This window comes from Aureispira sp. CCB-QB1 (genome assembly GCF_000724545.1).
Taxonomy (GTDB): Bacteria; Bacteroidota; Bacteroidia; order Chitinophagales; family Saprospiraceae; genus Aureispira.
On the sequence record NZ_JHBV01000141.1, the window covers coordinates 1 to 47090 of the forward strand.

General features: G+C 33.4%; 30 protein-coding genes and 1 pseudogene. 7 read left to right on the forward strand and 24 right to left on the reverse strand.

The window, feature by feature from the left end; translation table 11 throughout:
• Nucleotides 1-1493, reverse strand: a 1493-nt coding sequence (locus CG11_RS30280) for a CHC2 zinc finger domain-containing protein (RefSeq protein WP_052600084.1), incomplete at its 3' end; no start/stop codon positions are given.
• A 194-nt stretch (nucleotides 1494-1687) separates the two neighbouring features.
• On the opposite strand from CG11_RS30280, the gene CG11_RS27305 reads away from it, so the two are divergent.
• Genes CG11_RS27305 through CG11_RS27315 form a run of 3 tightly spaced genes read left to right on the forward strand, consistent with a single transcriptional unit; the run spans nucleotide 1688 to nucleotide 2597 of the window.
• A complete protein-coding gene (locus CG11_RS27305; protein WP_052600085.1) occupies nucleotides 1688-2020 on the forward strand; it encodes a helix-turn-helix domain-containing protein in 333 nt (110 codons plus the stop codon).
• Between the two features lie 17 nt (nucleotides 2021-2037).
• The gene (locus tag CG11_RS27310) at nucleotides 2038-2316 is read left to right on the forward strand and encodes a hypothetical protein (RefSeq protein WP_052600086.1); all 279 of its coding nucleotides are present in this window, start codon (nucleotides 2038-2040) and stop codon (nucleotides 2314-2316) included.
• Entirely contained in the window at nucleotides 2313-2597 is a 285-nt protein-coding gene (locus CG11_RS27315; protein ID WP_052600087.1) for a type II toxin-antitoxin system RelE/ParE family toxin, read from the forward strand. The genes CG11_RS27310 and CG11_RS27315 overlap by 4 nt, the downstream gene beginning before the upstream one ends.
• 663 nt (nucleotides 2598-3260) lie before the next feature.
• Here CG11_RS27315 and CG11_RS27320 read toward each other — a convergent pair.
• The 11 genes from CG11_RS27320 to CG11_RS27370 all read right to left on the reverse strand — a co-directional run bounded on the left by CG11_RS27320 (nucleotide 3261) and on the right by CG11_RS27370 (nucleotide 27816).
• Nucleotides 3261-3893 carry a hypothetical protein gene (locus tag CG11_RS27320; RefSeq protein ID WP_156039943.1) on the reverse strand — a complete coding sequence of 211 codons (633 nt, stop codon included), beginning with the start codon at nucleotides 3891-3893 and terminating at the stop codon, nucleotides 3261-3263.
• The gene (locus CG11_RS27325; RefSeq protein ID WP_052600089.1) at nucleotides 3874-11862 is read right to left on the reverse strand and encodes an RHS repeat-associated core domain-containing protein; all 7989 of its coding nucleotides are present in this window, start codon (nucleotides 11860-11862) and stop codon (nucleotides 3874-3876) included. Before CG11_RS27325 ends, CG11_RS27320 begins: the two co-directional genes overlap by 20 nt.
• Before the next feature lie 80 nt (nucleotides 11863-11942).
• Nucleotides 11943-12656 (reverse strand): hypothetical protein, encoded by a 714-nt coding sequence (locus CG11_RS27330; RefSeq protein ID WP_052600090.1) that lies wholly within the window; start codon nucleotides 12654-12656, stop codon nucleotides 11943-11945.
• 10 nt (nucleotides 12657-12666) lie between these two features.
• Entirely contained in the window at nucleotides 12667-20247 is a 7581-nt protein-coding gene (locus CG11_RS27335; RefSeq protein WP_052600091.1) for a hypothetical protein, read from the reverse strand.
• A gap of 5 nt (nucleotides 20248-20252) precedes the next feature.
• Nucleotides 20253-20825: a hypothetical protein gene (locus CG11_RS27340; RefSeq protein ID WP_156039944.1), complete on the reverse strand. Its 573-nt coding sequence runs from the start codon at nucleotides 20823-20825 to the stop codon at nucleotides 20253-20255.
• A 53-nt stretch (nucleotides 20826-20878) separates the two neighbouring features.
• Nucleotides 20879-21406, reverse strand: a complete 528-nt coding sequence (locus tag CG11_RS27345; RefSeq protein ID WP_081909677.1) for an OmpH family outer membrane protein — start codon at nucleotides 21404-21406, stop codon at nucleotides 20879-20881.
• 5 nt (nucleotides 21407-21411) lie between these two features.
• Nucleotides 21412-23457, reverse strand: coding sequence for a SprB repeat-containing protein (locus CG11_RS27350; RefSeq protein WP_052600094.1), 2046 nt, complete (start codon nucleotides 23455-23457; stop codon nucleotides 21412-21414).
• A 586-nt stretch (nucleotides 23458-24043) separates the two neighbouring features.
• Nucleotides 24044-24952, reverse strand: coding sequence for a cyclic GMP-AMP synthase DncV-like nucleotidyltransferase (locus tag CG11_RS27355; protein ID WP_052600095.1), 909 nt, complete (start codon nucleotides 24950-24952; stop codon nucleotides 24044-24046).
• Between the two features lie 10 nt (nucleotides 24953-24962).
• Entirely contained in the window at nucleotides 24963-25388 is a 426-nt protein-coding gene (locus CG11_RS27360) for a hypothetical protein (RefSeq protein WP_052600096.1), read from the reverse strand.
• The gene (locus CG11_RS27365; protein WP_052600097.1) at nucleotides 25375-26619 is read right to left on the reverse strand and encodes a nucleotidyltransferase; all 1245 of its coding nucleotides are present in this window, start codon (nucleotides 26617-26619) and stop codon (nucleotides 25375-25377) included. The genes CG11_RS27360 and CG11_RS27365 overlap by 14 nt, the downstream gene beginning before the upstream one ends.
• A gap of 27 nt (nucleotides 26620-26646) precedes the next feature.
• Complete coding sequence (locus tag CG11_RS27370) at nucleotides 26647-27816, reverse strand: SAVED domain-containing protein (RefSeq protein WP_063833231.1); 1170 nt, start codon at nucleotides 27814-27816, stop codon at nucleotides 26647-26649.
• A 494-nt stretch (nucleotides 27817-28310) separates the two neighbouring features.
• On the opposite strand from CG11_RS27370, the pseudogene CG11_RS27375 reads away from it, so the two are divergent.
• Nucleotides 28311-28880 (forward strand): annotated as a pseudogene (locus CG11_RS27375) (recombinase family protein); the annotation flags it as partial.
• A gap of 460 nt (nucleotides 28881-29340) precedes the next feature.
• On the opposite strand, the gene CG11_RS27380 reads toward CG11_RS27375, so the two are convergent.
• The 7 genes from CG11_RS27380 to CG11_RS30290 form a co-directional block, all read right to left on the reverse strand.
• Entirely contained in the window at nucleotides 29341-30360 is a 1020-nt protein-coding gene (locus CG11_RS27380; protein ID WP_052600100.1) for a hypothetical protein, read from the reverse strand.
• A gap of 24 nt (nucleotides 30361-30384) precedes the next feature.
• Nucleotides 30385-30822, reverse strand: coding sequence for a hypothetical protein (locus tag CG11_RS27385; RefSeq protein WP_052600101.1), 438 nt, complete (start codon nucleotides 30820-30822; stop codon nucleotides 30385-30387).
• A 3-nt stretch (nucleotides 30823-30825) separates the two neighbouring features.
• On the reverse strand, nucleotides 30826-33030 hold the full coding sequence (locus tag CG11_RS27390; RefSeq protein ID WP_052600102.1) for a peptidase domain-containing ABC transporter: 2205 nt from the start codon (nucleotides 33028-33030) through the stop codon (nucleotides 30826-30828).
• A gap of 23 nt (nucleotides 33031-33053) precedes the next feature.
• Nucleotides 33054-34421: a radical SAM protein gene (locus tag CG11_RS27395; RefSeq protein ID WP_052600103.1), complete on the reverse strand. Its 1368-nt coding sequence runs from the start codon at nucleotides 34419-34421 to the stop codon at nucleotides 33054-33056.
• A 26-nt stretch (nucleotides 34422-34447) separates the two neighbouring features.
• On the reverse strand, nucleotides 34448-36832 hold the full coding sequence (locus CG11_RS27400) for an outer membrane beta-barrel family protein (RefSeq protein WP_052600104.1): 2385 nt from the start codon (nucleotides 36830-36832) through the stop codon (nucleotides 34448-34450).
• 560 nt (nucleotides 36833-37392) lie between these two features.
• Nucleotides 37393-37554: a hypothetical protein gene (locus CG11_RS30285; RefSeq protein WP_156039945.1), complete on the reverse strand. Its 162-nt coding sequence runs from the start codon at nucleotides 37552-37554 to the stop codon at nucleotides 37393-37395.
• A 227-nt stretch (nucleotides 37555-37781) separates the two neighbouring features.
• Nucleotides 37782-37949, reverse strand: a complete 168-nt coding sequence (locus CG11_RS30290) for a hypothetical protein (protein WP_156039946.1) — start codon at nucleotides 37947-37949, stop codon at nucleotides 37782-37784.
• Between the two features lie 1527 nt (nucleotides 37950-39476).
• On the opposite strand from CG11_RS30290, the gene CG11_RS27405 reads away from it, so the two are divergent.
• Nucleotides 39477-39674 carry a zincin-like metallopeptidase domain-containing protein gene (locus CG11_RS27405; RefSeq protein WP_052600105.1) on the forward strand — a complete coding sequence of 66 codons (198 nt, stop codon included), beginning with the start codon at nucleotides 39477-39479 and terminating at the stop codon, nucleotides 39672-39674.
• Between the two features lie 250 nt (nucleotides 39675-39924).
• The gene (locus tag CG11_RS27410; protein WP_063833230.1) at nucleotides 39925-40791 is read left to right on the forward strand and encodes a BRO family protein; all 867 of its coding nucleotides are present in this window, start codon (nucleotides 39925-39927) and stop codon (nucleotides 40789-40791) included.
• A gap of 60 nt (nucleotides 40792-40851) precedes the next feature.
• Here the strand turns inward: CG11_RS27410 and CG11_RS27415 are convergent, their stop codons facing one another.
• The 5 genes from CG11_RS27415 to CG11_RS31105 all read right to left on the reverse strand — a co-directional run bounded on the left by CG11_RS27415 (nucleotide 40852) and on the right by CG11_RS31105 (nucleotide 45628).
• Complete coding sequence (locus CG11_RS27415; RefSeq protein ID WP_052600107.1) at nucleotides 40852-42168, reverse strand: replication initiation protein; 1317 nt, start codon at nucleotides 42166-42168, stop codon at nucleotides 40852-40854.
• 424 nt (nucleotides 42169-42592) lie between these two features.
• Nucleotides 42593-42886 (reverse strand): hypothetical protein, encoded by a 294-nt coding sequence (locus CG11_RS27420; RefSeq protein ID WP_052600108.1) that lies wholly within the window; start codon nucleotides 42884-42886, stop codon nucleotides 42593-42595.
• A gap of 6 nt (nucleotides 42887-42892) precedes the next feature.
• Nucleotides 42893-43537 (reverse strand): AAA family ATPase, encoded by a 645-nt coding sequence (locus CG11_RS27425; protein ID WP_052600109.1) that lies wholly within the window; start codon nucleotides 43535-43537, stop codon nucleotides 42893-42895.
• A gap of 65 nt (nucleotides 43538-43602) precedes the next feature.
• Nucleotides 43603-44451: a KilA-N domain-containing protein gene (locus CG11_RS27430; RefSeq protein ID WP_052600110.1), complete on the reverse strand. Its 849-nt coding sequence runs from the start codon at nucleotides 44449-44451 to the stop codon at nucleotides 43603-43605.
• Nucleotides 44452-45193: 742 nt separating this feature from the next.
• The gene (locus CG11_RS31105; RefSeq protein ID WP_368667165.1) at nucleotides 45194-45628 is read right to left on the reverse strand and encodes a type IV secretory system conjugative DNA transfer family protein; all 435 of its coding nucleotides are present in this window, start codon (nucleotides 45626-45628) and stop codon (nucleotides 45194-45196) included.
• Nucleotides 45629-46102: 474 nt separating this feature from the next.
• Between CG11_RS31105 and CG11_RS27440 the strand changes: the two genes are divergently transcribed.
• Nucleotides 46103-47029, forward strand: a complete 927-nt coding sequence (locus tag CG11_RS27440; protein WP_052600112.1) for a hypothetical protein — start codon at nucleotides 46103-46105, stop codon at nucleotides 47027-47029.
• Nucleotides 47030-47090: the final 61 nt, after the last annotated feature.

Sequence of the window (47090 nt, forward strand, 5' to 3'; positions counted from 1 at the left end):
CTACCTTGTATCAAAGCGTGCAAGGGGTCTTTGCATTTATAAGAACTCGCCACGATTAACAATAACAATCTTGTATTTTCTTCGCCAACAATGCCCGTTTTTCCAATCAACGTATTCAGCCTTTGGAACAAGTTTTTCTGACTCAAAAATGCCTTGGCTTGCTTTCGAGCTTCCGCCGTGATTTGAAAGTGCTTTACAACAGTAGAACTCTTATTTTCAGCACTTTCAAAACTTGCTCGATAAGCTTCTAATTCATCCGTCAACAAACTAATATCTAAGTCCAATAAATCTTCATTGATCCCTAGCTTTTGGCTCGCTGCTCGGCAATACTTTTGTACCGCACTATCTTCGTACAACTCTACTTTACCACGGGATTTCTTATGCTCTAACTCCGTTACCAAGGTCACTTTCAAGCTATCCAAGTTTTTCAACGAACTAAAGCCTTTTACATAATAAACAGCGTGCATCCCTTGATAGATTAAGTTGTTGGGATTCGCTGTATTTAGTTGGTTTTTAAGGCTCTTTGGTGCTTCTATTTGTAATAATTCTATAAACATTGCTTCACTTAAATGATTTGCCCAAAGCTCGTTGACATCTGTATTCTGTGGCAGCTCTACGATTCTTGTCCTTACCTTTGGTAATAATTGTTCAAGTTCTGTTTGATACTTTTTGCTTGCCTTTTCTCCTGCCTCGTCGCCATCCAATAACAAGATGATTTCTTCTAAATCTCCGCAGCTTTCCAATGCCTTTTTATGTGCTCCAGTAAATCCATTTGTTCCATATAAGGCTAAAACTTCAAAGTCTTTTAAAGCCTTGATTTCTAACAATGTTGCTGCATCTATTATGCTTTCTGTTAGTATAATCCGCTTCACTTTTTTACTTGGATAACTAGGATATAAACCACTACGCCCAGACAAATAAAAGTGGCCAGTCGTCAGACTTCGTCCGTATAAACTGACCACCTTGTCCAGCGCATCTTTAAGTGGATAAAGCACACAATTCGCTGCCCATGGCTTGTTCTGCTCATTAATCAAGCCCACTGCTTTTGCTTCTTTGGCTAACTTTCCTTTGTGTAATTGTCCACTATGATAACCCACACCCTTTGTGGATAATCCTCTATTTTTCAAATAACTTTTTGCCTTTTCGCTTCTGCTTAAACTCTGTTGCAAGCTTTTCCATACTTCATCTATTGAACGAAGCTCTGCTTTGATCGGCTCGATGTGCCCTAGCAATGCTTTACATTTTAAAATTGCCTGGCGTTTGGTGCCCCCTTCCATTTTCATTACAAACTCAATCACATCTAAGCTGCTCCCATGTGTTGCACAGTTGCCACTAAAACAATACACCGTGTTGGTTTCTTCGTACACTTTCATGCTTGGCGTTTTGTCTTCGTGGAAGGGGCAGTTGATGTGTTTGTTTTTGTTCATTACAATTCCGTAATGCGCTAAGACATCTTTTATGTTTAGCCTTTCTTTGATTTCTTCGATTGTCATTTATTAGGGGTTGCAAACTCCCTTAGTCGACTAAAAAAATTCTTTTGAAAAAAAATAAAATTCTCATATCTGTCTCAAATGTAACAATTTTGAGATAGTATCAAAAGACTTTGATAAGATTTTTTACTTTTTTTTTCTTATTTTTGTATCTAAATAGACAAAGTGGCGTATTAATAATGATAAAAAACTCATTTATGACTTTATCAGAAAGAATTAAACATACTCGACAACAACAAAAAATTTCTCAAAAAGAATTAGCTGAACGAGCAAATATCAATCTTAAAAGCTTATCTCGTTATGAAGTAGGAACAACTATTCCTCCAGCTAATTTATTAGCAGATATAGCAAAAGTATTGGGTGTTTCTACAGATTACTTGATCATGGGTGAAAATTCTGAGATTCAAGACTTGGATTTATATAATAAGTTTACAGCTATTCAAGCAATAGAAGGTGATTCTAAAAAAATGATATTATCTTTTTTAGAAATGGCTATTCGGGATGCACAAGCTAAACAAGCTTATTCCTAAAACAACAAATTTTAACAATGGAACAAGGAAATAATTTAATAAGAGAAAATCTCATATTCTTATTGCAAAATATGGACATGGCTTCTGTTCAAAGGATCTCTGACTTTGCACATGGTATACTCAATGCTCCTAATTCAAAGGAATCAGATTGGTGGAATGATTTAACACCAAAGCAACAAAAAGAGTTGCAAGCGAAGTTAGATGCAGTCAATGATGGCACAGCTCAAACGGTTTCTAGTGAACAAGTAAGAGATAATATCAACCAATTATTAGCCAATAAAAAAGATCAAAAGTGAATGTAATTTGGCTAAAAGATGCCCAAGATAAATACGCCAATACGATTAGTTATTTAGCAACTAATTTTTCAATCAAAACGGCTATTGCTCTTCAAAAAGAAGTTGAAAAGTGCGAAGAATATTTAAAGTTAGGATTACAAATTGGTCAATATTCTAAACTTAAAAATGCCTATCGTTGTGTAATCAAAGAATACAATTTGTTAATTTATACAACCGTTGAAAATGATATTATTATCATTGATTTTCTTTCTACTCGTAGTGATCACGGTTTTAACGATTAATCCCTCCCTTTAATTTTTGCTGCCACTTAGCGAGTGCAGCGACTGGCAAATAATTAAAGTTTGCAGCCGACTAGGCTGTAATAAAAAACGTGAACGAAAGCCCCGACAGGGCTGTATGTACCGTAAGTATGAACGAAACGAACCCGTCTAGGGCAAACAGCCTGTGGCTGTTTAGTGTAGAGAACCACTTGTGGACGGAGTGACAGGTGTGCTATAGGAAAGCTGTGGTCACAGCGATAGAGCACTACATAATGAACGAACGTACCCCAAAGGGGCAAATAGCCACTGGCTATTTGGTGGAGTGAACTTGAAAAGATGCCCCTTCAGCTATCAGCCGAAGGGGATTTTTTATGCAAGTATTTACCAATATTTCTTTTTCAATAGAAAACAAAAATACGCAGCCTGACAGCTCCTACAAGGTACACATACTAGGGCGGTGGAATGCTTATAACATGAACGAACGTACCCGAAGGGCATATAGCCAGTGGCTATTTGGTGGAGTGAACCTGACAAGGATGCTACGCCGAGGCTATAAGCACGAGAACTGCCATGACACCGAATAGTAAAGCCTAGTACTGTGACAGATGGAACGGCTAGTGGCTGGTAGCTTTTTCAAGCTACTGGCGCAATACTAGAACGCTACTCTCTCGGTGGAATACCTTGTTAATATAATAGATTTCCTAAGTTCGTTAACTTATTGGAGTTCCCTCCTGTCATATAATCATATTTAATTAAAACTGAAATAGCGTCTTCACAGTCTCCTATAGTAAAGTCAGGAAGAGGAACATTTTTATTTAAATATTTTAAAGTATCATGCAATTGCTTTGTATTTATTCCTCGATTTTCATCTCGTAATAAGTAAACTATATTTTTTGCAAGCCAATTTTCTTCAAAAATAGTTGTATCAATATAATATACAATTCCATTTTTCTGTTCTGTTTTTAAGAATATGTTATATATATCAACTAGAGTTGCTATACTAAAATCATATTCTTGTCGTACGTTTAGAGTATATTCTTTCTTATCAAAGAATATAGTAGTTATATTTTCCTTATCTCTAAAATTCTTTAACAGACCTTTTAAATCTTCATTCATTTTTTTTAATAAAGACTTTTGTTCTATTAAATTATAAGTTAGATAGTGATTATTAGAAAGCCTAGGAAAATATTCTCCCCAATATTTTACAAAGAAATGATAACTATAATGATTATATGAGCGAAATAAGCCAGAACTAGCTTCTTTTGAACTAATACACATTCCCATAGTTAATATATTTTTATCTAGTAAACACAGCATTTACACCATTTTCTGTAGCAGTCACCTTTACAGTTGTAAATCCATTTTCTTTAGCTTGGCGTCCTGACCAAGTATTCCAAGCAGCAGCTTCTGGAGTCATTTTATTCTCAATATTTTTATTATATTGAATCAAATTATCAGACATACCTTTTTCGGGATACAATCTATCACTTTTAACCCACTGAGCATTAAACTGATTCACATCTTCTACAGCATCTTTAAATATTTCTTTTCCTATTCCCTTACCTTGTAAATGTTCTGGTAAATTAATTTCAATATTAACACTACTTGTTTTAGGGTTCCATGTATGTTCCCCTATTTGAATACCGCTATGGTAAATACGTGTCGTTCCATACCCTGTGGATCTAAAATCTAAGGGTACGCCTGAGAAAAGCTTAGCCCTAGATCCTTTAGCCATATGTTTAGCACTTGATAACATGCCTCCAAATATGATTGTCGATCCACCATTTTCTACAATTCTTTTACCTGTGTTTTGGGCTGCATCATAAAATGTCTCTCTATCAATTTCAAATTCAGTTTCAAAAAAGTGATTGCTAAATATTTGAGCTCCTGTGCCATAAATAGTACCTATATCTTTAGCTGTTTCTTTTGTTTCTTCTATAATCGCCTTTCCTGTATTTATAGGGTGAACTACAGCATATACAACTCCACCAGCGGTGTTAATTACTAATTCAGTTCCTTTTTTTCCAGCTACATAGAATGCTCTTTTTATTTCTTTCCATTCTAGACCATCTAAATCAATACCATCAATTGGTCGATTACTAGCAAATTGATAGGTAGTTAATTCTGGATACTCAGGCGCAAGTGGGTCAACAGAAAGGAACTTAGCGATAGCAGGATTATACAAACGGAACCCATAATCCTGTATCAATTGATTCCCCCAATCCTTGTCATTTTCTTTGCCATTAAACCCGAAACGGTGATCATCCACTGTAAACGTACGTTCTACAATATCCCAACCAAACGAATAGCCATCTGTTACTTGAACAACATTCGCAGTATAAACATCTGCTATAGCATCTGCATTCGTATCTTCTCCTAGCTTAACATCTGTAATTATTTGACGAACATCTCCTCGGAAATTCTTTAATTCATAACGATGATTTCCACGGATTCGTTCCATACGTTGCAATACAGCCTCATCTTTCGTAAATATAGGAAAACTTTTAAAATATAATTGATCTTTTGCGGTAATACTTAAGTTTTTCAAATCAAGTACCTTACTAATATCAAAGCCTTCGTCTCTAACTTGATTAAAATCTGAATAACTAAAGGTATTGTCGCTTTCTATATTTTCCCAATAACTGCTAATCATGTTTTTAGGAGTTACAGTACTAAGAATCTGAGTACCATCGCCTAATATTTTAGCAGGTCCACCTGTTTGCACATTGCGTTTAATAATACCTAGTCGATCTGATCCATACAGCATCTGCTCTTTTAAATAGACTGTAGGTGTGTTATAGATAGTTGATGCTACTTGCCCTACCTCTTTTTCATACTCATAAACACCTAAAACGTTTCCTTGGGGATCCCTAACATAAATAGTATGCTTTTCGGGAGCTCCACTAACATTTGGAATTTGTGTTTTTGAAATCCTATTTCCTTGAAAATCGTATACATACTCCAAATCAGGTCTGTTTTCTGGATTCGTATTGGGTCGTTTAACATAACGAACTTTTTGTTCAGAAGTCCATTCTATGGATTCTATATATTCTCCCTTATCTTCAATGAGCGAACCATTTTTATCATAGACATAGTTATCATTATTAACCATATCTTTTAAATCATCTGTACGAGTAGATTGAGTAGAAGCTTCTCGTACTGTACTTAGTTTATTGTTGACAAAATTCTTTGGATCTGTTGCAAGCGTTGCTTGTCCTGCATTGTAATGGTACGTCAAATCATCCAAAAGAATTGGAAATGTATTAGGTGCACTGTTTACATAACGTTTCAGATTAAGAATATTGCCATTAGGTCCATATTGATATTCCGTTTGCAAACCTGTAGGTGGATCAAATTTACCACTAGGAGGAAACGGTCCCCATGCTGCGCCTAATGATCTTTCTAAAGTTTGTGCTTTTACTAAACGATGTAGTTGGTCGTAGCGGTATTTTTTCCAAATAGAAGGCAATGCTTCTTGGACATTCACCCCATCAATTTGAGGTTTCGTCTGTGCTTGTGTAACAGAACTAATATTCCCATTGTATAAATTCCCTGTTTGATTCAATGTAGGAACCTCTGAAAAATCCTGCACATTTGTATTAATGGCAACAAAATCATTATCATAATAATGAACAGTATATCCAAAAACATCCTTTGCTATTCTTCCATGTACATCCGCTCCTATATTGGCATGTAGAGTACTATTTTTATTGCCATCTCGTCCTGGATCATAATTTTCATTCAATTTATTTGAATTCACCCCTTTTATCCAACCGTGCATCGTATATAAATAATCCAAGCCTTGTACTTTATCCTCTCCTAATTCGACTCTTTTTAAAGGACCATGATAATAATATTCATACTTAGCTTCTGTGTTCCAAATGAAGCCATTTAAGCTTGACTTAGCCTTAATCAAACGATTATTAGCATCATACGAATATTTAAAACTCAACTGGTCTTTTTCTCCTTTCTGATAATCTACTTGATGAACTACGCCTGAAATTAAATCATAATCATACAGTAGCTTTTTGTAAGAATTACCCAACAATTGAGGATAAAACTGCCATACTTCTTTCGCATTTCCAAAGACATCATAATTATAAGCAATTTGATAATCTATCGTCTGCCCATCCATAGAATAAGACTGACCTCCTACTCTATTTCTTCTTAAACCTACTTCATTTTCAAACTTACTATCTAAGCTAGGTATTCCTTCGTTATAAAAAGTTGATCTGACTTCTGATTTTGTCCAACCAGCCCAACCGTGTAAGCTTCGAGCAATATTATCATCCAACATACTTTGGAATGAGATTAGATTATTAGGGTCTAGCAAGCCACTAAATGTTAAAAGGAACTTTCCTGCTGGTGGATTTGCATTTTCTGCAATTACACCCGTTTCCGTTACGCGACCTAATCCATCATACGTAATATAATTGGCTGTTTTATCAACAACTTGCTGAGCATTTTGACTTAAAACAGGTCGCCCTAGTTTATCATAATAAGTACGAACCGTACCTCTATCTGGTGCTGTAGATTCTAGAACTTCATTTAACGTATTGTATTTATAAGTTGTTTTCATCTCATGAGCAGGTTCCTCAGCTGGTGCAGATGGGTTTAATTTATGCCCCTTTCTCCTTCCATTGGCTGCGAGTAACTCAGCACTACTCTCCAACATATCTACTCCTGTAGGAGGTACTGTTTGCACTAAGTTGCCACTAGCATCGTAATAATACAACGTATAATGGAGTGCTCTATCTGTATAAGTAAGTGTAAACTCTTCTACTAAATTATCAACACAGTCTGTTTTAAGGCTTTCTCTGTACCTTGCTACTGCTTCTGTTGTTTTTTTGTTCAAATATTCTTCTGCATGAAACAGTGCCAATGCGATGGCTTCTTCTTCACATGATAGAGGACTTGAAATTTCCAAACATTTAGCCAATTCATTTCTGAAGTTTGAATTGATGCCTGTCTCTATTTTAAAGGCAGCTTTCCAATCTTGTAAATCTTGAAAACTCCCCAAAGGATAACTGAGAACAGAACTAGAAGAACAATAGTTATTTTCAATAAATTGTACATCGGTTACACTGACAGGAAATCCTAAATCACTAGAATACCTAGCAGCAATCGCTTGATAAACTGTTGTATACCCACTAGGTAATGCTTGGTTGTATTGCTCTTTTAAAGCGCTGATTTCTTCACAGATACAAGTAGTATAATTTTGATCGTTGCAAGAGAAGTATTCAATATTGTATGAATTAACTACATCTGGTAAACTAGGAGTATGAATTGTTGTCCCCAAGACTACATTATCATAAGTACTTGTGCTATAAATTTGCCCATTAACATCTACTTCCAAACTTGGTAGTTTAACAACCAATTCGATTGTACCATTATTTCCTTGACGAGCAAACAAAATAAGGTCATCTTTTAAAGGTGATGGTAACGAGTTGACTGCTGCATTCAAAGTTGCTTGAAGCATACTCAAATCATTATTACAGTTACTTCCCAACATTCCCGCAGTAATAGTGCCTAAGCTTAGTGGTGTAGTACCGTAGGTAGTAGAAAAGGCAGAAGTACTACTACTAGAATATAGTGTCAAATCGATTGATGTCCCATCATTAGGGCAATCTATTATATCGACTAATTTATAATAATCACATAGAAGATTTAAGTCTTTAGTTTTACAATTGGCATAGCCAATCGCTTCAGTATTATTAGAAATACTTGTATTATTAGTATTTTCATAACGTTGAAGCAATGTCCAATTAAATGAAACATTATAATAATTAGGATTCGAAGTAGGTAAATAAAATTTTATATATATTTGGTCATTTTTTTTTGTAACAATTGCCGATAAATCATTGCTAAGTGGTGAAGGGAATGATGCTATCTTATTATTTATTTGACCTTGAAGAGATCCTACATTACATATAGCATTAGCAAAATAAACTGTGGGCAAGACATTAATTGAAGAACCGTACAAAGCTATCAAACTAGGATCTGAAAAATTAATATCAATAGTAAGTTCTTCATTACTAGCAGGATGATCTCCTAACAAATAGCAATTATAATTTATAACTGCCTCATAAACCGTACAAGGTCCACCAGTAAAAACTACATTCTGATTTAAGATTTGATTAGCTATATTTTGTATATCCCCATGACTATTACTCCCTGCTGTAGTAATATTCAATCCCGTTTGAGTCTCCGTTTGCGTAATTACATCATAATAATCAGGTATTCTAATCGAAAAGCCTTTATCGTCGACATACATTCCATCATTAGGATCAGCATCCCCTAAAAAACTACCACAGATAGCTTCTTTAATAATATGCTCGTTCATTCCCCTACGTTTAGATTCAATCATCATGCTTCTAATCGCATCCCATTTTTCTTCTATAGGAACATTTGCATCTGCCAATCTTGCCAATTGACCAATATCAAAATTATTTGTCCCATCAGAGACAAACTGACACATGTCATACTTAATATGATCTTCTAAAACTGCTGGATTCGCAAAATAGGTACTAGTAATACCTCGCACGGCAGCAAGCATAGGGTAATTTATATTCCCCCAATATCCAGTATTTCCATTTGTACCTTGCACACACATTCCATTGGTAGGGATGGTCAAATATCCCAAGTTGTTTGCTGTTGCAGCATCCATTGCCAACCAATCTGCATCTTGTTGACGAAGTGCTTGATACCAAGTCTGGCCATTGATAGGATTATCAACACATTGATAAGCATATAAGCACCACTCTGGATGATACTCAAAAAGGTTGTTCTGTGTCATAATCTCCTCTACTTCTATATACGTCAAATTGCGAATACTTGCCCAATCAGGATAACTAACATTTTGATAATTAATTGGAAATGGAGAAGTAATATGATCTTCTAGCCAATTAGAGGCATCATAATACTGTCCACCTGGAAGCATATCTGCTTTAAGTAGACTCTTGATTCCTTCACATCCTAGACTAGTAGGGTCACTATCGTAATTTTCGCAATTGTTAGGATAATCACTTAACCATGGAGCAACGTCTATACAATTGGATTCCGTATAAGTAGGTGGACTTAGGTTCTCAGGATCTTCATAATAAGCTGCCAAACCTTGCATATACGTCTGATTAGCTGCTGTAAGAATAGCTTTGTGAGCTTCTACTTTATCTGCAATATTCTTAAGACGTAGTATTTTTTCTATGGTATAAGATTTTAAATTATTGATCCCTGCCACAAACTTAAAATCAAAAACATCCCCGTTTTCAACATCAAAGAATTCCCCAAAAACCATTGTAGAATTAGGAATTAATTGACCATTCAAAACATTCCCTTCAGAGTCATACATATTAAACATTAACTCAAAATCACAAGGAACAGCAACCCCATCACATCCTGTAAAAGAACTAACATTCACCTGATAATGGAAGTCATAATCACCAGGAGAAGTAACCATAAATTCTTTTCTAATAACTCGTGCATTACTAAGCCTATTCTTTTTCAACTCACTAGAAGGAATCAAGTCTCTTGTTTTAATTCGTTCTGTAGGATAACGATACAAACTACCATCTAAAGGATCTACTAACCCATTTTGATTAGCATCCTTAGGAACATTTCCTAGTAGTGCCGTAGCGATTGTTTGTCCTGATAAGTTGGTATAAGAAATAGATAATTGACCATTGGGATCCTTGGTCATTTGCATGCTATAATGCTGTGAATAGCCAATCTCAGAACCAAACAGTTCGTCTAAATCCTCTTGAAAAGCCGTTGCATAATGATACTCTGTTGCATGTTTTGTACCAAACCTATGTGTCTCCCCTACTCCAGATTGAAGTTTTACTCTTCCTTGATTATCAAAAACTGTTTGAGTATAAGGGTATTTTTTTGCATCAGCTATAAAAGCTGCTCCTTCATTATTTTTATCATTATTTGCACCTGAAAAATATCTACTACTACCAGCAAAGGTACTCAGTTCCATTGTTTCCTGAAGGGCATCAAACGTATAATGTTCATCTGTATCAAAATCTGTCCAATGTATTGGATTCCCCACAGTTGGCAATCCATTTTGGTCTATCCCTTCTACTATATTATACCTCTCAAAAAATTTAAGTTGGTTATCTATAGCTTTTGCCACACTAGGAATAATCTGTATTGCCTGCCGACCTTCTCGGTCGAACACTGTTTCAGAAACGATAGAACGCTGGTAAGAATTATCTTTTGTCACACTCTGTCTAGCACGCCCCGTACCATCTGCAAAATTTAATACTTCCACTCGCTTTCCTTGCTCTGCATAAGAAGCTTGGTAAGTCCAGTTTTTATTTTTCTCTAAGGGAAGTAGATCACCTCCACTATCCAAAATAGAAACAGGAGAAGCACTGTAATCCCAAACACCAATTAAGCGATGATTCAATTCATTTCCATAACCAACGGCACGGACTCTAAAATAAACTTTACCTTCGTCATATGGCAACTCTATTTTGTAGTAATTATGATTTAAACTTACGCGAGTAGCTCTTTTCCAAATTGAGTTAGCTATCTGAGGATCCGAAAGATTAACTGGAGCATTAACATCTTCTGAAAGATACAACCATTCAAAATCATATTCTTCTGCCCCTTCTGCATGGTTCCATGTATAAGTTACTGTTCTCTCTGTTAAATTTAGGTTCTCCTGTATAATATTTAGACTTTCTTCTAAATCCAAAGAAAAAACACGCTTTACTTTAACCTTCGCCTCAAGATACAAATCCTCTTTCATTAGTGGAACATGGCTAGGAGTAGCTACAGTTCCGTTTAAATCTGTATATTCAATATTTAATACCTTTACCACCAAACGTGCAGCATTAGGGATATGAAATACATCCCAATCTTTGAAATTTTCTTGCCGGTCTACTTTGTAATCAATCGACAACCACCTTGTTACTACAGGCATAGGTTCTCCCTTAGTATTCCATGGTTGAATCATTACCTCTACTCGATAACTCCAATTATCTGTAAAAACAATATTTTCAGAGCCTTCCCATCTAAAACTAAGATAACTATCCATAGATATATTAGTAAATTTCTTAGATAAGTCATAAGGCGCTTCCTTCGAAGATGAAATCAAACGATCCTCCCAATCTGTAAATGATTGCATATAATTATACCATGCATCTTCTCCAACTAAGTTAGCATTGGGAGTAATATTGCTTCCTTTTAAACTAGCAAGGTATTCTTCTTCTTCTGCAAAGACAGCTTGGCTTTGAAGTAATAAAAGAAAAAATATCAAAAAGCAATTAATATATTTCATATTATGAGTGTAATTTATTAGGTTTTAGTATTCTATTAATCAACACGTATATTGAGATAAAACAACAAAATAATATCTTATTACTGCTTGGACAACTGTCCCCACTTAAACTCTCTTTCTTCTCGTTGTGTCAAATTAAATTGCTTGTATTGTTTATTTAAAACGGCTACATTATTCTTTACAGTAATGTATTTTTGCCAATTAAAGCTGTCAATAGGTGGTTCTTTTTCACTTAGTAAATGATAATCTATAACTGTTTTATAAATAGTACTTTTATACTGACCTATTGGTTGGTAATAGTAAACTACTTGTTCAACCATTTGGTTTTTCATATTAAGTTTTATCTCCGTTATTTTAATCATTTCTTTAGGGCTCTCTATCTGATATGTTTTATAAATACCAGTACTTCCTAAATAAGTAATCCTATCCTGTCCTACAGAATCCAAACCTTGCTGATAAACTTGAGTTAATTCATTCAAATCTAAATTAACCTCATCATAATAAGTCATTCTCTTCTCTGTATGGTTAATAAACAAAAATTGCTTTCCATCTAGTATCGTTTCTTGACCAGCAAATTTAGAGTAGTATTTTTCTTTACCTTTAACTATTTTACCTTTTTCTAGGTGTATTGGCTTCTTCTCTCCCTTATTTTCATAAGAAGCTACCGTAACCTCCTGTGTATAATAAGATCTATTTTTATAATTATTATAAACCTCTATAAAGTCCTTTCTAAAGTTTTGCGCACTAGCACAACTCACGCCAAGACAACAGAGTAAAATGCCTATTATTTTCATTGTTCTTGATTTAATTTGTTCCACTTATGTACTGACGCCCTTCGTTAATAGTTTTAATTCCTTCGGTCGTTTCCTTTTTAGTTTTTTCTAATTGACCTCGTTCATCATAAATATAGAAGGTAGCATAGTTATTATCATCTAATACAGCCGTATTTCGCAAGGTTGTTTTGTCATATACGTATGCTTGCATAGCTGAACTAAAAGGTTGCATTCTCAAGTCATCTAAATATACTTCGTTCCCAAAGTTAAAGACAAAGATTTCGAGACTTGCTGCATTGTTAGGAATAACGACATCACCACTTACTCTTTGCCAATGTTCTATCATAGATCCCTCTGGTTTTATTGCTACATCGGCACCTATTTGATTCCCTGTAATATCCTTGAATCTTACACCAACATGTACTCCTGGATAACTAACTATATTATAAGTATCATACTTTCGTTTAACCCATGCACTAAGTGTATATTTTTTACCAGCTTTTGGAGTAAATTTCCCCAAACAATTACATGCAGTTGGTAAAGGTTCTAAAACACTATCATCTAATGCAGTCGTTGTTGTTCTCATCATCTTCGGTATATTCATACTTGCTGTTTCTATACCTTCCTGTAGATACTGCAACACATGTTGTCTATTATAGCCTTGTTTTGATAACGCATCAGCACAAGCGACTTCATTAATTTCTGCCAAAGGAACTGGTTCAAAAAACAGAGCCGAATTGGTCTCTATCTTACAGCTAGCTTCTCCTGTATGGCTTTCATTATAATCTACAACAATATCATTTCCACCATTCCAATGAGCATTACACCCTTTTGGATAATTTTCAAAACCATCATATAATAATTCATTGTATCGTGCATTTTGGGCGACAGCAATAGGCAAATTGTTATTGTATCCATATAAGGCAGCACTATAATTTCCTAATGCATCCACAGTCTCCAATTCATACCCATCAGCACTGTACTTTGTAGCCAAACCGCTTCTTTGCCAAGCTCTTCCATTAGTGCCCGTCCAATTAAACAATGCAAAATCTTTGAATGTTCCTTTGTCTCTTATACTAGCACTACTTTGATCTCTTTCTGTCACATATGTAAAGGAAGTCCAAGGTCTCCAGTTTCCTTTTGTTCCATTTCGGTAATAATTCGTACTAGCACTAGGGATATACGACATGTTATCACCATCACAAATAGGAACTTCTGTAGCAATTACATCTGAAGCCGTACAATCTAGAGTTACGGTCTGTTTTGGAGTGGAGTTTCCTGTTTCAAAAATTTCGACAACATGACTTCCCACACCTCTTAACGGTATATTTACCGCAATCGCATTTCCTGTTGTATTAAATGCCTCTGTTGCAAGTAATTTCCCTGTGCAAGATTCATATAACTGAATGAATCCTATTTCATTCGTTGGCAGGGTTATGGATAATTGATCTACATCAAAATCTTTAACTTTACCTACATTTACTTGTTGGTTATTGATGATATGTACCCCATGAGGAATATTTTGCAACGTTACCTCATTTTGAGAAATGACATCATATTTAAAGTCATACCAAATTTGGCTGTGATCATTATTTATATAGTTAGGATAAAAAGGATGACAACCGCCCAAATTAGTGGATGATACTATCCCTAAAGGAGGCGGAGCAAACACATTGTGCCTTAATCCTAATTTTGCTGTACCATCCATAGCTTGCGCTTCTTGTAGGGTCATATAAGAGCACAATTCGCCCGTTATTGCATTTATCTGCCAAAATGTTCCTGTATGGTTGGTTAACCTACTAGCTATATCAGAAAAATTATTAAATGGATAATTAGGTGGCTGCCACCCTGAATTTGATGTAAGTCCTGCGGGAGCATTGCTCCATAAGAAATTATACGTTATCAACGACGGTAAGAGGGGTGACCAATTTTCATTACCAAATATATCAATAATAGGAAAACTTTGTAATCCGCCCTTTGGCATGCATTCGTATTGTTTATGTGGGCGTTCAGGAGCATAATTTGAGAAATTCGCCTCAAAGTAACCTTTTATGAATTCACAAGATGCTCCTTGAGTAGTTAAATTAGTAGGCCAATCACACCCGTCCACTTTTAAGTTACGAGTTAGACTACAAGGAATCAATATATCATCCCCTTTATAGCTACAGACACCACTTACGGTATAATTGGTATAATCTACAGGAAGAGGATTTCCTGTGCTAGGGAGAATTATTTTCACTTCATAATCTCTTGGCGTTGGTACGCACATATCTATAGTACTAGGACACAAACCACTGGTAGTTACAGCACTAGCGGGTACAGGCTCACCATCTACTTGTATTTCTATATTTCCAAACTTCAAATGTTTGGTAAATGCCGTTTCATGATTTTCTTCTCCATTTAAGCTTTCATATAGACTAGGATCCACACAATATGTTGAAGAGCATATATCTGCTTCTTGACAATTTTTAGCATTGGGCCAAAAGTCTCTATATTTAATGGCAGTAGCATTTAAAATATCGCTTTCCTCTGTAAAAGCTAATGTTGACTCATCTCCAATATTGATATTAGGAGAATAATTCAATTTTTTAGCAGCAATAGCTCCTGCTGGAGCACCAAGCATGTTCTTTCTTCCTGAACGTATAATGGTTATTTTATCTATAGATGGTAAAGCAACAATACTTCCATCCATCATAGCTAATCCAATATAACCAGTCGTAGCATTAGGAGTAGCTTTAGAGACTGTGTATACAGTAGCTTTTAACCTTGTCCAATTTCCCCACGTGTCCTTAGATTCTATATACACTTCATCCCCTTCTATAAAAGGAAAACTAGTTTCATTAATCGCATATAACCCATCTTGAGCTCCAGTTGTAACCTTGGGCATATTGGCTTCTACAATCGTCCCCACATTTTTAAATGCAGCAGCCATTCCATCATATTTCCAATGTGCCTTTTGTGTATAAGAATAAATAGGATCGTTAAACTCATTCATTGTTTGAGTCAACAAAGGTTCACTGGTCAAAGCATCAAAAACTAAGTTTTCTGTTTTTATAGTAGAGTTTTGAGTCGTTATCGTCGTTGATTTTAAAATCCCTTTTTTATGAATAAACTTCTGAACTACTGCTGTTTTTAAACTAGAACTAGTACTTGATACTCCTCCTGAAGCCAACATAGGGAAAGGGAGACAATAAGGCGCATTAACTGTAATAAGACCGCTCACCAAGTTAACATCTAATGTAAAGTTATCTGAAGACTCTTTATTCTCATTAGTCTCTACTTGAATATCTACTTCTACCCCCAATCTTGCTTTTTTATAAGTTCCATCCTCTGTAAATACGTCTACTTCACTACTAATATTACCATCCTCATCCGTAAAGTATTCATACTCTTGCTTGGATATTATTGTTCCTTTATAGCCTTTTTCAGTGTTCGGGTAAGTTTTTTGTACGATTGATTTAGGTTTCCCTGGCATATCATTAAATGTCAAACTATACCCTTGACTAACACCTTCATATCTCCTAAATTCTGTATAAATACCAGGAATTGGTATCATTTTATATTCAGGTCCTACTTTGTCTAACTCTGTCTTATCAAATACAATAGGAAACTCTTTAGGGCTATAAAACTCATACTCTGTAATAGGCGTCGTCATGCGTTTTTGCTGTGGATCTTTAGCTGTTAAACTCTTAACAGTTACCTTTCTATATCCCACAGATGCAGCTGGATAATGTGCCATCATAACAGGCAACTCCATAAAGAGATTATTCGGCTGTTGTAAGGAGTTTGCTTGTTGGTAAGGGTTTGCAGTAACCATAGGGTTCTGTTCTTTTCCAACAAAAGGTTCATAAGCAACCCCACTACTAATTAGCTCTCCATCTTCTTCTATAGTATAATCATATGTTTGACCATATTCTGCATCTTTATAATCAGAATTAGAACCACCTGTCATAGCTTTCCAGTTATCTTGAATCCTAATTTCTTTTACACGTACTCCTCCTCCCTTTTTCTTGCCATCGGGTACTTGTAAACGAATTTGAGAAAAACCATCTAAGTATATTTGATTACACCAATCTTGAAGCTTATAATAATACTTATACCCAGACATCATAGATATTATCTCTGGCAAAGCAGAAAATAACGCCCCTGTTCCACTTGCAGATTTAGTTCCATGAACTAAATCTGAACGATTAAATCTTAGGTGTTGAAAAGCAGCATCACGTATAGGATGTAGATGATCTTTGGCAACTCCAAAAGCCTGAAAAGGAACCGCATATAATGTAACATAGCCTACATCAAAAGCACCACTCCCTGCATTTGTACTTCCATCGCTACTACGAGCTACCCCATAATCAGCTACAGGTGTATTAGCTCTCAAGTTACCATATCCCGATACAAAGTCAACTTCTTCGTTATTTCTATTGGTTTCACTATTATTTAAGAGATTAGTAGCTGCCTTAAAATACAACTGCTTTGTTTCTCCTATATAATGATCTTTAAACCATTCTGCAACCCCCTCCATATCATTTGTGTAAGCACTATATAGAGGATCTGTAGCATCTGGAATAGCATTTTTTAGTGGAAAATAAATTCGATAACTAAAATCAGGACTAATTAAGTCTCCACCGTAATACTGATCGGTATTTTTCAAGCTTCCTTTATTAGGATTAGTAGGAGACGTTCTACTTCTAATATCACCTCCAGGAAATCCAGTTCCTAAGTGCATAATTTCATACAACTGCATGCTCTTTTTATCCTCTACATAAGCATAATCTTTTTGTTCATACTCTATATACATACTACTCCCTGTCGGTAAATCTATTCGGTTCAAATTCCATGGTGCATTATAATTGACATCATAAGCTATATTAGGAATAGCATATTTATTCGTAATAGGTTGAGCCGTATAAGGAAATTGATGATAGGGATAGTTTGCTCCATTCTTCTTATAGTTCCCCCAACAATCATTATCCTTTAAAGAATAGTTTTCATTGACACCATAATGAAAAACATAAGGACTCGAACTACCTTTGGTAGAATTTTGATACGTAAACCAAAGTTTTCGTAAAGTTAATTTTCCTCCGTTTCCTTCTCTATTAGGGATTCCTCGACACAACTCTTTGTTAGAATCTGTTTCATATCCAAAATGTGTTACTTTTAGAGGAACTGGCGTAGTTTTCTCATACTCTTCTATCGTATACAGTTTGATTTTACTTAACTTGTGCATTCTATCTGAAGACATTACATTAGATGGCTTCCCTCCATTTTCAGTCAACGATGCCCCTAGTGCGTCTTTTCTCTCTTCTAATTCAAAAACAGCTACGTGTGTTTTTGTTCTAATTTCTTTTAAATAATAAAGTTCTTTTGTTCCTTTAGAATAACTTCCTTTATCATCATAATCTTGTCCTGTTCCAGGCATATAAATTGCTCCCTCATATGGAGCTCTCCAGTGATAGTTATTAGATTTTTTCTGATATTTAAAGTCAACCCAATAACCTAAATCATCGGGACTTAAACCATCTCCTTTTACATCAACATAATCAGCAGATACAACAGAAGTGAGCATCCAAGAATGGGCATAAGAAGGTAATTTTTTCTTATCTAAAAACTCAGGTTTTTTACTCCAAACGCCATCTGCCTTATCATAACCTCCTGTTGGTACATCTGTTGTGCTTGCTGGAATTTCATCTCCCGTTTTAGGAACCGAAAAGTTGGCATCTTCCTGCTCTATATTGTACGCTGGCAACCCATATGTATATCGCATCCCATCAGGTTCTAAAATGGATATTTCGGATAGATGATCTTCTTTTTCAGGCGTATAATCTGCATTCTTAGATACTTCTTCCCCTGTAGGGCTATAATACTTGTACGTATTTGTTGTTCCATACTCAAGCGTTTGTTTCTGAGTTAAAGCTTGAATAACCCTTGTTCTTGGTGTATTAGACAATTTTTCTGTAAAATTGGCAGCATTTTGATCAACAGGCAACTTATCTGAAGTACTAAAAGCTTGCATTTTTACCCCCCCTCCTGCTATTTTATCAAGATCTATTCGTACCGCTTTATCATCCTTCCAAGCATCATACATAGAATTTGTTTCTAGTATAGCGGGGCGATCTCCCATATCTTTAAAAAAGGTCGATTGGAATTTTACATTATTGCTTTGATTTGATTGAAAATCAAAATTGCTTAATAATCCATCTCCATCTGCCCATTCTCCAGTAGTAGACGTTGCTGTTCCTATATTAGAGGGAATCCCTCCCAATCCCAATTGATAATTAATGTTACAAGATGCGCTATTTAAGGGAGGTGGTCCTGTGATTCCTAGATCCACACTTGTTCTATCTTGTATGGTTCTACTGACTACTTTGGCTGGAGAAAAAGCTCCTAATTTTGAATGATAGGCTTTAAATACACTACTTACTCCTTGTCCTGTAACGGCAAAAACGTCGTTTGTTATATTAGAGGGAGGAATAAATGGTATCTCCCGACTATAATTAAATGGGGTATGACTAAAATCTGTTAAAGCCGCTTCATGAGCAACACCTTCGTTATTATATAGATACCCATAACTATTGATCTCTCGCTCGATTCCGTTTTTTTCTACACTTGATACAGAGCTATTAAATGTATAATTAAAAGGAAATTTTGATTGAAAACTGCCCAATTCAGGAAAAGAGCTCTCATCGCCACTTCCTGGAATAAATCCCATCTTATAGTTTGAACTAGTCATGAAATTATTCATTTCCATGGTAGTAGCAGGAACTCCTTGATTAAAATTAAAAGTTATTCCTCCTGTATTTCTTGTTGGCGTATAGCTCTTCTCTACTTCGTATTTCTCACCTGTTTTAGGATCTTTCAGTTCAAAAACTCTGTTATAAATACTACTAACAGAACCTGTTAATGAAATATTTTGTAACCCCTGTCTAGAATTATATTGACCAGATACTCCCAAAGAGGCATTGAGCCCCTTTTTAAAACTTGTTCCAACATTAAGAGAAGCTCCAATTCCAATTCCTTCATGTGGGTCATAAGATAAATTAAGACCGAGTTGAACAGCACGTGAAGTCAACTGTGGATTATAATTTACTCTATATCCTAACCCCTTATAATTATTGAAGTAAATTTGGAACGTATAGCTTGAACTAGCTTGAAAATCAGGCTTAGGCTCTTCCATCCCTATTCTTTCTTTTGTTTGTAAAAACAAAGAAACTCCATCTGTTACGTTATCGCGCATATGTCGCTCATACTTAACTTTATCTCCATTAAAATCGTCCGGTAGTCCCCTAAGGTTTCGATTAACTGCTCCTACATTAACATTCCACCCTAGTCCAACCCAACTCGCTTCTTGATCTGTTCCTATACCTGAATGATAAGCCAAGTTAATGGGGTATCCTCCATTTGGTCCAGGTACCGACAATAATGGAATATTGTAGGTAAAATCGCCCGTATATAGATTGACCATATCTGTAGTACCCACTGGTTCAAAACTTGCATATTCTTCCTGAGCAGGACCAGACGTTAGTGCATATACTTCAGCAGAATATGTCTGCAAAAATAGAAATAATAAAAAAGCAACTATAGTTCGACTTTTTCTTCTAATGATTAGCATCATGGTTATTATAAGGTTTTTATTTTCAACGTATTTTGGAAAACATGTTTTTTAAAGAGTAATTTAATAGTTCCCATTCCGAGTACTCTATCTTCAAAAACAAAGGTTATATCTTGATTAATCGTACTGTTTTCTTTTTTCTTAAATCCTATAGCAAATTCTACATAGGGTGTGACGTCATAATTTCGTACAAATTGGAACATGACACAAGGAAAAGTATCTTGCCCTGATAATAGGTATAAATCATCTTGCATATCAAATGTAAAATAGCCTAATCTCTTCTGGTATTCTTGATTAGAAGGAGCATCAGCCCCAACTGGCGATAAGCTTCCTTCTTTATTTTTTATCCTAAAATTATAATGCAAATAGCTCTCTCCTAGTTCTTTCTTTCTAGTCTCAAGTATTTTTTTTGATAAACTAAGACTCCGTTCCTCTTGGGCTACTATAAAATCTAATGGTTTATATTGAGCTGTAAATTCAAATTTGTTTACAGTTTTAGACTGTATAAAACCATTCTTGGGATTTTTTATCCATTGAACATACTCTATAGGTGGCAGTGTTTGTTCATTTGCGCAACTCATAATACACAATAGACAACACATCACAAATATTAGTATCTTATATCTATACTCCATTATTTAGCCTCCCCTCTATAACGTTTATTAATATACTCTAAAGCTTTATTTGTAACATCATACTCTTCTTTTGCTCCCATTAGAGAACCATTTCCTGTTGCTCCAAAAATATAATCATAACCACTCTCTTCCGTAAAATCTTTTAAATACTGATTTAGTTGACTAGATATTTGCTGTTGGTATTGTTGAGTTAAAATGTTGTTATCTTCTACAAATTGTTGTTGTTTGACAATGTATTCATTTTTAACTCTTTCAAAAAGTCTTATATCATTATCTGTAGCTTTTTGATTATTAACCATTTGTTCTAATCGATTGAGCTCTAAACTTAAACTATCCATAATAGCTTTTCTCGCCAATTGCACTTCTTTCATTCTCCGATCTAACTCTTTAGACATCTCAAATTCAGAATATAGTTTTGCATTGGTTACATAAGCTGTTTTTAGATCAGTTTTAGTATTCATCATTTGGAAAATTAATCCAAAACCTAGTAACAAGGATAAGAGTATCCATGGTATTGACTGTTTCATCTAGTTTATATTCTCTTAAATCTCAAAAATTGTTTCTCTCCTTTATCATTAGCAATCTCTAACAAATAAAACTTCGTCAAATCTAAGTTATTGGGTAGTGTTAGTTTATACCGATTGGTTCCAATTCTTTTTTCAGCCAAGCTCGGCAAATCTACATTCTCTAAACTAACCCCACTAACAGGATCTCGCTTATCGTCATACACAACAAAATTCAATGTTCCAGCTCTATACTCTTCCTTATAATTAAAATAAACAACATTCTCTACATCTGTAATTGGATAATAACTTGAATTTAGAATATCTTTCAATTCAGCATATACAACTGGTGTTTTGCTATTTATATTAGTCCTCATATTATAAGCTATACGACGTTGACGAGTAGCATCATCACTAAAACCTACCATCAAATTGTATTTATCAATAGGCTCTGCTAAAGTTCTTGTTGCTACCCATATATCATTCATATAAATTTCAACAACCTTATTTCCTGTAAAGCGCAACTCTATGTCAAAGCCTCCTTTGGGATAATGAAAATTTGGTATATATCGATAGTTTTGCCAATTCCATGTAGATTCTCTTCCAACTGTGTGTACCCTTCCGTCTGGACCAAAGACGATTTGAAAAGGATAGTCTAAGAAAAAACTAGGTACTGGCAATGGATTTGTTGCTGCTTGAAGTCTTATCGCAAATCCTGCATTATAATTATCTGTATTACTATGTTGATTTGGAAAAGCAGGATGTTCGGCAGCTACTCTAAGCTTTACACTACCTCCACCTTGAACGACATCTATAATCACAGTAGGATCATACGAATGTGTCCTATAATCTGATATCGACTGCATAGGGGTATCAGGTGTACAAGTAACATGATTATCAACTATTTTTAAGATAGAATTTACTGGATCTGCTTTTTCTAACGTCAACTTGTCTAGTATCTCATACGTTTCAACTTTACTTGCTCCACTCCCATTGGTTATTGTCACCACATAATCTCCTTTAGACAAATTGCTAATATTATTAGAGGTAGCTCCTGTTGACCATTGGTACGTATAACTATTATTTACATAGCTCAAATCTAGGGGAGATAAAGTTATATTGCCAGTTGCGCCATATTTGTTATTATGATTGATAACCGTCTTAACAACTGGCATGGTAGAACAAAAAGATGATTTTAAATCATAAGCTATACGACGATCTAAATTAGGACGTTCATTAAATCCAACAGCAACAACATATTCATTGGTTGTTTTTTGAGGTAATGTTGTCGAATAAATCAAGGAAGATTCTAAGTATACCTCTATTTGGCGATTCCCCAAAAAACGAACCTCAAATTCACTACCTTCTGTATACTCAAATCCAGAATAAGTACTAACGCCAATATCATTTACCCCTTTATCAGTAAATATTTTCTCTGGCAACCTCCCTCCTGTAACGACTCTTAAGTTAGCATCATAGATAAAAAGAGGATTTAACACAGGATTGGATAATTCTTTGGTTTCAAATAGTGCTATATAAAAAACAGGTGGAGCTGTTGAACTTGAGTTAGCTATTTGATTTGGGAAATTAGGATGTGTTTTCGCAAACTTGGCGAAAATACTTCCTGTTTGGTTTTGAATATCTATTGGCGTTTTATCATAACAATGTGTCTGTTGATTTGCTATGGTATCACCATAAGGCAAATTGGGATTCACGGTCACACTATTACCTACAATGGATAAAGTGGGATCTCCTGGTATCAATTTTGCTAAATCCCACTTTCTATAAATCGAAACGTCTATAATCTCTGTGCTTCCATCTTTAGTTACAGTACAAACATAGTCCCCCATAGCCAAATTACTTAGAGCATTAGTTGTATTACCATTATTCCATAAATAAGAATAAGTACCTGTTAGAATTGGTGTCAGAGTAATGGAACCTGTACTCGTTCCACATTCTGTATCTGTTGTATTTATAGATACAAAAGTTGGACTTTGGGCGTATATGCTAATAGTAATTACATTATATAAGCATACATAAAATATCTTATTAAAAATTATAGACTGGAATTTCATGTGTTTTTGATAAAAGGTTATTGGCTATTAGGCTGTTTATAAAAAAAATATCAATGTCACCTTCCAATTATGAAAGGAGACAATGTATTAGATTATGAAAAAATAATCTAATATTTCTTTTAATAATACCTTAATAAGAAGAGTTTGTTTGTGAAGATTTTTTATGGGTTATATATAAAAGTGAGTTGCTTTTGAAAAATGGGTAGTTGTTTTCATATATGAGTTATTGTTTAGTATCCAAACACAAAAATAATTCATCAATTTTTCATGAACTATTTTGTCATTAAACTAAAACATCCATTCTTTAAATGGATGTATAATAAAGATGCGGCAAAGGTAAATCAAATATACAGACAAAGCAAGTGTGTTGATGTTATTTATTTTTGAAATATATGATGTAGTTAACTTATTATCAACCTGTAAATTGCTATTCTCCTATCCCCTTAAAGCATATGTTATGCTCCTTTCAAGACTAAATCCTAGTTTAAGAAACTCCAAATCAGAGTGATAGTATTCCCGTCACCTAGGTTTATTAGGTGACAATCCTTGCATGGACGTTACTAATTTGTAACTTGGTAACAATAATTCATATTCCAAAGTTGCCCCCAAAAATGCGTTGCCATTTTAAAATACTTAATTTTCGATTTCTCTCAGAATAAGCATCATTAACCCATTCTGCATAAAATTCTACCTTCCTCTTAAAGTTTTGATATTTAATTTCATCCCAGTGCCTATTAAAATTCTCCATTTCTAAACAAGGATTCATAACAATTGGCATCACCGAGTGAGCTTGCAACCATTCGTTAAGTCGGTTTACAATAGTTTTAAAAGATGTTGGAAAATCGCAAAATTCTATAGAAATATCTTCATTTTCTGAAATAAGATTTCCAAGCATTGTATTCAAAAGAATTGACTTTACAGAGAAATTTTGTTTAGAATCTCTCAAGTACTTCAAAAGCCGAATAGACATAACAAAGTAATTTTTAGGAATTATTGAATTCTTTTCCATTAGCCAATTTGTATATCCAAAAGAATCTGTTCGCTCGTATTCATTTGTATTTCGATTTAAGATTTGATATTTTTTTCCAAAAAGTCCATTAAATATATCTGTTCTCAACAAAGGAACAATATCTAAATGGAATTCTCCCGTGTAGTCTAATGTTATACACCTTGATTTTCTACCTACTTTTCTTCTATATACTGGATTTGCTTTAAACAGTGTATAAAGATTTTCTATGTAATCTCTTGCTTCCCACCCTCGTTCTTCATTCACCCGAATAACAACATCAACATCAAACTCTTTATTCTTCTTAGCTGGTTTAATTATAGTATGATGAGCATAGGAACCTTGAGGGTACATACCCTTTATTTGAAATGAACTTTTATCTAAAAAATTTTGAACAGCTCCTACATGACGATTCAATCGGTTAATCCTTGTTTTATTCAAATTCACATTTGCATGCATGAATTTTTTGAATAGTGCAATACTTTTCATTTATATATTGTTATTTTGTATTTCGATGAATACCACCTCCATACCATTTTCCTGTTGCAAGCCACATTTCATAATAATGTAACCAAAGAGATGTCCAAGGAACTATTGTTTTAGCAATAATTTTTTGTGCAGTCCATTCTTCAGAAGGTGGATAATAAAGACAAAGATTTTTTCCCTTGTAAATATGTGGCGGATTCTTTCCATTTGGAAACAAAAGTTTAGGATGTTTTATAAAAACTTTTGGGACACTGTTTTTTTTATACTGAATTTGAACCCTATACTTACCTGATAAAGGATCTGGTTGGATTAAACCTTCCCAGATAAATTTGTCAGGCTTAAGATTGGATTTTACAGTTTCATACCTCACTTTTAATGCAACTAGTTGTTTTGTAAGGCTTATAGTTCCTTTATCTTTAGTTATTTTACTCCTCCCCATAAAATGTATTTTTTGGTACTTTTGAGACTTTTTTTATCCCGTCAATTTTTGTGAGAGATGCATTTTTTCCAGATACTCCTAAAAGACCATCTTTTCTATGATTACCAACTCTTTCATTATGAAATTCTTCTAAAGCTTTATTGATTGTTCTTTCGCCAAAAGATAACTTAAGAGTTTCCCCTATCAGGTGAACGCCTTGCTTGTTAAAAGCTTTTTCAAGTGTATTTTTAACACTATCTAGCCACTCTCTAAATGCGTATTCTCTCCTTATATCTGATTCCCATTTATCAGCAAAATTTTCAGTTCGATCGGTAGGGTTTTCTATCCACCGGATGTATTCCCCTTGAGAATTTTTTTTATTCTCAATATGATTTGGCATTTCATCTATAATTGCCTTGGCTATTGTGTATAAATCATCATTTACAAAACTCTGGATACTAGCATATGCTTTTGCTGCTAATGTTGTAATGATTATAGAAATTGGTTTTGCTTCTCTTTCTTCTTCTGATTTATCTTTATACTCTATATCCCGATGCCGTTTAAGAATTTGTATAACTCTTTGAAGAGGTGTTTTTAATGCATAAGTGGGGACTTCTTCTATTTGACATCCCATACTCTTAGCCATCAATTTGACATGATTATTATAGTCAAAGGACTTTTGGAGTTGCATCTGTATTTTGAACCATTCAGCATACCCTTTCGGGTTACTTGTCATAAATCGTTTATGAACATTATCAGTAATCAAGATAGCGTTTTTTCGAAATGGATTGTCTTCCTGTATAAATACTTCATTTGGAATAGCAGGAAGAATGTCAAGATGAAATGGAATAGGCTCTTTTCCAGAATATAAAAGAGTCCAACACCTTCGCTTCTCTTCGTCAAGCATATTTTTATACTTTCCATTAGTCTCTAACTCATCTCCGACCATTTCTTTTAGCCGAGCCCAGGTTGTGTCATCCTTTGAGCATTCTAAACAACAAACTAAATCTATATCACATCCATCTTCTTCAAAAATGGGTTTTGTTACGGTTCCAATCAAAAAAGAGCCTTGTGGGTAAATATGTGGAGAGTATTTAGAAAGAGCTGAATCCTTTCGCCCTAGCCACTCTCCAACGCTTTTATACCTGTCCTCTGCTGTTTTATAAAGAGACAATGGAATATCAATTTCATCTGAAATTTTTTCTAAAAGTTGTGAGTATTCTTTTGTTTTTTGATGTTGAGATACAATCATATTAAAGTTTTATGTGTGAAAAATATTTTACAAAGATGTATAGCAGTCAGGAATCCGAAGAGTTTCAAAGAAACCACTTCTATCTCGGTTTTGGTCATAGATGATAATTGGTAGATCTGCTTTAGGCATATAAACTTTTCCAAATTCTATTGCTAGAGCTGCTGGCATTGCTGTGAACAGATGCAAAATTACCTCTTCTCCATGTATATGCTTTACCTGATTGAGTAATTGTTTGACTGCTTCTCGAAAGTGCCTAGCTTGATGAGAAGATTTTAGAAAGTCATTATTACAGTTGGATATACGCAATTCCCAAATACTACTATCACCTCCTAAAACATTGGTTATTCTGTCACTATGAATATCTGCACTGATAGATATTTTTAAGACAATGTGTTTTCTTGTTGTATCTTTCGGAGGAATAATTTGATACTGATTCTCTTTTGTTTTTGTTCGCCATCCCCAAGAAACCCCTTCTCGGTTTTTCGGATAAATAGAAGTCTTTTTAATATCCCCTAAAAGTACCCCAAGAAGTATGAGAAGAGGCTGAGGAGCTATAGCGAATACACTTACCTGAGTAATTTCTTTTTGGGTAACCTTCTCTGCTATTAATCGTTTATACTTCCGTATCAGATTCTGTGAATGATAGTGCCAATAACTTGTTTCAGAATCTCTTGCTTCATCATCAGATACAGACAAAATAATAGGCATATCTTCTGCTGGATACACCTCATCTCGTATCATCGCATTTTCTGCCTCTTGCATATTTATTTGAAACAGGCGCTTACCAATAGGTGCACTATAAAAAATCATAAAAGATTGTTGATCTGTTGTGATACTTGTCAATCTCTTTATCCTTTCTTCATGTTCCTTTTTTATCTTTAAAAGCCTACTTGCTGGATATTCCTTTTGGGCTTCATTATCAATCATTCTGTGATGAGTATCACAAAGTAACATAAGATTGCTTATATCTTTTGACAACTTGGGTGAGAGATCCTCATCATATCGATGCGTTTTGTGATTTACATCATAAATATGTGCTACATAAGCAGAGTTGACGTGTTTGTTTGTTAAAAGATCTTGATACAAGATTTTATTACAAATATAACAACGCCCTGCTGCTTTTGCCCAGAGTAAGTTGTAAATCTTGTTGGGAATTGTGGGTCTACTACTTTTTTCTTTCTTTGTTTTTTTTTTCATAGAATTTGTTTCAAGGTATAAAATACTGTAAATCAATTTACATTCCATGACGCTTTATACCTCTTTATTATGACACGATGACATTTTTTGTTTTAAAAAAGCAAACTATCTGTTTTTTTGACAGTTTTTGTTTCTGACAATTCGTCACTTTATCTTGATTTAACATTTACTTTGAGAAGCAGGTGGGAGAGATTGCTTTTGGAAAGACAGTCTTTATTTTCGAGAATGCTTAAATATATGACTTTGACAAAAGTAAGACATTTAAATTAATGTTCCTTCATTCGTATTAACTCTTAAATAAGTTTTTTAGGAAAAGAGTGATAAAATAAAACACCCTCTTTTACTTTACCCAAGTTCAAAAAAATGACCGTTTATGTGAACTCAGTCTTAAAATTAGAAAATCTACAAATTGTTCTACATACATGTATAAGAAACTAGTCTATTTAATCTAAGTTTAATTTTTATTATTCTGATAAGTTTTGTAAACTTATAGCATGAAAATAGGATATGCAAGAGTAAGTACGAAAGATCAATCTTTAGATTTGCAGATTGATGCCTTGAAAAAGGAAGGCTGTAAACAGATTTTCCATGAAGTGGTCAGTGGGGCAAAAACTGAACGGGTAGAATTAGACCGGCTCCTTTCTCATTTACGAAAAGGAGATATTTTAGTGATATGGAAATTGGACCGATTGGGTCGATCACTGAAACATTTGGTTCAATTGGTACATGAATTAAATGAAAAAGGAATCGGACTCCAAAGTATCAATGATCCAATTGATACGACAACTTCTCAAGGTCGATTAGTTTTTAATATCTTCGCTTCCCTCGCAGAATTTGAAAGAGACATTATTCGAGAGCGAACACAAGCTGGACTCAAAGCTGCCAGAGCAAGAGGACGAACAGGAGGCAGACCGAAAGGCTTATCGGAGGATGCACAAAAAACAGCTATTTCAGCCGAAGCGCTCTATAAGGATGAAAAATTGAGTATAGTAGATATTTGTAAAAACCTTTCTATTAGCAAAGCAACACTCTATAAATACCTTAGGCATCAAGGTGTAGATATTAAAGGATTTACCAAACGTAAAAAGTAAATATTAAATGGTCTTTATCTCAAGCTAACATGATTCTAAACAGAGTAATGTTCAGAATACCAATAATTAACCAATCTCTATATTAAAGGTCTAAGAAGCTTTTTCGCCTATTATCATTTTAACTAAAAAATAGCAATTCACTCAAATAAGGGTATACTACTCCCATAGAGTGCATTAAATACACGACTTGATTAAATTCGCTCTTATTCTAGCGATTTTCATAGCAGTAACTAGAAACGTCCTAAGCCGTTAGATAAAAATGTCTGCCACTTTAGACTTTCTTTGAGTTTTTTGGAGTAAATATTTCAATAAAAAAGCAGCTAACAGATTAACTATTAATCTGCTTTTTTACTTTAGAACTCCCTAATTAACGGGCAAATAAAAAATATAAACTTTCCTTTCTTTGTTATAATTATAATTTTAAAAGTTAGACTTAGTTATTTGAAGCTACCTCAAACTCAAATTGTGAATAATGAGTTAATAAAGTGTCATCTAAATTCAGTTGATTAATATAGTAATTGGGTATATAAGTTAATATTTCCTGCTTCATCTCTGAGTTATTAACTTGATTCTTAATCAATGGGACAATCGCTTCCAATAGATAAAACTGTAGCAAATTATTCTGACGACTCATGTTAGGAAGTAAGTCCTCGAATTCTTTTTGCAAAGCATCGGTATTATTTTCAACCCAATATTTTAACACAAAAATGGCATTTTTATACCCTCCTAAGGGGCAATTAGACCAATTGATTGTTGCACAAAGTGGCTGGAATACCTCTTGTACAATCTTTTTTATTGTTACCCCCTCTAGCTTTATTAAACGATATAAAATGTCCCCTGTAGCATAACTAATGTAATCTATTTCACCTTTTTTTAGCAACCTTGGAGATACATTTTCTACAACACCTTTTGTCGGTTGTGCATGTACTAGTGCCAATAAAATACTTTTCGCGTATGAAACCGCGGCTGCTTCGTCTTTGTTAGCACAATGAACTCTAAATATATTGATGTATTGCTCCATTTGCCCCCAAATCATATATTCTATTTCATCTTCTTCTACTAAACTACCAGCAGCCTTAATGGAACGAACTAGAAGGTCAATAGCTTTTTTATAGTTACCTTCACGATATACATGATAAGCAACAGCAGGAAATTTATTGACTTCGACTACTTTCTGAAGTGTATCTTTTTCAAAAAAAGGAAGTTGCCCAGCCTTGTTTAACCACATTTGTGAAGCATCAAGATTTCCAGTTAGTGCACTTGTAAATGCTTTATTGTAACAAATGTGATAATCCGTCAATATCATTTTCTCATCAAATGTTAAAATGGGAGCTAGATGTTCCATACAAGCTTCAAAGACATGCTTATTACCACCTTCTACAAGCTTATTTTTAGGTCTATTTTGCTGCTCAAAATAATTATCTAGCTGTTCTAAAAACGAAACTTTTTCCATAATTATGATATCTATATTATAAGTTTAAATAGAAAACAAACTCCAAATTAGGGACTTACTTTCTTGTTGAATTTTTCCAATTGAGATGTATTGTGTATTTAAAAATGAACGATCAGAAGCTGCAATAAATACCCCTTCCAACTCTAATTGTAACTGATCAGCTAACGAGTGTATTTCTTTTATATTAAATTTAGCAGCATGACCATTTTCCAAAACGAGGGTTACTTCTTGATGTTTTTCCAATACAATATCCGAAGCAAGTATTGTTGCTTTGAAATGGTTGTTAGATGCCATTGGATGTAATTCTACATATACAAAAGAAGGGATTTGAATGGTATATAAACTAGTTAGCAAGAATAATATAAGTGCAATAATAAACAGACTACTATAACGCAAAACCCAATGTGGTTTAGGTAATTTGTAATCCATATTACTTGACAATCGTTCATTTTGTTCTGACATAACTTAGTTTCCTAGTTCTAATTGATTTTTAACTAAATGTAAATAATGCCCCCCCAGTTTCACCAAATCCTGATGTGTTCCTTGTTCCACAATTTTTCCTTTGTTCAATACAATAATCTGCTGAGCATTTTTGACAGTACTTAACCTATGCGCAATAACAAAAACCGTCTTATTTTGAAAAAATTTATTTAAGTTATTCATTATAACATTTTCATTATCTGCATCTAATGCACTAGTTGCTTCATCAAAAAAGAGATACTTAGGGTTTTTATAAATAGCTCTTGCAATTAGAATACGCTGCTTTTCTCCACCACTTAGCCCACTAGCGTTAGCACCAATTTTGGTCAAAACACCTAAAGGAAGTTTTTCTATATAGCTGCCTAGGTTTGCCATTTTAATAGCATTCTCTAACTTCAAATCATCAATTTCTAATTCGTTTGTCGCAATATTTCTAGCAATGGTATCAGAAAATATAAATCCATCCTGCAAAACAGCACCACAATTCTGACGCCACCACTTGGGAGATAACTCTTTTAATGAACAATCATTAATTTCAATTGTCCCTTCATTTGTTGTGTAAAATTTTAGCAGTAGCTTTAACAAAGTTGTTTTACCACTGCCACTGGCACCAACAATTGCTGTAACATTTCCTTCAGGTATAAATAAGTTTAAGTTTTGCAATACTGGTGGTGATTGAGGTCCTTCATAACGAAAAGACAAATCAGTAATTTTAATGCCTTGTTGACTAGGGTTTTTAGGTAAATTCGCTACCTGATGGGGTTGCTCTTCGTTCTGTTTTTGATGAATTTCATCCAATCGCTCAAGGCTTAGTTGTGTATCTTGTAATGATCTAAAAAAGGTAATCAGTTGTTCAATTGGGCTATTCATCTGACCAATGATATAAGTGATACTTAACATAGCTCCTAGAGAAATATTCCCTAATATAACTTGCTGTGCAGCAATGAAAGTAACTACGATATTTTTGAATTGATTAATAAAATTATACCCTACTAATTGATATTGGTCAATTCGCAGAATAGCCATATTATTAATAAATAATTTCACCTGTATATCTTCCCACTGATTCTGCTTATAATCTGCAAAGTTATTGAGCTTTATTTCTTGCATTCCATTGAGAAACTCAAAAATAGAGCTTTGATTTTCAGATCGGTAAGCAAAACTAGAAAAATCTAACAACCGTCGTTGTTTATGAAAAAGGAATATCCAAAATATGGCTACTAAAGTCAATGATAAGTAGATTAGAATAATCCATACATTGTAATAAGCTAAAACAGCTAAAAAGACAATAAAATTGATCAAAGAAAAGAATGTAAATAAGCTTTGGGAAGTTAGAAACTCCTCAATTCTATTATGATCTTCTATTCGTTGCATAAAATCACCGATTTGCTTACTGTCAAAAAAGCTTAAAGGCAATCTAGTTAACTTGTTTAAAAAATTGGCTAAGATCGTGATGTTAGTTCTTGTGCCAATATGCAATAAAATCCAATTACGAATCACTTCAATTAAAGAAGCACCTAGAAACAAAAAGAGTTGCCCCAACAATATTAAGAATATAATATTCAGGCTTTTAAAAGCAACACCTTTATCAATAAGCAACTGTGTCAAAAAAGGAAAAACAAGTGTCAATAGACTTCCTCCTAGTAAACCTATAAACAGTTGTATAATATCTACCTTATAACGTTTAAAATAGGTATACAATGTCTGGATTGATTGTTTTCTAGGTCTCAACTTTTCATCTTCCTTATCATAAAAACTATCTGTAGGACTTAAAATCAAAGCAATAGCTTTTTCTTTTTCTCCCATCCAATTTTCCTCAAAAATGGACTGCTTTAATGTAATAAGTCCATATCTTGGATCAGCAATTTTGAAAATATATTGACCTTTCCATGTTTTTTTTATTTGATATAATACCACAAAGTGATTATCATTCCAATGTAATATAGTAGGTACAAAGTTTTGTTTTATCAATGTACTAGTACTTAACTTAACAGAAAGAGTCTCTATTCCGATCGTTTCAGCAGCTTGAGAGATTCCCAACAAGCTTACTCCATCTTTTGTTATATAACATTCTTCTCTTAAAAATCCCAAAGAGTACTCTTTGCCCCAAAAACTAGCAATCATCTTAAGGCAAGTTGGACCGCAGTCCATATTGTCAAATTGAGGATAAAAAGGGAATGATTTAAACATAGAAATATATAATTTATACTCACCTAAGCAGTCTCTGTCAATAATTGAGCAACATTGTTGGTACGATTAGTTAAGTACTCTAGTACTAAACGATCTTCTATGTTAAATTTAAAAGAAGGACATGCCGGTGTTTTCTCCAACCATTTTTTTGGACAACCACCTCCACAAACAGGTAGGAACTTACAACTTTTGCACCATGAATCATTGGTTGGTATACTGCTATTCCAATCTCGCATAGGATCCTTTCTAAATTCAGAAGCATCTTTATCTAAATGACCATATTGGAAATCACTGCCCTCGTAAACAGGGGTATAAGGAACTTCCCAGCAAGAATAAATATTTCCATAGGCATCAAATACTTCGGATTTTTCATCAACAACCATACAAACGCTGTGATTCCGTGATGGGATAAAGTTATTGTATGTAAAACCTAATTGAATTACCTCAATCATCCGCTCAATTTCATAAGCTCCAAACTCTTCTTTAGACATTGAATTCTCAGCTGCCGCATTATCTCCCCAGTCAGTAACTGGCTGAAAGTCAAATGTTATTTTATCCTTCAAACCAAGAGAGGCCAAATACCAAACTAAATTTCTGATATCTTCTTTATTCCCATTGTTGATATTACATCGAATAACAATAGAACAGCCTTTTTCTTGATAAATAGGATGATCTGTAACTCTTACTATGTTCTTTACGATTGTATCAAAAGTATTACCACCTTTTTTAGTGATACGTCTCTGATCATGTTGCGTAGCCGTACCATCTAATGTAATTTGGAAATGACTTACATCTAATTCTCCTGCCAATTCTTCAAACACACGAGTTTTTAAACCCAATCCATTAGTAATCATATCAGAAAAATAAGTCAAACCATGTTTTTGAGCTATTGCTTTCAAACGAGGTGTTAACGTACGTATTTGTTTAAGCGCTAAGATTGGTTCTCCTCCATACCAAGTAATAGAAAGGCGTTTGTGCCTTGGTTCTATCATAGATTCAATGCGACGTAGCATTTTTTCCTGATGTTCTTCGGACATCGTTTTCTCAGTATGTTCTTGTCCACAATAATCACAACCCAATTGACAATTTGCTCCAGGTTGAATAGTGTACCCCAAACTATCATCATTGTCAATTTCAATTTCATTTTCTTCCAAGATAGAAGTTAGCTCGTCTTCACTGCTACGAACAATCACATGATTAGCTAATAGAGAAGCCATCATTTCCATAGGAACTTTATCAAAATCTCCAGCTACCAATAATTGATAAATATTGTCTTTTATAATTAATGCCTTTCCGCTACGGGTTGCATACACCATCCGATTAGGTGTATCAGAAGTCTCATCTAGCAAATCTGTCACTACCAGATAATAAGATAATTTATAAGCTTTCATGAAAAATGTTTTAAATGTGAGTAGATTTAATTTTTAAGTAAGCGATCTATTGTATTATCGTCAACGGTATTAATGGGTTCTACCTCTTTTTTTCTTCCCTTACTAAAATTGTATATCAGTGACAATGTAACAGTACGTACATCTCTATTGTGTACTACGGTTCTTTGTTGAGCATTGAAGTCAACACAATTTTGCTGAAGTCTTGTTCCAAAAAGATCACTGAGGTAAACAGACACTGTTAGTTGGTCTTTCAGAAAGGTTTTACTCAAATTTAAATCCAAGAAAAACAAATGACCTGCACTATAAATTCCAACAGCATAAGGAGAAGTATAACTAGCTATCGCATCTATCTTCATCCAATTCCATAGGTTAAAACTTTGATAGAGTCCTAGATAAACATAAACTGTCTTCGTATTGAACGGTTGATTTTGAGCTTCACCACGCGTATAAGCTCCTGCCCCTGCCAAACTAAACGATATGTTCCACCAATTAAGTGGTCTAAATTGACCGCTAATATTTAAACCATAATTAGAATTTTGAAAATTAATCCTTCTGAACGTTTCTAAACTTCCATTAAGTTCTGATACTTGATTGATATAATCGATTACTTCATTATAATAAAGCTGGAAGCTAAAACGTTGCATCAAAAAATACTCTAATGCTACACTGTGCCTAATTTGGGGTCTTAAGCTAGGGTTTCCTTCAAATTTGGTATATAGACCTGTGTAGTATACATAAGGGCTTCTATCGAAAAACGAAACTCGTTCTATGGACTTATTATAAGCTAGTTTAAAAATGTGATCTTGAGAAAGTGTAAATAAGAGTGCTGCCGAAGGAAAATAGTCGAATTGTTCTATATTGGTTTGTAAGTCTTGTCTATCAACACCTTTAGTAGTAGCATATTCTCCTCTGAATCCCAATCTCCATTGAAACTTACCAACACTACTTTTCCATTGCAAATAAGCAGCATAAATTCCCTCGTTATATCTAAACCAATTGCTATTTCCTGTAAATTGAATATTATTGTTCTCAAATGCAATGCTGTAATAAGTATTAATATTCGTGTATTTAGTACCAAAATCAACCGTGTTCGATTTATTATTCCAAGTCCAATCTAATTGACCAATCAGTAATCCAGCTTGTGTAGAGTCATTCATTTGGTAATTGAAAACTGAATTTTGAGCAGGATTATTGGTATTGGATAATTGAAAGCTAAAATCTGAATTATTGCTTGGCGTTATATAAAGATAACTTACCGCACTAGCTATGGTCCAATATTTTCCAAATTGACCGTTGTAAGATAATTGTGCTTGGAAATTATTACCTATTGATTTAAATGTTGTTGTGTTATTCAATGTAGAATCAATGTCTACAGCTTCTACGGTAGAAGAGAATACATCTTCTTGATTGGTACTATTCTTAGGAGCGTTGAAATGCGAATACTCTCCAGAAAGTGTGATGTTGTGTTTGGGATTAAAACTCCATCCTAGATTTAAGTTTGTACTTATATTATGTTCTTCTGATTCTTGTTTAAGTTCTGATATTGAGTAATAAAAAGGTTGAGTTGCTTCAAACCTCCTATCTGCAATAGATACAGAGCGGATTTTATTATAACTATAGTCTACACTTAACTGTGCTGTAAACTTCTTTTTATTAAAGTTAATTAAACTACCCACATCAAAACGTGGGTAAATACCCTGAGTATATTTTGTATAAACATTTCCTTGAATACCTTCCATACTTCCTTTTTTCAAAATAATGTTTAGTACTGCACCTACATTAGCATCATACTCGGCAGAAGGGTTAGATATGATTTCTATGGATTCTATAATGTTAGGGGGAATATTTTCTAGTTTTAAATTTGTCCTTTTTCCATTAATTAAAATTAACACGTTACTTTTTCCCGCTATTGAGAGAGCGTCTCCTACTTGTGATACATTAGGTGCTAATTCTAGAAGAGTAGATAAAGAAGGAAGGGTTCCTAAGGATGTTCCTTCTATATTCATTATCGTTTTGTCTATATCATATTCCAACAAGGGTTTTATACTATCTGCAGTTACAATAGCAATATCTGTTTCATATACCGTATACGTTAATACAATATCTCCTAGATTATATATTTGTGTATCACCATTTTTGATAACTAGGCTATCCGATTGGTACATATCAAAACCTAACCCTCCTTCTACTCGAATCTGATAACTACCTGCTTCAATAGCCTCAAACGTAAAAATGCCTTCATCGGAAGGAAAAACTTGTGCTTTCAAATTTTCATTAGAAAGATTGTATAAAGAGACTAAGGCAAAATTTATCGGTTCGACCTCTTCTGTCACCAGTCTTCCCTTGATAGTTTGCCCCAAACAACAATAAGACAAAAAAAGGACTATAGTAGAAGTAAAAAACCTGAGCATTGCTTAATTATTATTTTGTGTGATCAAATAAATTGGGTTGGTGAATTAGTAACTGATCTATTGCTATTAATTTATTTTGATTTTGTATAAAAAGTTATACCTCTGATTCTAAAAGGGAATAAGTTTGCTGTTGAACTTCGATTTTGAAATTAAATGTTTTTAGCGTTTGTTTTATTGGGGCTTAAGCAATTCAAATTTGTAGAACACTATCATCAATTCAAAAATCTGGTTTGACTGAATAGCCTTAAGGTTTACCGCCCCTATTATGTTATTATTTTTCAGATACTTATAAAGAAACATTACTATCCAATTGAAGCATCTTTATTCACAAAGCCTTGTTTAGTTTTAGAATATTTTGGTATAATTATTTCAAAACATGAAAAAAAATGCAACATAAAATCTCAAAACCTGTATATCATATTATAATTTATTATATTTTACATAGTTTATAATTTTCATGTATTAACTATAAAGTATTTAAAAGCAAGTGTAATGCTTATAGTAATAAGCATACACACTTGCCCCTTAGTTAGTTTTTTACCAAAAACTATAGATCTAAATTACTTTATAGGAGTGAATTTAGGTGGTTCTGAATAAGTACCACATTTAAAGCTATTGCAATATCCTTTAACACCACCTTTTACAGTTTCTGGATTGATAATTTCTAAATCATTGCTTATTGACAATGTTGCCAATGCTTTTTTTAAATTAGAGTTTTTCATGATTTCAAAAATTTTATTTTTAAATAATTATTAGCATAATGTATAATTACCTTGTTTAATACAGGCTATTTATATTTCTTATTACCATAAACGAAAACTTGTTTTGTAACAAAAAATAAAGTCCTTCAACAGTAAGAACTATACACTTAATATCAACGATTTGAGAATAAGCGCAATCCTTTTAGCAGCAAGTATTGCACTTATTCATCAGATAGTTTTATCAAAAACTATACTTTAGGACTCAATCCAGCTTTTAGAGTAGGTGGCTTAGAGTAAGTACGACATCTGAAGCTATTACAGCCTACTCCGCCTTTTACTGTTTCTGGGTTAATAACCTCGATTTCTTCGTTGATTGACAAAGATGCCAATGCTTTTTTCAAATTAGAGTTTTTCATGATAATAAATTTGTTAAAAAAAAATAAAAATTAAATGCATGCATATTTTTACACATAGTTATTCTTATACAGTTTAAAAAACTGTTCTTTCTGATCCGATTTAGTAGATAAATAAACCCTTTTCGATTTGTGTAGAGAGACCTGTTAAAAAATGTTAGGCTATACGCTATGTAATTAAGAAGAGAATAAGGCTCTCTAACAATTCTGTAAAGGCATACTATTTGAACTTTTTTGCAGAATTGCTGTTTGAATAGCAAATTGTTAATTTATAAATTAACAATACCCCATAGCTGGTGATTAAAAATTTATATAGAATTAGTAAACTCAAAATTTTCTTGTCAAAGTGACAAGAATTGTCAATCAACCAATAATAATTTTATGAGGATTACTTACTTAGAAAGGTTTTTCGAATAAAATTAGATATTCGATGTTGCTGTAGAAGTTTGTTTCATGTAAATTGGGTAATTTTTTTGTTTGGGAATATTTTTTTGTAGGTGTTTGCAAAACAAATATGAATATTTTTTTTATAAAAAACAATACAAAACAATTATTTGTAATAAGTCTAATTCTAATTTATAAATCACTGTAAACATAGCTCAATACACATTTAGTATTATACAAAAAATTCACCTACAAAACACCAACACCCCCAACTGTCACATAATCAAATATTAACACATAAAATAAAAATACTTAAAAAGTATTAGAGCAAATATATTATATATAATGCTATTCTTTCACGGATGCTAATATGGTCGAAATAGGTATAAAAATGGCTCGACTTTAAAAAAATATTATATAAACTTTAACTCTTTTAAATCAAGAACTTAGATCTATCACCTAAACCAAGTACACCTAATTCAAACCGCTAAATAAACTTAGCAATGTAAGGATTGATTAAGGCGTTTTTAAAATTTGAGAGCTTGTGCCATAACTACATTTACAATTATACTGATATACTAGTTTGGGCTTAGTCAACGACTAGACACACTCCTCTCTAGAAAAGATAAAAGAGTCTGTCTATATTGCCTTTGTAGCATTCAAAAGCAATTATTAGAGTAGAGATAGACTTCAATCATTTTCTTTTCGCCCTCCCTCTTACCTACGCTATTATCCGATTACAACTCTTTTTTCGAGGGCTATTTTGCTATTTCACATTCCCACCATATTTTTAATCAAAACAACGATGATATGCAAAAAAATAAAAAGTATACTTTGGATACAGATATGTATCAAGAAATAACGGATAAACTTATTTTATTGCACAAATGAAGAAGGAAAAGCTTTCTGTTACAGAGATACGAACGGCTGAAGAAAACGAAACTCCAATTGCAAAAACGTCTTTATTTAAAACGATATACTGCTTTTAATATCAGATGTATAAAAGGCATTAAATGGAGACGACACCCCTTGAAAAACAATAGGTTGGCCAATTGAGCACTATGAATCGCAATGGAAGAAGCTCCTAAAACTCAATTCTCAGGCTAAAATAGAGCTTATTAGGCACCACTTCTAAATTATATCAATATGCCTAAGCTCCAACAATTTGTAGCGTATGGTACAGAGGCTTATTACAGAGTTCTTTTTCATGAACTAATTTATTGGACGGGGCATCGTTCTCGGTTGGCACGAAAAGGAATTATCCAGATGAAGCAAAAAGATAACCTTTTGCACAACTCCGCAGCTTACTTTATAATCTTGGTTAACTTGTATGAAAAGGGATAAACGATTTATTTTTTGAGGGACTCCACAAGCTAAACATGCTGTCAAATATATTCTTGGCCCCCAAATGCAACCCTATTTATCCTAATCTTGGTGGAATGGAAATAGGTTCGAGATCATTGTTCGCAATGGTCTCTTTTTTAGACTCAAAGAGCTCGCATCTCACATTTCACAAGGGGGGGGGCAAATTGCCCCCCCCCTTGTGAAATGAAAGAAATAGTTGTATCTTTGGTCTATACAATAAACTGTAATTATGGATAAACTTACTCCCAAAAATCAACAAATCATCTCATTTGAAGATAAGGAAATTCGCTCTATAGAACATGACGGAGAGCTTTGGTATGTAGTCGTTGATGTTATTAACGTTGTTACTGAAAGTAAAAACCCTAAAGGTTATCTTAGAGATATGAGAAGAAGAGACGAAGGTTTAGCAGAAGTTTGGGATAATATCACCCTTCCTCTTCCTATAAAAACCAAAGGAGGAACACAAAAATTAACTTGCTCTAATCGAGAGGGTATTTTTAGAGTTCTTCAGTCTGTTACTTCTAAAAAATTAGAGCCATTTAAGCTCTGGTTAGCAAAAGTTGGAAGTGAGCGTATTGATGAGATTAATAATCCTGCATTAGCAGCTGAGAGGGCACGACAATATTATCAAGCCCTTGGATATAGTGATGAGTGGATCGCTACTCGCCTAGAGTCTATAAAGGTTCGAGGGCAGCTTACTGATGAATGGAAAGATCGAGGTGTAAAGGAGGGAGTTGAATACTCTATCTTAACCGCAGAAATATCTAAAGCAACATTTGGGCTCCTCCCCTCTCAACATAAAAGCTTGAAAAATTTAAAGAAAGAAAATCTTCGCGACCACATGACCAACCTTGAACTCATCTTTACTATGCTTGGGGAAGAAGTTACACGGCAAACAGCCCAAGATGATGATGCACAAGGATTTGAAGAGAATAAAGAAGCCGCTCAAAAAGGTGGTAAAGCTGCTGGAGATGCTCGAAAAGTGGTAGAAAAAAATACTGGTCAAAAAGTTATTTCTTCTTCTAATTTTAAAAAACAAATCGAAGAAGCTAAGACCAAAAAGCAAATTGATACTTCTTCAGAAGAAGAGTCTTAGGTTTAGAGTCCTTTATTTATAATAGCCACGGTATAGTCTGGTAGTTTTTACTAAAAATCATTACCTCATTAAATCAGGATGATATTTTTTTAGGTATAAATCAAAGTTTGCCTCTTCCTCGGTTAAATACTTTTCTGCTAAAAAATCATTAACCCAAGCATCTAGCATTTTACTATTCTCGTTGTTTTGGATGCTTGTTTGTACCATTTGATAAAAAGGAGTGCTTTTCTTTTCATCTAAAATTTTCTCTAATAAAGATTCGTCTAAATACTTTACTTTTAGTTCTCCTAATTTAACAGTATAGGCTTTATAAAAACCAGTTTTAATTGTATTGTATTGGTTTTCCCTTTCTAATCTTAAACGCTCTCTCTCTTTCCTCTTTTTTTCTTGTTCAATTTTTCTATCGTCTTCTACAATTTCACTGTTGTAATATCCTTTATTGATTGCATTTAAAAGATAACCTGCTTTATTATTCACACTTCCTTTGTTCTTATTAAAATGCTTTTGACACTTCTCGAATGTTGCTTGAATATGTTTCAAAGCATGTGCCTTAAATAAAGCGTCTAAGACTTTGTCATCCTTTATGCCTTCCTCTCTTAATTTATTCTTCCAATCGTCTTCCTCATCTATAACAGATGACACCTCAGCTAAACTTGTTTCCTGTTTCGTTGAGCTACTTTCTTTATCTATATTTTTGTGAATAAAAAATTTGATCTTCTCTACTGAACGGACTTTTTTTATTTCTTCATAAGTAAAGCTAATGTCAGTATATTTCTCTAAATCTTTTTGAGCTTTCTTAATAATCCGTTGTTTAAAATTAGCATATAACGGATATTTTTCTGATACCTGTAAAATATCTTTTAGTTCTTCTACTAAAAAGGTTCTGAACCCAATTTTCTCATACTGCTTCAATAACTCATAAATACGAACAGAATGTACACTCGAAATCTTGAGAATATTTCGAATATCATACATCAAAAACTGGGACTTAAGTTGTAACAAAAAAGGCTTCATATTAGGATGAAAAGAAACATCAATAAAGCTCTTGCCAGCGACTAACGTCTCTAAACCAATAATAACAGGCGTTTCTAGCACTTTCTCTCCTTCATCTGTATTGTAAGTGATTTTCACAATACGACGCATCAAACGACGTGCTCCATCTTTGAGACGTTTATAAGCATCTTTATTTTTACTTAGTTGAAAATCGTCTTGAATTTCTTTGATATAAATCCGATAGGTTTTAAAATCCTCATCATCTTTGTTGATTAAAGTAATCATCTTGGCAAATACACGAGTTTCCCAAATGTCAAATTTGTATCTACTCTCAACTAACTCATTTGCCTTTTTTATTAGTTTGTTGGAATCTTTAGAAGCCATATATTCATTTTCATCTATAACAAACTCAAATATACTGTTATAGTTAGTAATGTTATACTTTTATTACCAAAAATTTTAGATAAATAAATATACCCTCAATTTGTTATACTAACCCTCAATTTGTTATACTTAACCCTCTAATTGTTATACTTAACCCTCAATTTGTTATACTTAACCCTCTAATTGTTATACTTAACCCTCAATTTGTTATACTTAACCTCGTAATGAACTGATAGTCAAGGTATTGCAAGTACAGAAAAAGATAAAAAAGAAAGAAAAAGATAAAAAAGAAAACAACATAGCAAGATGTTGTTCTTTTTATCTTTTTTTTGAACCCTCAATTTGTTATACTTAAAAACCCACTAGAAACTTCTTATAAAAAGAATTAAAAGTTCTCAACCCTCAATTTGTTATACTTAGCAAGCTAGATCCCTAAGTCTTTCTGTACGAGTTGAATGATGTAATCTTTTATTTTTAACCCATCTTGTGCTACCTTAACTTTTATTTGTTTGTGTAGTGTTTTGGGAACTTCAATAGTCATTTTTTGAAGTATTACTTTTTCTTTTTCAACTTCTTTTTTTTCGATAGGAGTATCAGTGTGAATTTTTTCAGACACTTTCTCAACTTTATCTAAGTTTAAATCTTTCTTTTTTAGCTCGACTTTTTTTCCCAGATTTGTATTTAAGGTATTCGCTAATCCTGTTCTTTTCTTTGCCATAGGATATTAGTTTAAGCTTTTTATAATTTCTTTTAATTCATTGAAAACATTCAAGATTTCAGATTTTGCTTTTCGATCTTTATATTCATAAACGCCTAACCCCTGTATCACTGCCTCTCGATAAGCTACTCGACTTTTGAGAGTACTTTTTAGAGGTTTAATCGACCAGTCTTGTAAAATGTCATTCACTTCTCTATCGAGAATTTGATTTTTATCGTATTGATTGAGCACAAAGAAAGCCGGAATCTCTTCTCCTTTCAAGGTTTGGGCATCATCATAACGATTAATAAATTTCTCTGTAGCCCAAACATCTAAACCTCCTGGTAAAATTGGAGTTAAAACAATATCGCCCAACAAAATAATTTTACTAGTTAATTGGGATAGAGATGGTGTTCCATCAATAATGACTACTTCATAATCCCGATGCAATGGTTGAATATTTTTTGTTAGAGTTTTACCGTCAGGTAAACCAAAGACAGGAACTTCTGGGTAGTCTTCTGATCTTAAGCCAGACCATTGTAGAGAACTTTGGTTTTCATCAGTATCAACTAAACATACTTTGTAGTTGTTATGAGCAAAGCAAACAGCGAGATTTTGAGCAATCGTAGATTTTCCAACGCCTCCTTTCAAACTTGTTACAGATATAATCATTTTATGGTTTTATTTTAATATGGTATTAAGTTTTTCTGTAAAACTGTAAATACAGTTTTATTCATTTATGGTTTTATTTTTTTATTGTTTTCTAGTTTTCCTGCTAACTGGGTTTTGATCAGTAATCCTATTTGATGAATAGCAGTATCATTTAGCATTTTTAGACGTTCCTCGCGATCTATATCTAACCGAATAAATTCAGCGTTTAGGCTTTCTATATTGGCCAAAACGAGTAATTGTTCTGAGCTTGCATGGTCACGAATGTTGCCTTTCAAATCAGGATTCTCTAATTTCCATTGTTTGGCAGTCATTCCAAATAAAGCTAAGTTGAGTAGATCAGCCTCAGTAGCATAGACTCTTCCACTTTCTTTGGAGGTTCCTAATTTAGGAGGAATTAAGTAGTCTTTGATAGCTTCAGTATGGATTTTATAATTTACTTTGGACAATACTCTTTTTATATTCCAATCTAACGATTGTCGTTCATTTTCTTCGGATTTTAAACGTTGGAACTCCTTAACCAAATATAATTTGAAAACAGGACTAGCCCAAGAACAAAATTCCAAAGCGATATCCTTATGTGCATAGGTGCCGCCACCATAACGCCCTGCTTTGGATATAATTCCAATTGCATTTGTAGCTGTTGTCCATTTTTTAGGGGACATCGTAAAGGTATTTAAACCTGTGTCCATTCGAAATTTATCAAATGCCTCAACATTAAAATTTGGATTATATAATTGTTCCCAAGTTCCTATGTATTCAATGGTGTTTCGATTACGCATCCAATTGTAAATGATTGTATCATCTCCAAATTTTTTCACAATATCCGTTAGAGAAATATAGTCTTCTTCTTGATGTGTGAAAAAATGAATTTTTGAATCTTGGACCAAAAAGGTTTTCATTTTTTGTTTTGCCATTGATTGAGGTTTGTAAGATGTATTGTACAGATAACCGAAGATAAAGTATTTAAAATTATTTACTGTAAAAATGTAAAAGTATTTTTACAAATTAAATGTTTTATTTTAAACTGTATTTACAGTTTTGCAGTTTGTTGTTTTTTGGGCTTACTTAGCAGTATTAGCATTCATTGAGAGCTTTTATTTTAAACCTATCGAATTCGATAGGTTTAAAATTTTTGATAAGAAAAGAAGTAAATTGGATAGGATGAGCTGAAGCCTAAAAGATGAATTTACTCATGAGAAATAGCAAGTTTGGTAAATAAGCATTTTTTGTAATAAAGAAAGGTGGAGCTATTGATTTTTATAGTGAGGCGAGATACTACCTTAATTCCTAATAAAATCCTCTTTTAAAATTAATAACTTAAAGAGTATTACTGTAAAAGTGTAAAAATGCTTTTACAGTAAACTGTATTTTTTGTGAAACCATAAAACTGTAAAAATTTATTTACAGTTTTATGGTTTTTTAAACCTATCGAATTCGATAGGTTTAAAATTTGGTTTATATCCTTTTAGATGTGAATAGGGCAGAGGAGAAAGGTTGTACTGTAAAACTGTATTTACAGTTTTACATGAAGTTTAATTCTTTGGATGGAGATTAGGTGAAAATGTTAAAAAGTATTACTGTAAAACTGTATTTAAGGTTAAGTGTTTTAATAATTTATATTCTATACATGATTCTAACTCATGAATCTAAATTGTTTTATACGATTGATGAATGTATTTTTTGCTTATTTGTGCTTGTTGCCGAGAACTTGGAAAAGTCAAGGATTGTCTTTTTTCTCTTTTCTAAACGTACTACGTATTGATCTAACACAGGAAAACTATAAAGGACAGAGAACGAAGTTGGAAAATTGGGAATGTTCATATTTCCAAACTCGTCTAAGAAAAAACGAATGGACAAATATGGATTTTGTTTTATTGGCATTGCCAAATAAAATCGAAACAATTTACTGTATATCAAGATTTGTAGAAAGTTAAAATAGGCCAATTCTTGCTCTGAAATGATAATAAAAAGAACGGAGTGCTGTGTCCATAACATTTCAAAATAAAGAGTTTCTCTTGCTGTAATATTTCTGATAAATAGATCAGAAAGAGGATGAAGTACTGTTTTATAGCTAGAGAGAATACCAGCTATCGTTTTTCCATTTTAAGCATGGAAGGCTTTATAATGTTCAAGTTGTTCCTAGTTGAGTATTTGGCTGAATCTCTTGCGTGATTGTTTTGATTGAAGTACATCTGTTGTAAGGTGATAAAGCTTTAGTAGGGGAGGAGTGCTTTTTTTGCTGAGGAAGGTACTCAATTAAGAAGCCTAAGAACACTTTGACAGAGTTGACTGAAAAGATATTGCTTTCTTGAGTTGGACAGGCAGCATGGATGATAATATGAGCCGTTTTTTTATTTTGCTCTTTACCTTAGGAACAAAAAGAAGCAGCTCGTTTGCGAGCATTAGAACAGCAGTGGGAACAGAAAAAAACAAAGAAAAGAGCAAGGAACACAAAATCAAAATTTAGGAGTAAATATTACTTTCAACATAGGATCATATTTTTTAATATTAAAATAATTATTTTTAGTATTGATACCTTATAAAATTAATTTACTTGTGAAGCTTATGAAAAATATCATTTCTAAAAATGCTATAATTGTAGATTTAGCTCTAAAATATCTTGATAATCAAGGTGCAAATTATAATCAGAAAAAGCTTTTAACTTTAATTGAAAATAAATACAATGAAAAAATTCATCAAAGTGAACTCTCTAATTTAAAAAAGAAGAATCTTAATCATATAAGAGGTCGTTATATAAGAACATTAATAGAGCAACTTCTTTATGAGTGTTTTTCTGTTGCATACTCTCAAAGTCATGAAAACTTTATTTCTGTTAAAGAACTAGACAAGGCTGAACTGCAAGATTTGGAGAAGAGATTTTATCAAAATGAAGAAACACCTACTTGTGAGAATGCAAATAATGATGCTCTTATTTACTCTAGTGATCAACTTGATAATAGCCCTTTGGAGCAACCAATAGGTATATTGGGATTTGTTAAAAGAAGGGTTTATTTTAATGAATACCTCAATCAAGGTGTTTTTAAGTCTATAAATTCCTTAGATGAATTGGATGATTTTAAATATTATGTATCTCCTCACGGCTATAAGGATAAATCATCAGATAAGAAACTTATGGACCTAACAGAGGCAATGAATGAAATTTTTTATAAAAAACGAAAAAGGAACAAATTCTATGCTCTCTTAGGAGACTCAGGTATGGGGAAAACAACGTTTTTTGTTAACCTAATAGAAAAGTGCTTAAAAGATTTTAGAATAAGGAATAAAGAAATATACCTATTTTATCTGTCTAATCAGCGGCTTGATTTTTTCGAAGCTATAAAACGTATAAAAAATAAAAGTAGATCAATATTACTTATAGATGCTTTTGATGAAGATTTACTAGCAAGAAAAAATTATAAGAAAAGATTAAAAGAAATTACTTATGCCACTGAATCTTTTGACACGGTTGTTTGCGGAGTACCCTATCCTTAGGACCAGTTTAAGCTGATTTGTAATGAATATTCTGTAGATATTTTTCTTGCAAATCGCCCTC

Coding starts and splice junctions, on each gene's coding strand:
- CG11_RS27305 (WP_052600085.1), top strand. CDS start 1,688: ATGACTTTATCAGAAAGAATTAAACATACTCGACAACAACAAAAAATT.
- CG11_RS27310 (WP_052600086.1), top strand. CDS start 2,038: ATGGAACAAGGAAATAATTTAATAAGAGAAAATCTCATATTCTTATTG.
- CG11_RS27320 (WP_156039943.1), bottom strand. CDS start 3,893: ATGCTGTGTTTACTAGATAAAAATATATTAACTATGGGAATGTGTATT.
- CG11_RS27325 (WP_052600089.1), bottom strand. CDS start 11,862: ATGAAATATATTAATTGCTTTTTGATATTTTTTCTTTTATTACTTCAA.
- CG11_RS27330 (WP_052600090.1), bottom strand. CDS start 12,656: ATGAAAATAATAGGCATTTTACTCTGTTGTCTTGGCGTGAGTTGTGCT.
- CG11_RS27335 (WP_052600091.1), bottom strand. CDS start 20,247: ATGATGCTAATCATTAGAAGAAAAAGTCGAACTATAGTTGCTTTTTTA.
- CG11_RS27340 (WP_156039944.1), bottom strand. CDS start 20,825: ATGAGTTGCGCAAATGAACAAACACTGCCACCTATAGAGTATGTTCAA.
- CG11_RS27345 (WP_081909677.1), bottom strand. CDS start 21,406: ATGAAACAGTCAATACCATGGATACTCTTATCCTTGTTACTAGGTTTT.
- CG11_RS27350 (WP_052600094.1), bottom strand. CDS start 23,457: ATGAAATTCCAGTCTATAATTTTTAATAAGATATTTTATGTATGCTTA.
- CG11_RS27355 (WP_052600095.1), bottom strand. CDS start 24,952: ATGAAAAGTATTGCACTATTCAAAAAATTCATGCATGCAAATGTGAAT.
- CG11_RS27360 (WP_052600096.1), bottom strand. CDS start 25,388: ATGGGGAGGAGTAAAATAACTAAAGATAAAGGAACTATAAGCCTTACA.
- CG11_RS27365 (WP_052600097.1), bottom strand. CDS start 26,619: ATGATTGTATCTCAACATCAAAAAACAAAAGAATACTCACAACTTTTA.
- CG11_RS27370 (WP_063833231.1), bottom strand. CDS start 27,816: ATGAAAAAAAAAACAAAGAAAGAAAAAAGTAGTAGACCCACAATTCCC.
- CG11_RS27380 (WP_052600100.1), bottom strand. CDS start 30,360: ATGGAAAAAGTTTCGTTTTTAGAACAGCTAGATAATTATTTTGAGCAG.
- CG11_RS27385 (WP_052600101.1), bottom strand. CDS start 30,822: ATGTCAGAACAAAATGAACGATTGTCAAGTAATATGGATTACAAATTA.
- CG11_RS27390 (WP_052600102.1), bottom strand. CDS start 33,030: ATGTTTAAATCATTCCCTTTTTATCCTCAATTTGACAATATGGACTGC.
- CG11_RS27395 (WP_052600103.1), bottom strand. CDS start 34,421: ATGAAAGCTTATAAATTATCTTATTATCTGGTAGTGACAGATTTGCTA.
- CG11_RS27400 (WP_052600104.1), bottom strand. CDS start 36,832: ATGCTCAGGTTTTTTACTTCTACTATAGTCCTTTTTTTGTCTTATTGT.
- CG11_RS30285 (WP_156039945.1), bottom strand. CDS start 37,554: ATGAAAAACTCTAATTTAAAAAAAGCATTGGCAACATTGTCAATAAGC.
- CG11_RS30290 (WP_156039946.1), bottom strand. CDS start 37,949: ATGAAAAACTCTAATTTGAAAAAAGCATTGGCATCTTTGTCAATCAAC.
- CG11_RS27405 (WP_052600105.1), top strand. CDS start 39,477: ATGCCTAAGCTCCAACAATTTGTAGCGTATGGTACAGAGGCTTATTAC.
- CG11_RS27410 (WP_063833230.1), top strand. CDS start 39,925: ATGGATAAACTTACTCCCAAAAATCAACAAATCATCTCATTTGAAGAT.
- CG11_RS27415 (WP_052600107.1), bottom strand. CDS start 42,168: ATGGCTTCTAAAGATTCCAACAAACTAATAAAAAAGGCAAATGAGTTA.
- CG11_RS27420 (WP_052600108.1), bottom strand. CDS start 42,886: ATGGCAAAGAAAAGAACAGGATTAGCGAATACCTTAAATACAAATCTG.
- CG11_RS27425 (WP_052600109.1), bottom strand. CDS start 43,537: ATGATTATATCTGTAACAAGTTTGAAAGGAGGCGTTGGAAAATCTACG.
- CG11_RS27430 (WP_052600110.1), bottom strand. CDS start 44,451: ATGGCAAAACAAAAAATGAAAACCTTTTTGGTCCAAGATTCAAAAATT.
- CG11_RS27440 (WP_052600112.1), top strand. CDS start 46,103: ATGAAAAATATCATTTCTAAAAATGCTATAATTGTAGATTTAGCTCTA.